Origin of the sequence: Allobosea sp. (assembly GCF_036675845.1) — a bacterium.
Lineage (GTDB): Bacteria > Pseudomonadota > Alphaproteobacteria > Rhizobiales > Beijerinckiaceae > Allobosea.
Window position 1 is genome coordinate 1 of record NZ_JAKFED010000146.1, and the last position, 56,829, is coordinate 56,829.

At 67.8% G+C, this 56,829-nt stretch carries 47 protein-coding genes (1 of these 47 only partly in view); 28 read left to right on the forward strand and 19 right to left on the reverse strand.

Annotation, left to right across the window (positions count from 1 at the left end):
- Positions 1 to 135: 135 nt before the first annotated feature.
- Both V6M56_RS15640 and V6M56_RS15645 read left to right on the forward strand, forming a co-directional pair.
- Entirely contained in the window at positions 136 to 1,020 is an 885-nt protein-coding gene (locus V6M56_RS15640) for a DMT family transporter (RefSeq protein ID WP_332685069.1), read from the forward strand.
- A 169-nt stretch (positions 1,021 to 1,189) separates the two neighbouring features.
- Entirely contained in the window at positions 1,190 to 2,878 is a 1,689-nt protein-coding gene (locus V6M56_RS15645; protein WP_332685070.1) for an acyl-CoA dehydrogenase family protein, read from the forward strand.
- A gap of 7 nt (positions 2,879 to 2,885) precedes the next feature.
- On the opposite strand, the gene V6M56_RS15650 is transcribed toward V6M56_RS15645, so the two are convergent.
- A complete protein-coding gene (locus tag V6M56_RS15650; RefSeq protein ID WP_332685071.1) occupies positions 2,886 to 3,221 on the reverse strand; it encodes a DUF6968 family protein in 336 nt (111 codons plus the stop codon).
- A 109-nt stretch (positions 3,222 to 3,330) separates the two neighbouring features.
- Between V6M56_RS15650 and V6M56_RS15655 the strand changes: the two genes are divergently transcribed.
- On the forward strand, positions 3,331 to 3,759 hold the full coding sequence (locus V6M56_RS15655) for a nuclear transport factor 2 family protein (protein ID WP_332685072.1): 429 nt from the start codon (positions 3,331 to 3,333) through the stop codon (positions 3,757 to 3,759).
- A 142-nt stretch (positions 3,760 to 3,901) separates the two neighbouring features.
- Here V6M56_RS15655 and V6M56_RS15660 read toward each other — a convergent pair whose 3' ends face one another.
- From V6M56_RS15660 to V6M56_RS15680, 5 genes are all read right to left on the reverse strand, one after another.
- Positions 3,902 to 5,626: an ABC transporter ATP-binding protein gene (locus V6M56_RS15660; protein ID WP_332685073.1), complete on the reverse strand. Its 1,725-nt coding sequence runs from the start codon at positions 5,624 to 5,626 to the stop codon at positions 3,902 to 3,904.
- 256 nt (positions 5,627 to 5,882) lie between these two features.
- Positions 5,883 to 7,838: a bifunctional 2',3'-cyclic-nucleotide 2'-phosphodiesterase/3'-nucleotidase gene (locus V6M56_RS15665; RefSeq protein ID WP_332685074.1), complete on the reverse strand. Its 1,956-nt coding sequence runs from the start codon at positions 7,836 to 7,838 to the stop codon at positions 5,883 to 5,885.
- 185 nt (positions 7,839 to 8,023) lie between these two features.
- Positions 8,024 to 8,863 carry an HTD2 family dehydratase gene (locus V6M56_RS15670; protein WP_332685075.1) on the reverse strand — a complete coding sequence of 280 codons (840 nt, stop codon included), beginning with the start codon at positions 8,861 to 8,863 and terminating at the stop codon, positions 8,024 to 8,026.
- Positions 8,864 to 9,064: 201 nt separating this feature from the next.
- Positions 9,065 to 10,222 (reverse strand): acyl-CoA dehydrogenase family protein, encoded by a 1,158-nt coding sequence (locus V6M56_RS15675; protein WP_332685076.1) that lies wholly within the window; start codon positions 10,220 to 10,222, stop codon positions 9,065 to 9,067.
- A gap of 179 nt (positions 10,223 to 10,401) precedes the next feature.
- A complete protein-coding gene (locus V6M56_RS15680) occupies positions 10,402 to 11,544 on the reverse strand; it encodes a CaiB/BaiF CoA transferase family protein (RefSeq protein ID WP_332685077.1) in 1,143 nt (380 codons plus the stop codon).
- A 316-nt stretch (positions 11,545 to 11,860) separates the two neighbouring features.
- Between V6M56_RS15680 and V6M56_RS15685 the strand changes: the two genes are divergently transcribed.
- The 7 genes from V6M56_RS15685 to V6M56_RS15715 all read left to right on the forward strand — a co-directional run bounded on the left by V6M56_RS15685 (position 11,861) and on the right by V6M56_RS15715 (position 19,048).
- Positions 11,861 to 13,162 (forward strand): ABC transporter substrate-binding protein, encoded by a 1,302-nt coding sequence (locus V6M56_RS15685; protein ID WP_332685078.1) that lies wholly within the window; start codon positions 11,861 to 11,863, stop codon positions 13,160 to 13,162.
- 165 nt (positions 13,163 to 13,327) lie between these two features.
- Positions 13,328 to 14,233 carry a branched-chain amino acid ABC transporter permease gene (locus V6M56_RS15690; protein WP_332685079.1) on the forward strand — a complete coding sequence of 302 codons (906 nt, stop codon included), beginning with the start codon at positions 13,328 to 13,330 and terminating at the stop codon, positions 14,231 to 14,233.
- A complete protein-coding gene (locus V6M56_RS15695) occupies positions 14,233 to 15,174 on the forward strand; it encodes a branched-chain amino acid ABC transporter permease (RefSeq protein WP_332685080.1) in 942 nt (313 codons plus the stop codon). The genes V6M56_RS15690 and V6M56_RS15695 overlap by 1 nt, the downstream gene beginning before the upstream one ends.
- Entirely contained in the window at positions 15,171 to 15,920 is a 750-nt protein-coding gene (locus V6M56_RS15700) for an ABC transporter ATP-binding protein (protein ID WP_332685081.1), read from the forward strand. The genes V6M56_RS15695 and V6M56_RS15700 overlap by 4 nt, the downstream gene beginning before the upstream one ends.
- A gap of 2 nt (positions 15,921 to 15,922) precedes the next feature.
- Positions 15,923 to 16,618, forward strand: a complete 696-nt coding sequence (locus V6M56_RS15705) for an ABC transporter ATP-binding protein (RefSeq protein WP_332685083.1) — start codon at positions 15,923 to 15,925, stop codon at positions 16,616 to 16,618.
- A gap of 196 nt (positions 16,619 to 16,814) precedes the next feature.
- On the forward strand, positions 16,815 to 18,248 hold the full coding sequence (locus tag V6M56_RS15710) for an aldehyde dehydrogenase family protein (RefSeq protein WP_332685084.1): 1,434 nt from the start codon (positions 16,815 to 16,817) through the stop codon (positions 18,246 to 18,248).
- Positions 18,249 to 18,319: 71 nt separating this feature from the next.
- A complete protein-coding gene (locus V6M56_RS15715; RefSeq protein WP_332685085.1) occupies positions 18,320 to 19,048 on the forward strand; it encodes a class I SAM-dependent methyltransferase in 729 nt (242 codons plus the stop codon).
- Here V6M56_RS15715 and V6M56_RS15720 read toward each other — a convergent pair.
- A complete protein-coding gene (locus V6M56_RS15720; RefSeq protein ID WP_332685087.1) occupies positions 19,035 to 20,159 on the reverse strand; it encodes a zinc-dependent alcohol dehydrogenase family protein in 1,125 nt (374 codons plus the stop codon). The two genes, V6M56_RS15715 and V6M56_RS15720, sit on opposite strands and share 14 nt — an antisense overlap.
- Before the next feature lie 240 nt (positions 20,160 to 20,399).
- A complete protein-coding gene (locus V6M56_RS15725) occupies positions 20,400 to 21,362 on the reverse strand; it encodes a LysR family transcriptional regulator (protein WP_332685089.1) in 963 nt (320 codons plus the stop codon).
- 208 nt (positions 21,363 to 21,570) lie between these two features.
- Here V6M56_RS15725 and V6M56_RS15730 point away from each other — a divergent pair, with 208 nt between their 5' ends.
- The 5 genes from V6M56_RS15730 to V6M56_RS15750 all read left to right on the forward strand — a co-directional run bounded on the left by V6M56_RS15730 (position 21,571) and on the right by V6M56_RS15750 (position 27,696).
- Complete coding sequence (locus V6M56_RS15730) at positions 21,571 to 22,563, forward strand: MBL fold metallo-hydrolase (RefSeq protein WP_332685090.1); 993 nt, start codon at positions 21,571 to 21,573, stop codon at positions 22,561 to 22,563.
- A gap of 271 nt (positions 22,564 to 22,834) precedes the next feature.
- The gene (locus V6M56_RS15735) at positions 22,835 to 24,130 is read left to right on the forward strand and encodes a TackOD1 domain-containing metal-binding protein (protein ID WP_332685091.1); all 1,296 of its coding nucleotides are present in this window, start codon (positions 22,835 to 22,837) and stop codon (positions 24,128 to 24,130) included.
- Between the two features lie 2 nt (positions 24,131 to 24,132).
- A complete protein-coding gene (locus V6M56_RS15740; protein ID WP_332685092.1) occupies positions 24,133 to 25,425 on the forward strand; it encodes a glycosyltransferase family 2 protein in 1,293 nt (430 codons plus the stop codon).
- Between the two features lie 5 nt (positions 25,426 to 25,430).
- Positions 25,431 to 26,438 carry an HlyD family secretion protein gene (locus V6M56_RS15745; RefSeq protein ID WP_332685093.1) on the forward strand — a complete coding sequence of 336 codons (1,008 nt, stop codon included), beginning with the start codon at positions 25,431 to 25,433 and terminating at the stop codon, positions 26,436 to 26,438.
- Positions 26,439 to 26,607: 169 nt separating this feature from the next.
- Positions 26,608 to 27,696, forward strand: a complete 1,089-nt coding sequence (locus V6M56_RS15750) for a mandelate racemase/muconate lactonizing enzyme family protein (protein ID WP_332685094.1) — start codon at positions 26,608 to 26,610, stop codon at positions 27,694 to 27,696.
- 9 nt (positions 27,697 to 27,705) lie between these two features.
- On the opposite strand, the gene V6M56_RS15755 is transcribed toward V6M56_RS15750, so the two are convergent.
- The 8 genes from V6M56_RS15755 to V6M56_RS15790 form a co-directional block, all read right to left on the reverse strand.
- On the reverse strand, positions 27,706 to 29,604 hold the full coding sequence (locus V6M56_RS15755; RefSeq protein WP_332685095.1) for a bifunctional sugar phosphate isomerase/epimerase/4-hydroxyphenylpyruvate dioxygenase family protein: 1,899 nt from the start codon (positions 29,602 to 29,604) through the stop codon (positions 27,706 to 27,708).
- A gap of 127 nt (positions 29,605 to 29,731) precedes the next feature.
- Positions 29,732 to 30,469: an ABC transporter ATP-binding protein gene (locus tag V6M56_RS15760; RefSeq protein WP_332685096.1), complete on the reverse strand. Its 738-nt coding sequence runs from the start codon at positions 30,467 to 30,469 to the stop codon at positions 29,732 to 29,734.
- Positions 30,470 to 30,566: 97 nt separating this feature from the next.
- Positions 30,567 to 31,328, reverse strand: a complete 762-nt coding sequence (locus V6M56_RS15765; protein ID WP_332685097.1) for an ABC transporter ATP-binding protein — start codon at positions 31,326 to 31,328, stop codon at positions 30,567 to 30,569.
- The gene (locus V6M56_RS15770; protein ID WP_332685098.1) at positions 31,328 to 32,392 is read right to left on the reverse strand and encodes a branched-chain amino acid ABC transporter permease; all 1,065 of its coding nucleotides are present in this window, start codon (positions 32,390 to 32,392) and stop codon (positions 31,328 to 31,330) included. Before V6M56_RS15770 ends, V6M56_RS15765 begins: the two co-directional genes overlap by 1 nt.
- Complete coding sequence (locus V6M56_RS15775; protein ID WP_332685099.1) at positions 32,389 to 33,267, reverse strand: branched-chain amino acid ABC transporter permease; 879 nt, start codon at positions 33,265 to 33,267, stop codon at positions 32,389 to 32,391. Before V6M56_RS15775 ends, V6M56_RS15770 begins: the two co-directional genes overlap by 4 nt.
- A 174-nt stretch (positions 33,268 to 33,441) precedes the next feature.
- Positions 33,442 to 34,578: an ABC transporter substrate-binding protein gene (locus V6M56_RS15780; protein ID WP_332685100.1), complete on the reverse strand. Its 1,137-nt coding sequence runs from the start codon at positions 34,576 to 34,578 to the stop codon at positions 33,442 to 33,444.
- A gap of 61 nt (positions 34,579 to 34,639) precedes the next feature.
- Entirely contained in the window at positions 34,640 to 35,521 is an 882-nt protein-coding gene (locus V6M56_RS15785; protein WP_332685101.1) for a shikimate dehydrogenase, read from the reverse strand.
- Positions 35,522 to 35,631: 110 nt separating this feature from the next.
- Positions 35,632 to 36,564, reverse strand: a complete 933-nt coding sequence (locus tag V6M56_RS15790; RefSeq protein ID WP_332685102.1) for a LysR family transcriptional regulator — start codon at positions 36,562 to 36,564, stop codon at positions 35,632 to 35,634.
- 159 nt (positions 36,565 to 36,723) lie between these two features.
- Between V6M56_RS15790 and V6M56_RS15795 the strand changes: the two genes are divergently transcribed.
- Both V6M56_RS15795 and V6M56_RS15800 read left to right on the forward strand, forming a co-directional pair.
- The gene (locus V6M56_RS15795) at positions 36,724 to 37,170 is read left to right on the forward strand and encodes a hypothetical protein (RefSeq protein WP_332685103.1); all 447 of its coding nucleotides are present in this window, start codon (positions 36,724 to 36,726) and stop codon (positions 37,168 to 37,170) included.
- 11 nt (positions 37,171 to 37,181) lie between these two features.
- Positions 37,182 to 38,414, forward strand: coding sequence for an HlyD family secretion protein (locus tag V6M56_RS15800; protein ID WP_332685104.1), 1,233 nt, complete (start codon positions 37,182 to 37,184; stop codon positions 38,412 to 38,414).
- A 41-nt stretch (positions 38,415 to 38,455) separates the two neighbouring features.
- Here the strand turns inward: V6M56_RS15800 and V6M56_RS15805 are convergent, their stop codons facing one another.
- Together V6M56_RS15805 and V6M56_RS15810 are read right to left on the reverse strand one after the other, a co-directional pair.
- A complete protein-coding gene (locus V6M56_RS15805; protein WP_332685105.1) occupies positions 38,456 to 38,734 on the reverse strand; it encodes a hypothetical protein in 279 nt (92 codons plus the stop codon).
- Positions 38,735 to 39,098: 364 nt separating this feature from the next.
- A complete protein-coding gene (locus V6M56_RS15810; protein ID WP_332685106.1) occupies positions 39,099 to 39,785 on the reverse strand; it encodes a GntR family transcriptional regulator in 687 nt (228 codons plus the stop codon).
- A gap of 268 nt (positions 39,786 to 40,053) precedes the next feature.
- Between V6M56_RS15810 and V6M56_RS15815 the strand changes: the two genes are divergently transcribed.
- The 6 genes from V6M56_RS15815 to V6M56_RS15840 all read left to right on the forward strand — a co-directional run bounded on the left by V6M56_RS15815 (position 40,054) and on the right by V6M56_RS15840 (position 46,049).
- Positions 40,054 to 41,091: a 4-hydroxythreonine-4-phosphate dehydrogenase PdxA gene (locus V6M56_RS15815; RefSeq protein WP_332685107.1), complete on the forward strand. Its 1,038-nt coding sequence runs from the start codon at positions 40,054 to 40,056 to the stop codon at positions 41,089 to 41,091.
- A 62-nt stretch (positions 41,092 to 41,153) separates the two neighbouring features.
- Entirely contained in the window at positions 41,154 to 42,146 is a 993-nt protein-coding gene (locus tag V6M56_RS15820) for a tripartite tricarboxylate transporter substrate binding protein (protein ID WP_332685108.1), read from the forward strand.
- Between the two features lie 301 nt (positions 42,147 to 42,447).
- Entirely contained in the window at positions 42,448 to 42,936 is a 489-nt protein-coding gene (locus V6M56_RS15825; RefSeq protein ID WP_332685109.1) for a tripartite tricarboxylate transporter TctB family protein, read from the forward strand.
- Between the two features lie 27 nt (positions 42,937 to 42,963).
- Positions 42,964 to 44,481 (forward strand): tripartite tricarboxylate transporter permease, encoded by a 1,518-nt coding sequence (locus tag V6M56_RS15830; RefSeq protein WP_332685110.1) that lies wholly within the window; start codon positions 42,964 to 42,966, stop codon positions 44,479 to 44,481.
- 75 nt (positions 44,482 to 44,556) lie between these two features.
- Complete coding sequence (locus V6M56_RS15835) at positions 44,557 to 45,090, forward strand: O-acetyl-ADP-ribose deacetylase (protein WP_332685111.1); 534 nt, start codon at positions 44,557 to 44,559, stop codon at positions 45,088 to 45,090.
- Positions 45,091 to 45,131: 41 nt separating this feature from the next.
- Positions 45,132 to 46,049 carry a dihydrodipicolinate synthase family protein gene (locus V6M56_RS15840; RefSeq protein WP_332685112.1) on the forward strand — a complete coding sequence of 306 codons (918 nt, stop codon included), beginning with the start codon at positions 45,132 to 45,134 and terminating at the stop codon, positions 46,047 to 46,049.
- Positions 46,050 to 46,238: 189 nt separating this feature from the next.
- On the opposite strand, the gene V6M56_RS15845 is transcribed toward V6M56_RS15840, so the two are convergent.
- The gene (locus V6M56_RS15845) at positions 46,239 to 46,592 is read right to left on the reverse strand and encodes a VOC family protein (RefSeq protein ID WP_332685113.1); all 354 of its coding nucleotides are present in this window, start codon (positions 46,590 to 46,592) and stop codon (positions 46,239 to 46,241) included.
- Between the two features lie 153 nt (positions 46,593 to 46,745).
- On the opposite strand from V6M56_RS15845, the gene V6M56_RS15850 reads away from it, so the two are divergent.
- From V6M56_RS15850 to V6M56_RS15870, 5 genes are all read left to right on the forward strand, one after another.
- Positions 46,746 to 47,504: a fumarylacetoacetate hydrolase family protein gene (locus tag V6M56_RS15850; protein ID WP_332685114.1), complete on the forward strand. Its 759-nt coding sequence runs from the start codon at positions 46,746 to 46,748 to the stop codon at positions 47,502 to 47,504.
- Between the two features lie 251 nt (positions 47,505 to 47,755).
- The gene (locus V6M56_RS15855; protein ID WP_332685193.1) at positions 47,756 to 49,708 is read left to right on the forward strand and encodes an autotransporter assembly complex protein TamA; all 1,953 of its coding nucleotides are present in this window, start codon (positions 47,756 to 47,758) and stop codon (positions 49,706 to 49,708) included.
- Entirely contained in the window at positions 49,708 to 54,030 is a 4,323-nt protein-coding gene (locus V6M56_RS15860) for a translocation/assembly module TamB domain-containing protein (protein ID WP_332685115.1), read from the forward strand. Before V6M56_RS15855 ends, V6M56_RS15860 begins: the two co-directional genes overlap by 1 nt.
- 410 nt (positions 54,031 to 54,440) lie before the next feature.
- A complete protein-coding gene (locus tag V6M56_RS15865) occupies positions 54,441 to 55,817 on the forward strand; it encodes a porin (protein WP_332685116.1) in 1,377 nt (458 codons plus the stop codon).
- 264 nt (positions 55,818 to 56,081) lie between these two features.
- Positions 56,082 to 56,829, forward strand: partial view of an OmpA family protein gene (locus V6M56_RS15870; RefSeq protein WP_332685117.1) — the 5' portion only. The gene runs 1,610 nt beyond the window's last position; the window shows 748 of its 2,358 coding nt (coding positions 1–748); it begins with the start codon at positions 56,082 to 56,084; its stop codon lies beyond the right edge, outside the window.

The following is a 56,829-nucleotide window of genomic DNA, read 5'->3' on the forward strand; positions in this document are numbered from 1 at the left end:
CAGGATGCGAAAAAGTGGGAACCGGTTTTTCGCGATCATCCTGCTCTCACTCCTTGATGAGAGACGGATTCAGCTTTCAGACGGAAGCGCTTCGCGATTCCGTCTGAAAGCATCCGGCTCTAGAAAGTCGGTGCCATGTTCGACTCCCCGCTCTTCCTGCGCCTCTCGCCGGTGCTCTTCGTCTTCCTCTGGTCGAGCGGCTGGATCGTCGCCGGCTATTCGGCGCGCTATTCCGACGCGCTGACCTTCCTGTCGCTGCGCTATGCCTGCGCCGGCATCGCCATCGCGGCGATCGCGCTCGCGGTCGGGGCGCCCTGGCCGAAGGGCCGGCGGGCTTTGCTCGACTGCGCCATCGCCGGCATCCTGCTGCACGCGATCTACCTTGGCGGCGTCTGGTGGGCGGTGCGCCACGGCCTTCCTGCCGGCGTCTCCGGCCTGATCGCCGGCCTGCAGCCGGTGCTGACGGCGCTGTTCGCGCCGCTCATCGTCGGCGAGCGGATCTCGGCCGTGCGCTGGGCCGGCATCGTCTGCGGCTTCATCGGTATCGGGCTCGTGCTGGAACCGAAGCTTGTCGGCGTCGCGCCCGAGGCGCTGCGGGCGGTGCTCGTGCCGGTCGTCGTCAACGTTGTCGGCATGTTCGCCGTTACCTTCGGCTCGTTCTGGCAGAAGGCGCGCATCGTCTCGGGCGATCTGCGCACGGTGACGGCGGTGCAGTATGCCGCCGCCTTCCTGGTCACGCTGCCCTTCGCCTTCCTGCTCGAGCCGATGCGGATCGAGTGGAACCTGACCATGGCGCTGGTGCTCGCCTGGTCGGTGCTCGCCCTCTCGCTCGGCGGCATCGGGCTCTATCTTCTGCTGATCCGTCGCGGCCAGGTCTCGCGCACCGCGACCTTCCTCTACCTCGTGCCGCCGGCGGTCGCGATCGAGGCCTGGCTGCTCTTCGGCGAGACATTGTCGCCGGTCCAGCTTCTCGGCATGGCGGTCGCGGTGCTCGGCGTCGTCCTCGCCAGCCGAAAGTAGCCGTCGTCTTTGCGAGCGCAGCGAAGCAATCCAGGAGGGCTCGCTCGACGCCCCCTGGATTGCTTCGTCGGCTGCGCCTCCTCGCAATGACGATTCTCCGCCAAAAAGACGACTTCCGTAACCGCCGGAATCTCCCTTATGCTGCGCCGCAATAAAAGGGAGAGAGACCATGAGCGCCAACGCCGCCCTCGAGACCGCCGCGCAGGCCAGCGCCATCGAGCTGATCGGCGCCGCGCTGCCCGGCTTCGAGACCCTGCTGGAGCAGGCCGTCGCCGCGGTGCGCCGGAAGGTCGTGGTCGAGGGCCGGGTCTCGGCGGCGAAGCTGGAGCAGGAGCAGCACGCCGCCCATGGCCTGTCCTGGCTCGCGACCTATGTCATGGCCCTGCGTGAGCTCAAGGCCTATGGCGAGCGCCTGCAGGCCGAGGATCGCTACGGCGCCATAGAGGACTACGCCATCAGGATCGGCGCCGGCGAATATGCCGCGCAGATCTTCGGCGGCATCCCGATGAGCCAGGGCGAGATCGTGCGTCTCCCGGCGCTCGGCCTTTCGGCCGGGGCCGTCGCCGATGCCTGCTCGGACGCCGCCGACGCGCTGATCGCCGAGGGCAACACGCCGGAGAACCGGGCCCGCTTCGTCGCGCTGTTCAGCCAGAGCCAGGGCCTCGCCAGCGTCGGCGACCCCGGCCTCGATGAGACGCTGGAGGCGATCCGCACCGAGATGCGCCGCTTCTGCGAGGCGCAGGTGACGCCGCACGCCCATGAATGGCATCTCGAGAACCGGTACATCCCGATGCCGGTGGTCGAGCAGATGGCCGAGCTCGGCGTCTTCGGCCTGACCATTCCCGAGGAATTCGGCGGCATGGGGCTCTCGAAAGTCTCGATGTGCGTCGTCTCCGAGGAACTGTCGCGCGGCTATATCGGCGTCGGCTCGCTCGGCACCCGCTCCGAGATCGCCGCCGAGCTGATCCTCTGCGGCGGCACCGACGCGCAGAAGGAATACTGGCTGCCGAAGATCGCTTCCGGCGAGATCCTGCCGACCGCCGTCTTCACCGAGCCGAACACCGGCTCCGACCTCGCCTCGCTCCGGACCAAAGCGGTGAAGGACGGCGAAGGGGATGCGGCTGTCTGGAGGGTCTCCGGCAACAAGACCTGGATCACCCACCCCGTCCGCGCCGACATCATGACGCTGCTGGTCCGCACCGACCCGGACGCGCCGGGCTATCGCGGCCTCTCCATGCTGATCGCCGAGAAGCCGCGCGGCAGCGACGAGGACCCGTTCCCGGTCGCCGGCCTGACCGGCGGCGAGATCGAGGTGCTCGGCTATCGCGGCATGAAGGAATACGAGCTCGCCTTCGACGGTTTCGAGGTGAGGGCTGAGAACCTGCTCGGCGGCGTCGAGGGCCAGGGCTTCAAGCAGCTCATGCAGACCTTCGAGGCGGCCCGCATCCAGACGGCGGCACGCGCCCTCGGCGTCGCCCAATGCGCCTTCGACCTCGGCCTGCGCTACGCCCAGGAGCGCATCCAGTTCGGCAAGCCGCTGATCGCCTTCCCGCGTGTCGCCGACAAGCTCGCCATGATGGCGGCCGAGCTTGTCATCGCCCGCCAGCTCACCTATTTCGCCGCCCGCGAGAAGGACGCCGAGCGCCGCTGCGACCTCGAGGCCGGCATGGCCAAGCTGCTCGGCGCCCGCGTCGCCTGGGCGGCGGCCGACAATGCCCTGCAGATCCATGGCGGCAACGGCTTTGCGCTGGAATACCCGATCAGCCGCGTCCTCTGCGACGCCCGCATCCTCAACATCTTCGAGGGCGCGGCCGAGATCCAGGCGCAGGTGATCGCCCGGCGGCTGGTCGAGGGGTGAGGGGCAACTATCCCTCGTCCGCGGCATCGCCGCCGATCAGAAGGTGGCCGATGACCTTCGGCACTGGATAGCCATCGCCGTCGCCGGGCTCCAGCCATCTGAGCCGGCCCGAGCGGTGGTAATCGCTGGTGTAGAGGTCGGTGCCGATCGCCTTCAGCGCGAGCAGCGTCGCCTGGGTCGCATCGACGCCATGGCCGAAGCCGCGGCGGGGCTCGCCCGGCCAGCCGATCTCGTAGGCGCAGGACCAGTCGCGCTCGCCCCTGCACGGCGCTCCCACGCTCACCGGCACTTCGACATCGCCGGAATCGGCGGCATAGGTCAGTGTCCTCTGCAAGATCGTCATCGCCGGCACCTCGCGTGAGGACAGAATCCGGGTGTCACCATAGGCGTTGAGCAGGCCAGGCTTGAAGCATTGGCGGTCGTTATCGGCCGCGTCAGTCCCGAGGCCCATCATGAACATCAACGCTCCCGCCGACCCGTCCGCCATGGACCTGCTCGAACGCATGTTCGCCGTCGAGATGCGCTTCCTGCAACAGCCGGAGACCGATCTCGATCTGCTCGCCACCGCCTTTCATCCCGATGTCGTGGTGCATGAGCCGGCGTCCTTGCCCTATGCCGGCGACTGGCGCGGGCTGGGCGGCATCGGCCGGCTGTTCAGGGCGATGCGCGAGACCTGGAGCGATCTTGCCGTCGACGGCATGCAGGCCGCCAAGGCAGGCGACACCGTCTTCATGGCCTGCGCCTTGCGCCTGACCGCGCGCCGCAACGGCGTGGTGATCGAGCAGCCCTTCGCCGAGCTGCTGCGTTTCGAGGGTGGGCGCCTGATCGAGGGCACGCCGTTCTATTACGATACGGCGGCGATTGCGGCGGCGCTGGCGTAAGCCGATTCCCAGCCGTCATTCTCGGGCGAAGCCCTCGGGTCCGACCTTCGGTCGGCCCAAGGATAAACTCCGCGGAGACCCGAGAATCTCTTGCAGGAGATGCTCGGGTCAAGCCCGAGCATGACGCGCGGGGCGCAACTCGCTAGCCTCGCCGCCCGCCATATTGCGCCTCGTGCAGGCGGCGGTAGATGCCGGGCTGCGTGACCAGCTCCTGATGGCGGCCCTGCTCGGCGACGCCGCTCTCGTCGATGACGACGATGCGGTCGGCGTCCTGGATCGTCGCCAGCCGATGCGCGATGACGAGCGTCGTGCGGCCCTTCGCGAGCTCGGCGAGCGAGGCCTGGATCGCGCGCTCGGTCTCGGTGTCGAGCGCCGAGGTCGCCTCGTCGAGGATCAGGATCGGCGGGTTCTTCAGGAACATCCGGGCGATGGCGAGGCGCTGCTTCTGCCCGCCCGAGAGCTTGACGCCGCGCTCGCCGATCACCGTGTCGAGCCCGTCCGGCAGCCGCGCGATCATCTCGTCGAGCCTGGCGCGGCGGGCGGCGTCGGCGATCTCGGCCTCGCTCGCGCCGAGCCTTCCATAGGCGATGTTCTCGCGGATCGTGCCGGCGAACAGGAAGACATCCTGCTGGACGATGCCGATCTGGCTGCGCAGCGAGGCAAGTGTCATCGCGCGGATGTCGATGCCGTCGATGCTGATGCCACCGCCCTCGACATCGTAGAAGCGCGGCAAGAGCGAGCAGATCGTGGTCTTGCCGGCGCCGGACGGGCCGACGAAGGCGATGGTTTCGCCGGCGCGGATCGCAAGGTCGATGCCCTTCAGGATCTTGCGGTCCGGCGTGTAGCCGAAGCTCACATTCTCATAGGCGATGTCGCCCTTGAGGCCGCAGACCGCGAGCGCGCCGGGCAGGTCTTCGATATCGGGCCGCGTGTCGAGGAACTCGGTATAGCGGCGGAAGCCGGCAATGCCCTTCGGATAGGTCTCGATCACCGAATTGATCTTCTCGATCGGCCGGAAGAAGACGTTGACCAGCAGGAGGAAGCCGACGAAGCCGCCGGCGCTGAGGCCGCCGGTCAGCACGAAATAGCTGCCGGCGACCATCACCGCCATCTGGGTCAGGCGCATGCCGAAATAGGAAAGCGAGGTCGAGGCCGCCATCAGCCGGTAGGCGTCGAGCTTGGTGCGGCGATAGCGCTGGTTGTCCTCGGCGAACAGGCTGCGCTCATGATCCTCATTGGCAAAGGCCTGGACGACGCGGATGCCGCCGACATTCTCCTCGATGCGGGCATTGAAGGCGCCGACCCGGCCGAACAGGCTCTGCCAGGTCCTGGTCATCCGCCTGCCATAGCGGCTGGTCAGCCAGGCCATCAGCGGCACGATCGTGGCGGTGATCAGCGCCAGCTCGACATGCACCATCAGCATCAGCAGGAAGGCGCCGATGAAGGTCATCACCGCGATGAACAGGTCTTCCGGCCCGTGATGGGCGACCTCGCCGATCTCCTCGAGATCCTTGGTCAGCCGGCCGACGAGATGGCCGGTCTTCTGGTTGTCGAACCAGCCGAAGGAGAGCTTCTGCAGATGGTCGAAGGCCTTGCGGCGCATCTCGGTCTCGATGTTGATGCCGAGCATGTGCCCCCAATAGGTCACCACCACCATCAAGCCGGTATTGACCAGATAGATCGCCAGCAGGCCGAGCGAGGCGAGCACGATCAGGGCCCAGTCGCCGCCGGGCAGCAGCTTGTCGATGAACAGCTTCACCGCGATCGGGAAGCCGAGCTCGAGCAGCCCCGAGATCACCGCACAGGAGAAATCGAGCAGGAAGAGTCCGCGGTGGGGCCGGTAATAGGCGAAGAAGCGCTTGAGCATGGCCGGCGGATTAGCACGGGGCCGGGCGAGGGGCCATGAGCGGGATGCAGGGGAGGGCGCTTCAGATGGCGAAGGGCGCGGGGAACCCTCTCCCGAAGGGAGAGGGCAGGGTGAGGGGTAGGCCGTTCGACCAGTTCCGCGAGCGTTCATCGCGCGGTCAGGTTCAGGCTAGCGAATTCCCTTCCGAACACCTCACCCCTGCCCCTCTCCTTCCGGAGAGGGGTTCCCCGCGCCTGACGCCCGTCCGGCGTAAGCCTCACCCGCCCAGCCGATACTTCACGAAGCCTTCGCCCGCGTCACCAACGGGTTCCGCATTCAACCCCTCCGGCTTCTTGCCCGCCGCCGCCGGCGCGGTCGGGAAGGTGACGTTGAGGTTCGCCGGCAGCGGCTTCAGCGACCAGTTGCCGTCCGCCTCCGGGTTGATCGTCTTCTTCTCCAGGATGTAGCGCACCACAACGTCGCGGTTGAGGTCGGGCGCCTCCAGCACGATCGTCGTCTTCGTGCCGGGGAAATTGCCGCCGCCCGAGGCCCGGTAATTATTGGTGACGACGATGAACTCGGCCGCCTCGTCGACCGGCCGGCCCTGATGGCTGAGCTCGACGATGCGCCGCGCCTCGGGCGCCACCAGCTTGCCGTCGAGGTCGTAGCGCGAGGGTTGCGTCACGTCGATCTGGTAGGTGACGCCGTCGATCACGTCGAAATTGAAGGCCGGGAAGCCCGGATTGATCAGCTTCTGCTCCTCGATCTTGCCGACATCGATGCGGTTGAAGATGCCGGCCGAGCGCTCGAGCCATTCGCGCAGTTGCGCGCCGCTGACTTTCACGACCTGTACCGTGTTCGGGTAGAGATAGATGTCGGCGACGTTCTTGATCGCCAGCGGCCCGGCCGGGATGTCGGTGAAGAAGGCCGGTCCGGCTCGCCCGCCCGATTTGAACGGCGCGGCGGCCGAGAGGATCGGCAGGGCCTTGTGCGGCGTCTGCGCCAGCAGCGGCCTGGCATAGGCGATCTGGGCGTCGGCGACGATCTGTACCGAGGGGTCGTCAGCGACCAGCGCGAAGAAGCTGTTGATCGGCGCCGCGGTCGCGCCGACCGGCTCGCGCATATAGGCCAGCGTCGCTTCATGGTCGACCTTGACCGTGGCGAGGATGGCGGGCTCGGCCTCTGCTTTCGGCACGATCTTCCGCTCGGGCGTGCGCTCGAAGATCGGCCTGGGATCGACCTTGAAGTCGGCGATCTCCCAGCGCCCGTCGCGCTTCTCCAGATCGAGGTCGAGGATGCCGACATGCGAGCCCCAGAAACCGGGCTGGCAGGCCGGCTTGCCATGCAGCGAGCCCTTCTTGTTGTCGACGCCCGCGATGCCGTCGAAGGTTTTGCCGCCGGGGAAGACCAGGTGCTGGTGCCCGGTCAGGATGACGTCGATGCCGTCGAGCTTCGCCAGATGCAGCGCCGCGTTCTCCTCCATCCCCCGGCGCTCGCCGCCTGCGATGCCGGAATGGCAGAGCGCGATGGTAAGGTCTGGATGGGCGAGCGCGATCTCGGGCAGGTATTTCTCCGCTGCGTCGACGATGTCGGTCGCGGTGACCTTGCGGTCGAGATTGGCCTTGTCCCATTGCATGATCTGCGGCGGCACGAAGCCGATCACGGCGATGTTGAGGACGTGCTTGGCCCCGGCATCGTCCTCGAAGCTCTGTTCGAAGATGCGCCAGGGTTCGATCAGCGTGCCGCCGCCGAAGCGCTCGACATTGGCGCAGACGATCGGGAATTCGGCGCCGGCCAAGCCGTGCTCGAGAAACTCCAGCCCGTAGTTGAACTCGTGGTTGCCGAGCGTGCCGCATTGATAGGGCAGGGCGTTCATCGCGGCGATCATCGGATGGATCTCACCGGCCTTCAGCCCCTTCTTGTAGGCGACATAGTCGCCGAGCGAGGAGCCCTGCAGGAAGTCGCCATTGTCGAAGAGCAGGCTGTTCTTCGCCTCGGCCTGCGCCGCCTTGATCAGATGCGCCGTCTTGGCGAGGCCGACCGTGTCGTCGGCCGCGTCGCGGAAATAGTCGTAAGGCACGACATTGACGTGCAGGTCGGTCGTTTCGAGCAGGCGCAGTTTCAGCCGCGCCGGGCCCTGCGCCGCGAGCGGGGCGGGGAGCACGCCAGCCGCGGCGATGGCGGCGCCGGCCTTGAGGGTTTCGCGGCGGTTGAAACGGCGTTCGCGATCCATCGTCGGCTCCTGCGTCTGGCCCGCGCGAAAGACGCTAGCACCGTGGCGGGAGAGTGACACGCGGGAAGATGGAGGGTCGCCGTCATGCTCGGGCTTGACCCGAGCATCTCATGACGCGAGGGCGCCTTATCCCGCACGAGATTCTCGGGTCTCCGCTTCGCTCCGCCCGAGAATGACGAGGGGTGCTACCGGCTCACGCCCTCCATCCGCACGCGGCCATCCGCGCCTTCCGTCCAGGCGGCGATGGCGCCGTCCGGCAGCCGCTTCGCCTTGACCTGGAAGGCCTCGCCGGCGATCAGCGGCGCAAGGCCGCGATAGTCGAGCCGGATCGGTTCGCCGCCGTTGAGCGTCGCGATGAGGTTGAGGATCAGCGTCGCCTGGATCGGCCCGTGCACGACGAGCCCGGCATAGCCCTCGACCCCGGTGGCATAGGGCTGGTCGTAATGGATGCGGTGGCCGTTGAAGGTGATGGCCGAATAGCGGAACAGCAGCACCGGCGAGGCCTCGACGGTCCAGGTCAAATCGGCCGGGCGGGGCTCGGCGGGGACCGGGGCGGGAGCCGGCTCGCCGCCGGAGCTGGCAGCCTCGCGATAGACGATGTTGTGGCGCTCGCGCAGCGCCACGCCGCGCGGCGTGACGATCTCGTGGTCGATGGCGACGAAGCAGAGCGGGCCGCTGCGGCCTTCCTTGTAGGCGATATCGCCGATGGCGGAGCGGCGGGTGACCTCGTCGCCGGTGCGCAAGGGGGCGATGGTCTCGATCCTGCCGCCGGCCCACATCCGCCGCGGCAGTTCGACCGGCGGCAGGAACTCGCCCTTGGCGGCATGCCCGTCTTCGCCGAGCGCCGCCATCGGCGCGATCGGCGGAGCCAGGCACCAGTGCAAAGCGAGCGGCGCCTCGCCTTGCACATAGGGCGCCAGATGCGGCGCGAAGGTCGCTTCATAGCTCGCGACGAGCCGCGGGGTGATCAGGTCGGAGGCTTCTTCGGTCTTGCCGATCCAGGATTTGAGGTGGGCGATGTTCATGGTGCTCCCTGCGAGAAAGGGCGCGGGGAACCCTCTCCTGGAAGGAGAGGGCAGGGTGAGGTGTAGGCCGTTGGACCAGTTCCGCGAGCGCTCACCGCGCGGTCGGGTTCAGGCCAGTATTTCCAGTCTGAACACCTCACCCCTGCCCCTCTCCTTACAGGAGAGGGGTTCCCCGCGCGTTTGCGATTGACGTTGCGGCCTTCAATACGACCTCGGCATGCCGAGTACATGCTCGGCGAGATAGGACAGGATCAGGTTGGTCGAGATCGGCGCGACCTGGTAGAGCCGCGTCTCGCGGAACTTGCGCTCGATGTCGTATTCCTCGGCGAAGCCGAAGCCGCCATGCGTCTGGATGCAGGCATTGGCCGCCTCGAAGGAAGCGTCCGCCGCCAGCATCTTGGCCATGTTCGCCTCCGCCCCGCAATTCTCGCCGGCCTCGTAGAGCCTGACCGCCTCGCGCACCATCAGCTCGGCGGCGCGCATATTGGCGTAGGCGCGGGCGATCGGGAACTGGATGCCCTGATTCTGGCCGATCGGCCGGCCGAAGACCTGGCGCTCCTTCGCATAGCCCGACGCCTTCTCGATGAACCATTTCGCATCGCCGACGCATTCGGCCGCGATCAGGATGCGCTCGGCGTTCATGCCCGAGAGAATGTAGCGAAAGCCCTTGCCCTCCTCGCCGACGAGGTTCTCCGCCGGCACCTTGACGTTGTCGAAGAAGACCTCGGTGGTGGCGTGGTTCATCATCGTGCGGATCGGCCGGATGGTCAGGCCGGCCCCCAGCGCCTCGCGCATGTCGAGGATGAAGACCGAGAGCCCCTCGGTGCGCTTGGCGACCTCGTCGCGCGGCGTGGTGCGGGCGAGCAGCAGCATCAGGTCGGACTGGGCAGCGCGGCTGGTCCAGATCTTCTGGCCGTTGACGATGTAGTGGTCGCCGTCGCGCTTCGCGGTGGTGCGCAGCGAGGTGGTGTCCGTGCCGCTGGTCGGCTCGGTGACGCCGAAGGCCTGCAGGCGCAGTTCGCCCGAGGCGATCTTCGGCAGATAGGCGCGCTTCTGGGCATCCGAGCCATGGCGCAGCAGCGTGCCCATCACATACATCTGGGCATGGCAGGCGGCGCCGTTGCAGCCCTGGCGCTGGATTTCCTCCATGATGACGGCGGCGGCCGAGAGCGGCAGGCCGGCGCCGCCATGATCCTCCGGGATCAGCGCCGAAAGGAAGCCGCTCTGCGTCAGCGCCGCGACGAACGCGGTCGGATAGGCCATCTCGCGATCGAGCTTGCGCCAGTACTCGCCGGGGAAATCGGCGCAGAGTCTTGCGACGGCGTCGCGGATGTCGGTGTGGTCAGGATTGTTGCTCATCGTTCGCCTTGACGGCCAGTCCCGTTTCCTCTGCCGTCATTCCGGCCGTAGCGAAGCGGAGCGCCGGAATCCATCGCAAGGCTGCGGCGCTCTACGATGGATTCCGGAGCTGCGCGGCTTCGCCGCTTGTCCGGAATGACGGCTGTGGTTTGCCATTCGACGTGTGAATCCAGAAGGCATCAGGCTGAACGCGCCGCCTTCGGCGCGAACTCGCTCCGCAGCGCCGCCTCGTGCTCGCCCAGCGCCGGCACGCGTCGCATCCTCGCGCGCTTGCCGTCGACGATCGCCGGCGGCGCCAGCACCTCGACCGTCCCGTTCGCCGTCTCGACCGGCAGGGCGGTTGCGGCCGGGTGACTGATCAGGTCGCCGACGCTGGAGACGGTGCCATAGGCGATGCGGGCCTTGTCGAGCGCCGCCGTCGTCTCTGCGAAGCTGCGCGGCGCGAGGATGGCCTGGATCGCCTGGTCGAGCGCGGCGCGGTTGCGCACGCGCAGGACATTGGTCGCGAAGCGCGGATCCTCGGCGAGGCCGTCGTCGAGCAGGACCTCGCGGGCGAGGATGCGCCATTCCGGCTCGCTCTGCACGGCGAGCAGGACTTCGGCATCGGCCAGCCGGAAGACGCCATAGGGGGCGATGGAAGGGTGGGCGAGGCCGAGCCGTGGCGGCTCGATGCCGCCATAGCGCCGCGTCAGATAGGGCACATTCATCAGGTCGGCGATGGTGTCGAACAGCGAGAGCTGGATCTGCGAGCCTTCGCCGGTGCGCGCGCGCCGCAGCAGCGCCTCGAGGATCGCGGCATAGGCGGCATTGCCGGTGGCGATGTCGGCGATCGAGACGCCGATGCGCATCGGCCCCGAACTCTCGCTGCCGGTGACGGCCGAGAGGCCGGCCTCGGCCTGGATCAGCAGGTCATAGGCCTTGCGGCTGTAGTGCGGCGTGCCGGGCGCATAGCCGGAGATGTCGCAGGTGATCAGCTTGCGATGGCGCTGGCGCAGCTCGGCGCTGCCGATGCCGAGCCGGCCGGTGGCGCCGGGCGCGAGGTTCTGGATGAAGACATCGGCCTCCGCCAGCATCGCCTCGACCATGGCGAGGTCCTGCGGGTTCTTGAGATCGACCCGGCAGGATTCCTTGCCGCGGTTGATCCAGACGAAATAGGAGGACAGCCCCTCGGCATAATCGTCATAGCCGCGCGAGAAATCGCCTTCGGCCCGCTCGAGCTTGATGATGCGCGCCCCGGCATCGGCGAGCCGGCAGCTCGCGATCGGTGCCGCCACCGCCTGCTCCAGCGCCACCACCAGGATTCCTTCGAGAGCGTCCGTCATTTCAATCCGCTTGCCTGAATTCGTCGCATGTCCCGCGCGAGCCCGCATCCTGAGACGCCGTGTAGCGGCGTCTCAGGATGCGGGCTGGTGGCCTCGCGAGAAACGGGCCCTTCGTCGCGCTCAAGTCAAATAACCTTTTGCGATGGCGGCCATAGCGCCGCCGGCTCGCAGGCCGCGCGAGCGACTATAGAAAAACCCTATGGGGTTCATCGCTTTATCCTACTTGTCGCCCGGCAGCGCCTATGCGCCCCTTTCCGGCCTTGGCGAAGCGCCGAAAAAGAGCGCCGTGCCTGTCCGCGTCTCAGGGAGAAGCACCATGGTGAGGATGAAACTGGCGGCTGCCGCCCTGGCCGGCACGCTGCTGTCGCTGCCGGCGATGGCGCAGGACAAGCCGAAGGAGCTCGTGGTCGGCATCACGACCTTCCTCTCCGGCCCGGCCTCGGTCTTCGGCGTGCCGGGCAAGCACGCCGCCGACCTGTTGATCGAGGAGATCAACGCCAGGGGCGGCATCCTCGGCGTGCCGGTGAAGCCGGTCTATGTCGACGAGGGCGCCGGCACCAACCAGCTGCTCTCCGAATATCGCCGCGTCGTGCAGGAGCAGGGCGCGCCGGTCATGCTCGGCGCGATCTCGTCCGGCTCCTGCAACGCGCTCGCCCCCGTCGCCGAGGACCTCAAGGTCGTCAACGTGATGTGGGACTGCGGCACGCAGACCATCTTCGAGGACGGCAAGTGGAAATATTCCGTCCGCACGCAAGGGCATGCCGGCGCCGAGATGATGGCGACGCTGCTCTACCTGATGAAGGTGAAGCCCGACTTCAAGTCGATCGCGGTGGTCAACCAGGACTACGCCTGGGGCCGCGAATCCTGGGCGTTGTTCGAGGCCGGGCTGAAGGCGCTGAAGCCGGATGTGAAGGTCGTCGCCGAGCTCTTCCCGAAGTTCGGCGCGCCCGATTTCTCGACCGAGATCACCAGGCTCTCGGCGCTGCGGCCCGATGTCGTGCTCTCGACCTCCTGGGGCGGCGACCTCGACACCTTCGTCCAGCAGGCGGCGGCGCGCGGCCTGCTGAAGCAGTCGACCTTCGTGCTGCCGCTGGCGGAAAGCTCGGTCGAGCGGCTCGGCAACGTGCTGCCGGAAGGCGTCATCATCGGCGGGCGCGGCGACCATTACTGGCTGCACCCGAAGACCAAGAATACGCCGGAGATGCAGGCTTTCGTCAAGAAGTACAAGGAGAAGACCGGGGTGTACCCGATCTACCCGACCTTCCACATGCAGCAGGCCCTGACCGGGCTGACCAAGGCTTATGAGAAGGCCGGCGCCGCCGCCGGCGGCAAATGGCCGAGCAAGGAGCAGGTCATCGCCGCCTTCGAGGGGCTGGAGTTCAAGACCCTGACCGGGACGATCTCGATCCGCTCCGACCATCAGGGGCTGGAGGACCAGATGCTCGGCACGACCAAGCGCGTGCCGGAATATCCCTTCGCCGTCTACGACAAGATGGCGCTCTATCCCGGCAAGCTGGTGACGACGCCGGTCGGCGAGAAGTCGCTCGACTGGTTCGCCAAGGCGACGCCGGCGCTGGTCAACGACAAGTCGATCGAGACCTTCGACTACGCGAAGTGAGATTGGCTTCGGGCGCTGGTCGTCCCGGACAAGCCGCGAAGCGGCGCCGATCCGGGACCCATGCCTGAACCGTTCCGGCATGGGTCCCGGGTCTCGCTGCGCTCGCCCGGGACGACCGTCGATGGATCGCGCGCATCTTGAATCAGTTTCTGAAGAACGGAACGCATGCCTCCTGAAATGCTTCTTCTCGCCGCGCTCGACGGCCTGGCCTATGGCTCGCTGATCTTCCTGGTCGCGGTGGGCTTGTCGCTGATCTTCGGCGTGCTCGGCATCATCAACGTCGCCCATGGCTCGTTCTATGCGATCGGCGCCTATGTCGCGGCCGCCGGCGTCATCGCCATGGGCGCGATGGGGCTGCCGGCCTGGCTCGCCTTCCCCTTCCTGCTGGTCGCCGCGGCGCTGGTCGGCACGGTCGTCGGCGGGCTGGTCGAGATCGCGCTGCTGCGCCATATCTACGGCAAGGAGGAGGTGCTGCAGCTCATCGTCACCTTCGCCGTCTTCATGATCCTGGAGGACGCGCAGAAGGTGGTGTTCGGGGTGCAGCCCTATTTCGCCAACGCCCCGATGAACTGGCTCGGCACGGTCGAGGTCTTCGGCATCTTCTATACGAAGTACCAGCTCATCCTGATGCCGCTGGTCGCGCTCGCCGTGCTTGTCGGCCTGCGCGCCTTCCTGCGCCGCACCAGCTTCGGCCGCGCCATCGTCGCGGTGACGCAGGACCGCGAGGCCGCGACCGCGATGGGCATCGACGCTGCCCGCGTCTACCTGATCACCTTCATCATCGGCGCCTCGCTGGCGGCGCTCGGCGGCGCGCTTGCCTCTGCCACCACCTCGCTGACGCCGGGAATCGGCGCCGGCACGCTGGTGCTCTCCTTCGCGGTCGCCGCCACTGCCGGTCTCGGCCGGATCGAGGGCGCGGCGGTCGCGGCGCTGCTGATCGGGCTCGGCCGCTCGGCCGCGGTCTATTTCGCACCCGAGTTCGACGTGCTGATCCCGTATCTCATCATGATGCTGGTGCTGCTGGTCAGGCCGCAGGGCCTGTTCTCGACCGTGCAGACGAGGAAGGTCTGATGGCGCGCCAACTCGTCCTCGGCGCGGCGCTCATCATCGCACTCGCCATCTTCCCGCTGTTCTCGCCCTGGTCGACGGTGATCCTCACCGTGGCGCTCTGCGAAGGACTGGCGGCGCTCGGCATCATGGTGCTGCTGCGGGCCGGCCAGGTCTCCTTCGGCCACGGCCTGTTCTTCTCGTTCAGCGCCTATGTCGTCGCCTTCATGGCGGCGGCGAAGCTCGGCCACGAGGCGCTGATCCTGATCCCGGTCGCCACCGCGGCCTCGGGCCTGCTCGCGGCTGTCGTCGGCCTGTTCATCGTGCGCTACCGGGCGATCTTCTTCGGCATGCTCAACCTCGCCATCTCGATGGTGTTCTTCTCCTTGCTGGAGAAGCTGTTCTCGATCACCGGCGGCGCCGACGGCAAGCGCGTGCCGCGCCCGACGCTGGCCGGCATGGAGTTCGGCCGCGAGCAGTTCGAGCTCTGGACCTTCTACATCACGCTCGCGCTCTGCCTCGTCGCGGCGCTGTTCGTCGCCCGCTATCTCGTCTCGCCCGGCGGCAAGGCGCTGGAGGCGATCAAGTCGAACGAGACCCGGCTCGAATATCTCGGCGTCTCGCCGCGCAAGGTGCTTTTCGGCGCCTATCTGCTTTCCGGCCTGCTGGCGGGGCTGGGCGGCGCGATCATCGCGCTGGTCTCTGGCCATGTCACCCCGGAGCTGGCCTATTGGGTGCGCTCGGGCGAGTTTGTCTTCATCGCCATCCTCGGCGGCATCGGCGGCGTCGCCGGCCCCTTCCTCGGCGCGCTGATGTTCCAGATCATCCGTGGCTATGCGGCGGTCTACGCGCCCGAGACCTGGCATGCCGTGCTCGGCATCATGCTGCTCGCCATCATCTTCCTGGCGCCGGCGGGGCTCTACGGCATCCTGACCGGCTCGCGGCGCAAGGAGGGCAGGCGATGAGCGGCTTCATCCTCGAGGCTGACGACCTGCATCTGCGCTTCGGCGGGGTGCAGGCGGCGAACGGCGCCTCGCTCAAGGTCGCCGCCAACGAGCGCATCGCCATCATCGGGCCCAACGGCGCCGGCAAGACCACCTTCATCAACCTCTGCACCGGCTATCTCAAGCCGCAATCCGGCCGCGTCGTCTTCGCTGGGCAGGACGTCACCGCGCTGTCGCCGCGCGCCATCACCCGCCTCGGCATCGGCCGCTCCTTCCAGATCCCGCAGCTCTTCCTCGAGAACACGGTGATGGAGAACCTTCTGCTGGCGCTCAGCGCCCGCGAGGGCTCCTGGTCGCCCTTCCTGGTCATGGAGCGACACCCGAAGGCCGAAGAGATGTGGGCGCTGCTCGACATGGTCGGCCTCAAGGAGATCGGCGGCCGGACCGTGCGCGAACTGCCCGAGGGCATGCGCAAGCTCGTCGACATCGCGGTCGCGCTGGCGCTCGAGCCGAAGCTGATCTTCATGGACGAGCCGACCAGCGGCGTCTCCTCGACCGAGAAGTTCCAGGTCATGGACACGCTGACGCGGGCGCTCGACGCGCGCGCGACCACGGCGATCTTCGTCGAGCACGATATGGACGTGGTCGCCCGCTATGCCAGCCGCGTCGCGGTCTGGTCGGGCGGCCGGATCGCCCTCGAAGGCACGCCGGAGGAGATCCTGAATCATCCCGAGGTGCGCGAGACGGTGATCGGAGTGGGAGTCTGATCATGCTGGAGATCAGGGGATTGTCGGCCGAGATCGAGGGCGTGCAGGTGCTGCGCCGGGCGAACCTGTCGCTGGCCGAGGGCGCGACCGTCGCGCTGATCGGCCGCAACGGCGCCGGCAAGACCAGCCTGCTGCGCGCCATCATGGGCTTCGTGAAGGTGACCGAGGGCGAGATCGGCTTCGACGGCCGCTCGCTGCTCGCCGTCAAGCCGCATCGGCGCCCGCGCCTCGGCATCGGCTATGCGCCCGAGGACCGGCGCCTGTTTCCGGCCTTCACCATCGAGGAGAACATCCGCCTGCCGGCCGAGGTCATGAAGCTGCCTGCGGCCGAGATCGCGCGCCGGCTGGAAGCCATCTATCCGGTGCTGCCCGAGCTCGCCGAACTGCGCCACCGGCCGGCGGCGGGGCTTTCCGGCGGGCAGGGCAAGATGGCCGCGCTCGCCCGCGCCCTGATGGTCGGCAGCCGGGTGATCCTGCTCGACGAGCCCTTCCAGGGCCTCGCCCCGGTCCTGGCCAACCGCTATGCCGCCGCCCTGCGCGCCTTGCGCGACAGCCATCCCGACATCGCCTTGCTGATCACCGAATCCAACCCCAGTCTGCTGCGCAGCTTCGCCGAGAAGACCTATGCGATCGAGCGCGGCGAAGTCAGCGAGGCGGCCCTGGCCGAGAGTTCGCTCGCCGCGGCCGGGCTGCATTGAAAGCCAAGGATAAGCCCTCCCCCTTGTGGGGGAGGGTTGGGAGGGGGGGTATGCAACCCGCCGCCTCAGATGATTTGACGTGCGACGAATGCAAGGCGTCCGACCGTACAGCTGACTACCCCCTCTCTAACTCTCCCCCACAAGGGGGGAGAGGACAGGTCGAGGCTCGCCTCGAAGGACTTGGAAGGACGATCACATGACTCAGCACTTCATCAACGGCCGCCATGTCGCTGGCCGCACTGGCGAAACCATGGCCGTGCTCGCGCCGGCGACCGGCGAGGAATTCACCCGCATCGCCTGCGGCAATGCCGACGATGTCGACGATGCGGTCAAGGCGGCGCGCGCCGCCTATGAGGGCGCCTGGGGCAGGCTGACGGCGGCCGAGCGCGGCCGGCTGATCGCGAAGCTCGGCCTCAAGGTCCAGGACCATTTCGACGAGTTGGCGCAGATCGAGGCGCAGGACACCGGCAAGCCAATGGCGCAGGCCAGGGCCGATATCGAGGCGACGGCCCGCTATTTCGAGTTCTATGGTGGCGCCGCCGACAAGGTCCACGGCCATGTCATCCCGTTCCTCAACGGCTACAGCGTCAACGTCGTGCACGAGCCTTTTGGCGTCACCGGCCATATCCTGCCCTGGAATTATCCGGCGCAGATGTTCGGCCGCTCGCTCACCGCCTCGCTCGCCATGGGCAATGCGGTCGTGCTCAAGCCGGCCGAGGATGCCTGCCAGACCGCGCTGCGCCTCGCCGTGCTCGCCTCGGAGGTCGGCTTCCCCGACGGGGCGATCAACATCGTCACCGGCCGCGGCCATGAGGCGGGCGAGGCGCTCTGCCGCAATCCCGGCGTCGGCTTCATCTCCTTCACCGGCTCGCCGCAGGTCGGCCAGATCATCCAGAAGGCCTGCGCCGACAACTTCATCACCTGCACGCTGGAACTCGGCGGCAAGTCGCCCCAGATCGTCTTCGACGACGCCGATTTCGATGCCGCCGTGCCGATCGTCTGCAAGGCCATCGTCCAGAACACCGGGCAGACCTGTTCGGCCGGCAGCCGCGTGCTGGTCCAGAAGAACGTCTATGACGATTTCGTCGGCGCCGTCGCCAAGCAGTTCGCCAAGCTGCGCGCCGGCACGCCGGAAATGGATCTCGACTGCGGGCCGGTGATCAACGCCAAGCAGCGCGGCCGGGTCCAGAGCTTCGTCGACCAGGCCCGCGAACAGGGGATTCCGGTTCTCGCCGAAGGGCAGATCGCCCAGGGCGTCCCGAATGGCGGCTTTTACGTCACGCCGACCCTGTTCGGCCAGGTGCCGCGCGGCAACCGGCTCGAGCAGGAAGAGGTCTTCGGCCCGGTGCTCGCCGCCTTTTCCTTCGAGGACGAGGAGGACGCGATCAAGCTCGCCAATGCGACGCCCTACGGCCTCGTCGCCGGCGTCTGGACCGGCAATGGCGGGCGCCAGCAGCGCGTGGCGAAGAAGGTCCGCGCCGGCCAGGTCTTCATCAACGGCTATGGTGCCGGCGGCGGCATCGAATTGCCCTTCGGCGGCACCGGCAAGAGCGGCCATGGCCGCGAGAAGGGCTTCATCGCGCTGGAGGAGTTCGCCGTCACCAAGACCATCGTGCACAAGCATGGCTGACGCCGCCGGCGTTGGACCGAGCAAGAACGGCCCTTGCGCCGGCTTGCCGCTAGGGTAACCATTGCTCCACCATGAGCACCCGGGCGGCAGGCGACACCGTCGATATCCTCGCAAAGCTGCTGGCCCCCCTGGAGGGCCGGCGCATCCTCGATGTCGGCTGCGGCAAGGGGCAGCTGCTGCAGGCGCTGGCCGAGCGCGGCGCCCGCGTCGCCGGCGTCGATCCGGACGAGGCGGCGCTGGAAGCCGCGCACGAGCTCGCGCCCAAGGCCTCGCTCCGGCAGGGCGGCGCACAGCTGCTGCCCTGGGGCGACGGCACCATGCATGCCGCGATCTTCCTCAACAGCCTGCACCATATCCCGGTCCCGGACATGCTGCTCGCTCTGGAGGAGGCAGCCCGCGTCGTCGGCAAGGGCGGCAGCGTCATCATCGTCGAACCGCTGTCGGAGGGCTCCTTCTTCGACGCGCTGCGCCTGATCGAGGACGAGACCGTCGTCAGGCAGGAGGCGCAGGGCGCGATCGTCCGCGCGATGCGCCGCGGCATCCTGAGCGAAAGCCGGCGGATCGAGTACGACCGCATCGAGGCATTTCCGGATGCCGGGTCCTTCATCGCGCGCGCCGTCGCCGCCGATCCCGCCCGCAGGGAGCGGGCGCTGGAGGCGCAGGAGAAGCTGCTGGCGCGCTTCGAGACCTTGTCGGAGCACGCCGCCGGCGGCTATCTGCTGCACCAGCCGCTCCGGCTGCACCATCTCAAGGTGCCGGTCGGGCCGCACCCGGTCGTCAATCCCGCTACATTTGGATGACGTGCCGGATGGTGCGGCCCTCGTGCAGCGCGTCGAAGCCCTCGTTGATGCCTTCGAGCGGGCTCGAGCTGGTCCAGAGCTTGTCGACCGGCAGCTTGCCGCGCTGATAAAGGTCGATGAAGCGGGGAATGTCGCGCACCGGGATGCAGGAGCCGACATAGGAGCCCTTCAGCGTGCGCTCCTCGCCGACCAGCCTGACCGGCGCCAGCGCCATGGTATGGGCCGGGTGGGCGAGGCCGGCGGTGGTGGTCGTGCCGCCGCGGCGCGTGATCTGGTAGGCGAGTTCGAGCGCCTTGACGGAGCCCGCCATCTCCAGCCCGTGATCGACGCCGCCCCTAGTCGCGGCCCGGATCGCCTCGACCACATCGGGCGCGCCGGCATTGAAGGTGTCGGTCGCGCCGAGCTCGCGGGCGATCCTCAGCTTCTCGTCGGAGAGATCGACGGCGATGACGCGGGCCGCGCCGCAGGCCGCGGCCCCGAGCAGCGCCGAGAGCCCGACGCCGCCGAGGCCGACCACGGCGACGCTCTCGCCGGCGCGGACCTTGGCGGTGTTCACCGCCGCGCCGACGCCGGTCAGCACGGCGCAGCCGAACAGGGCCGCGATCTCGTGCGGGATCTCGGCCTCGATCTTCACCAGCGAATGGCGCGACATCACCGCGTGCTCGGCGAAGGCCGAGACGCCGACATGGTGGTGCACCGGCTTGCCCCCCTGCGACAGCCGGCGCACGCCGCCCATCAGCTCGCCGACGCCGTTCGCGGCATTGCCCGGTTCGCACAGGGCAGGGCGGCCCTCGCTGCACGGCGCGCAATGGCCGCAGGAGGGCACGAAGACCATGACGACGCGGTCGCCCTTCTTCAGGTCGGTGACGCCGGGGCCGACCTCCTCGACCTCGCCGGCGGCCTCGTGGCCGAGCACCATCGGCACCGGGCGCGGCCGGTTGCCGTCGATCACCGAGAGGTCGGAATGGCACAGGCCCGCGGCCCGGACCCGAACCAGCACCTCGCCCATGCCGGGCGGCGCGAGCTCGACCTCCTCGATGCGGAGCGGCTTCGATTGCGCATAGGGCGCGGCGACGGGGCTGGCATGGAGGACGGCGGCGCGGGTCTTCAAGGCGTTTCCTCGTTTCGTTCGTGGTTCGGCGATCAGTGGTCGCCGGCAGCTGGCGTTCACTGCGCCGTTATTCCGGCCGCAGCGAAGCGGAGCGCCGGAATCCATCGTAGAGTGCGACGCCCTTCGATGGATTCCGGAGCTGCGCGGCTTCGCCGCTTGTCCGGAATGACGGAGCTTCTTTGCTCGCGAGCAGGGGATGTTCGGCCTGCACCCGTCCACCTGTCAAAGACGAAATCCCGATCAGCCATATAAGGTCGGCTGATCGCCGTCTTCGCCCAGCGTCGCCGTCCAGCTCTCATCGGCGACGAGGCCGCGCAGGATCTCCCAGGAGAGCTGTCCGATGGCGCGCGCCGCCGCCGGCATCGGCCGCTCGGTCGAATAGGCGAGGTAGACCTTGCGGTAGAGCGAGGGCTGCTCGATGGCCCAGGTCCGGAAGATGCCGGCCTTCTCCTGCGCCCGGACCGCCATGCGCGGCAGGATGCCGTAGCCGAGGCCGCGCTCGGCCAGGCGCTTGATCTGCGCATAGGATTCGATCTCGATCGCGGCATGGACCGTGGCGCCGACGCCGGCCGCGGCCTCGTCGATCTGGTCGCGCAGGCCATGGCCGGGGCCGGGCAGGATCAGGTCGAGCCCCGCCGCCTCGGCCAGCCGCACGGCGCTGCCCGGCGCGGCGGCGACGGCGCTCAGCGACGGGGCGCCGAACAGGCAGAGCTCCTCGGTCAGGACATGGTGGATGCCGAGGCCCTTCGGGTCCGAGGTCGAGTAGATCACCGCGAGGTCGACCTCGCCGCGGCGCAGCCAGTCGAGCACGAAGCCGCTCATCGCCTCGGCGATGCGGATGCGCACCGCCGGATAGCGCTCCTTCGCCGCCTCGATCAGCGGCACGCTGAATTGCTCGCTGACCGTGCCCGGCAGCCCGATGCGGACCTCGCCGGCCGGGGCCACCGTCTCGCCGCGCACGCAGTCGGGCAACTCGGCGAATTCGGCCAGGATGGTGCGGGCCCGTCCCAGCAGGCGCTCGCCGGCTTCCGTCGCCACGACGCCGCGCGTGCCGCGATGCAGCAGGGCGACGCCGAGCTCGTCCTCCATATGGCGCAGATGCTGGCTCAGCGCCGGCTGCGCCACGCGCAGCTTGGTCGCCGCCTTCGAGAAAGAGCCCTGTTCGACGATGGCCGTGAAATAGCGCAACTGGCGCAAATCCATCGCCGCTCCAGCCTCCCTGTCCGGTGTTCGTGCCGGCGTCCGGCCCGGCGGGCGGCCGCAGCTTTCGCTTATGCAGACTAGAGCGAACGCTTATTGGCCGTCCACTGCGCCGGCGTGCATCCTTCCGTTCCGGCAGGGCTAAGGTGCGTCGCCCGGCCTTGCATGAAGCAGACGATCTCCCACGCCGCCCTCGCATCAGGAGGTAGACATGTCGAACCTGCTCCTTCCCCCGACCAGCCGCCGCGGTTTTCTCTCCGGCGCGGCCGCCCTGGCCGCTGGCGCCGCGTTGCCGTCCGCCGGACCGGCACTGGCGAAGGCGCCGCTGGCCAACAGCCAGGTGCCGTATTTCTACCGCTTCATGCTCGGCCAGGCCGAGGTCACGGTGGTCTCCGACGGGCCGCTGCCGCTCGGCGATCCGGGTGCCAGTTTCGCCGGCGTCTCCAAGGACGAGGTCTACAGGATGCTGGAGACGAATTTCCTGCCCAAGGACAATGTCGTCCTCGAGCAGAACATTCCGATCGTGAACTTCGGTGATCGGCTGGTGATGTTCGATACCGGCATGGGCTTCTCCAAGGCGTTCGGGCCGACGACGGGGCGTCTGCAGAAGAGCCTGCAGGAGGCGGGCATCAGCCCGGGCGACATCGACGCCATCGTCTGCAGCCATGCCCATATCGACCATATCGGCGGCATCTGCTCGGCCGAGGGCAAGGCCCTGTTCCCCAACGCCCAGATTCATCTCAGCCAGGCCGACTTCGATTTCTGGACCGATGAGAGCAAGCTCGGCTCGCCGCTCAAGGTCTTCATCGAGCATGCCCGCGCCAATCTTCTCCCGGTGCGCGACCGTATCGTCTTCTTCAAGGACGGGCAGGAGCTCCTTCCGGGCGTGCAGGCCATCGCAGCGCCGGGCCATACCGTCGGCCACCACATCTTCATGGTCTCGTCGGGCGGAAAGTCCTTCGCCTTCCTCGGCGACCTGACCCATCATGCGGTTCTGCTGCTGGAAAAGCCGCTGATGGAGTTCGCCTATGACAGCGACCCCAAGCAGGCGGCGCAGTCGCGGGTGCGGCTGCTCGGCACGCTGGCCGAGAACAAGACGCCGGTGATGTCCTATCACTTCGCCTGGCCGGGCTTCGGCAATCTCGCCAGGGCGGGCGAAGGCTTCCGCTACTACCCGGCGCCGATGCAGATGCTGCGCGGCTGAGCTGCGCCCGATCGCGCAGGAACCGTGCGCCGGGGCGCCTTCCGGCGGCGTCCCGGCCCCTGGGCTCCTGGCGCTGGGGAGGCCCGGCCCGACGCCGCATCGCCTGCCGACGGGGCCCTGGAACGCTTCTCATCGGGGTAGCCCGAATGCTCCTGCCCGGCGCGGGCCGATTACGGTTCTCCAATGGTTAAGATGTGTTACCAAAATTCCAGATCGACCCGAAGCCGTCGGGGGTGAGGCAAGTCATGTCTCTGCCGCATGGAGTATTGTCATGCTCATGGGAGTTGACGGCTTTGCCCTGACGCCGACGGCGAACTTCGTTGCATATCCAAGGTTTCATGAGGAATACCGCCTCCCTCAAGGCTGGCTTCCGGCAGGGCGGGGCGATCCGGTCGATGCGGTGGTGCTGACGACCTCGGTTCCGGACCACGCCTTCAAGACCATCCTGAGCAATATCGGCGATCCGCTGGTCCCGATCGTCAGCCTGGTGGCCGATGACCGGCAGGGTATCGATGCCGCCGGGCAAGGCGAGCAGCTCGCCTGGGCGCGGGCCTACGCGATCCAGGCGCGCCTTCGCGAGATGCCGCCTTCCATCCGCCACAGCACGCAGCCCGAAGACATCTTGCTGGCCAGAATCTACTCGCGGGGCGAGGGGCTGAACGCGATCTACGATCCGTCCTCGCGCGATCTGGTTCGGTATCCGGTTGCCGGAACGCTGGACAACGTGGCCGAGCTGGCGACGGGCCTCTACAGCAAGGGATATCTGGCGCGCGGCTTCTTCGATCGCATCTTCTGCTGCCCCCAATGCCGCTCGGGGCATTTGTCGGTTCGCGAAGAGTGCCATTCCTGCAGATCGGCCAATATCAGCGAAGAAGTCGTCGTTCATCACTTCCAATGCGCCCATGAGGCGCCGGAATCGCAATTTCGCAGCCATTCCGGCTTCGAATGCCCAAAATGCGCGCGGCCCTTGCGGCATATCGGCCTCGACTACGACAAGCCCGGATCGGTCACCCGATGCGATGATTGCGGCGCGATCAACGACAAGCCCTCGGTCGGGTTCAAATGTGTCGATTGCGGCGCCCACCACGCGCCCGATCAGGTCGCGGTCCGGACGTGGTATTCCTACAGCCTGACCGCCGCCGGCCCACGCCGGATCCTGCAGGGGAATGACGGGGCGAGCGCATTGGTGAGCGCCGGCCCCGACAGGTTCCGGATCCTTCTCGAGCATACCCGAAAGGAACAGCGGGAGTTCGGCTCTCCCTATCAGGTCGCCAGGATCAGCTTCGCGCATCGGGACCTGATCGAAGCGGAGAATGTCCGGCTCTGGGAGCAGAGCCTGCTTCTGGTCGGCGATGCGCTGCACAGCGCGCTGCGCGAGGTCGATGCCGTGCGGGCCCAGGCCGATGGCTTTCTGGTGCTGATGCCGCGAACCGGTCCGGAAGATGCGGCGCGCGCCATGGAGCTGGTCGCCGCCAGGATCAAGGCAGTGCTGAAGGTAGACCCGGGGTTTCAGTATGTCTTGATTGCGGACATGGCTGCCAGGAGTGTCGTTAGTCAGCAGGTTTGATCATGATCGATCTGGACACCCCCCTGTTGATGCTTGTGCAGCTCGACTGGGCCGCGTGGCTCACCATGTTCTGGTTCATGATCGTCCTGGAGGTTCCGCGCTACACGCTCTCGGCGGTCGCGATCTTCATTTCGAGCTTCACCAGGAAGCACGCGCCAACGGCGAGCGAGACCCGTTACCTCGACAGCCTGAAGATCAGCGTCGTCATCGCGGGCCATAACGAGGCGGACGCGATCGAACGCTGTCTGAGGTCCCTCGGCGAGCAGACCCGCAGAATTGATGAGATCATCTTCATCGATGACGGTTCGACCGACGGGATGCGCGAGATCATCAACAAATACCGGCAATTGGGCCAGATCGACATTGCATTGTCCAATCAGGTTCGATGCGGCAAGCCGGCCTCGTGCAACCTGGGGTTTTCCCTCGCAAAGGGGGATATCATCGTCAACCTGGACGCGGACTGCTCCTACGACTGCGACGCCATCGCAAAGCTCATCGAGCCTTTCACGGATCCCCGGGTCGGAGCCACGACGGGTGCGCTCGGCGTGCGCAATTATGATTACTCGGCCGTCACGGGCTACCAGGCGATCGAATACATCGTCTCGATCGGCATGGGCAAACGTGCTCTCGACATGCTCGACATGGTGGTCTGTGCATCCGGAGCCTTTGGCGCGTTCCGCCGCGAGGCCCTCCATCAGGTCGGGCACCTTGCTGCCGGCCCGGGCGAGGACTTCGACCTGACCCTTCGCCTGCGGCGCAGCGGCTGGAAGATCCGGTTTGCCGCGGATTCCTGGTGCTTCACCGATACCCCCGCGACATTCGCGGCGATCATCCGGCAGCGGCGGCGCTGGGATCGCGATACATTGCGCATCCGCATGCGCAAGTTTCGCGACACGTTCAGCCCGGGTCGGCGGAAATTCATCCTGCTTGAAACGTTCGAGCAGTGCGAATGGATGGTCATGAACGTGCTCGTGACCGTGGTGTTTCCTGCCTATGTCTTGTGGGTATTCTGGTACTTTGGAGAGGGGGCGCTGAATATATTGATCGCGGTTGCGATCGTTTATCTTGTCCTGGATGCTATCGGCTTCCTGATGGCTCTGTGCATTTGCCGGCGTTATAATTCAGGAATGGTTTGGACGATCGCGCCCTATATTCTTACATTCGGAATATACAATGGCATCTTCATGAGGTGCGTGCGGTTGTACGCTTATTGCGAAGAGTGGATTTACCGGGCGTCCGCTCGCGATTCCTACTCACCATCGCGGGTCTCGCGCCAAGCGTATTATAGGCGGTGAATGGCATGATCACCCAATTGCGAGATCATACACGCGCAGACCGGTTCCTGAACGATGTTCGGGCCAATCAGAAGGCTCGGCGAAATTACGGCCGGTATTTTTACATCGCAGCCGTGATCGCCACCTTCGTTTATCTGGCGAACATCTTCTTTGGCAACCTTCTATGGCTGAAGGCTGAAGGCCTGATCCTGTCGGATCATGTCATCGTCGCCTCGCCCTATGCCGTTCAGGTCACCAGGATGGCGGTGCAGCCGGGGCAGCTGGTGAAACAGGGCGATCTCCTGGCCAAGGTCAGCTCTCCGCAGATCATGGAAGCCATGGCGACGCTCACCTCCAAGGCGGCCGAGACGACAGCGCGGCAAGCCGAGCTCGCGATCAAGCTGGAGGTCGCCAACGCGGTCATGAAGACGGCCGAGGAGCGGCTCAAGGAGACGGAGTTGCAGCTTCGGAAGGTCAACACCTCCCGCGCCGGGCTGGGCTTCGTCTCGGACGCCTTTGCCGCGAATGTCCAGAAGGACCGCTATGCCGCCATGCAGGAGAAGGTATCGCGCGAGGCCGAGCGGCGCGGCACGATCCAGCAGCTCGCGCAGCTGGACCTGTCGCTCGGCGAAGCCAGGGCGGCCTTGGAGCAGCTGCGTCTCAGCTACAATGACGGCGTCATCACGGCGCCAGCCGACGGGACGGTCGGGCCCAAGACGGCGGTGCAGGGCGATGTCCTCAGGCCGGGCGACAATCTGATGCAGCTCTATGTCGGTACCAAATACGCGCTGGTCTATCTGGAAACCGGGACCCTGTACGAGGTCAAGGTCGGCGATCCGGTGGCGATCGCGGACGGATTCAAGCATACGGAGGGGACGATCTCCGAAATCCAGCCGATCACGGTGCCGCTCCCGGCGGAGTTCCAGCGTGCCTTTCGTCCCCCGTCGCGCGGGCAGGTGGCAAAGATCCGGCTCGAAACCGAAGAAACCTTCCCGATGGCGTCGAAGGTTTCGGTCGTCGGCCGGTCCTGGTGACGCCGCCAGGATTTCGGCAGCCCGTCGCGGCATCGCGGCCCGGTTCGACAGCCCCGCGTCCTGGCGCGAGCCTGCATGCACCGGGGCGCCTTCCGGCGGCGCCCCGGCCTCCTTAGGCTTCCCTCCCAACGATGCCCGGCCGTGTCCGGGCGTGCCCAAGGGAGGTTCCATGGCTGTCATCACCAAGGTCGAGGCCGGTTTCTATCGCATTCCGCTCGAGGTCGCCGTCAGCGACAGCACCCATGGCGAGATGAGCGCCTTCGAGCTCAACACGGTCCGCATCACCGATGCCGACGGCGCGACCGGGGTCGGCTACACCTATACCTGCGGCCGCAACGGCGCTGCCGTCGACGCGATCCTGCGCCGCGAGCTGCCGGAGCTGCTGGTCGGCGAGGATGCCGACCGCATCGAGCATCTCTGGAACAAGGTCTGGTGGGCGCAGCACTATGGCGGCCGCGGCGGGCCGACCGTGCTCGCGCTTTCGGCGGCCGATATCGCGCTCTGGGATCTGAAGGGCGTGCGCCTCGCCCAGCCGCTCTGGAAGCTGCTCGGCGGCAATGCCGACCGCGTCTCCTGCTATGCCGGCGGCATCGATCTCGACTACCCGCTGGAGAAGCTGCTGGCGCAGACCGACGGCAACCTGAAGAAGGGCTTCCGCGCCATCAAGATGAAGGTCGGCCGCAAGCGGCTCTCGGAGGATGTCGAGCGGGTCGCGGCGATGCGCAAGCATCTCGGCGACGGCTTCCCGCTGATGGTCGACGCCAATATGAAATGGAGCGTCGACGAGGCGATCCGCGCCGCGCGCGCCTTCCAGCCCTATGAGCTCACCTGGCTGGAGGAGCCGATCATCCCCGACGATGTCGCCGGCCATGCCCGCATCGTCCGCGAGGGCGGCCTGCCGGTCGCGGCCGGGGAGAACCTGCGCACGCTCTGGGAATTCAAGCAGCTCGTCGCCACCGGCGGCGTCACCTTCCCCGAGCCCGACGTCACCAATTGCGGCGGCGTCACCGCCTTCCAGAAGATCGTCCACCTCGCCGAGGCCTTCAACCTGCCGGTCACCTCGCACGGCGCCCATGACGTGACGGTGCACCTGCTCGCGGCGGCCCCGAACGGCGCCTTCCTGGAGGCGCATGGTTTTGGGCTGGACCGCTACATCGCCGAGCCGCTGCGCATCGAAGAAGGATTCGCGCTGGCGCCCGCGCGGCCGGGCCATGGCATCGCCTTCGACTGGCAGGGGCTGGAGACGCTGAGGGCTTAGGGCGCGGCGTCAATCCTCGCGCAGGGGGCGCGGCACCGTCACCGGTCGCGCCTCCCGCGCCTGGGCCGCCAGCCTGACCGGGGCGTTGACCGCGCCGAAGCCGGAATAGCCGCCGCGGCGCTCGGTGATCTCGAAGAAGAAGCGCTGCGCGAAGACATGGGTGTAGACCTGCAGGAACTCGGCCTCGCCGTCGCGGTCGTAGAGGATGTGGTGCTCGCGCAGGCGCTCGATGAAGTCCGGCTCCAGGTCGTAGCGGGCCTCGACGTCGTCATAGTAGTTCTCGGGGATGTCGAGGAAGGAGAGGCCGGCCTCGCGCATCGCCGTCACCGCCGCGAAGATATCGGGCGCCGAGAAGGCGATGTGCTGTACGCCGGAGCCGAAATGCTCGGAGACGAAGCGCGACGACAGGGTGCGCGTCGCCTGCGAGCCGTTGAGCACGAAGCGCAGGCTGCCCTCGGCATTGACCAGCGGCCGGCTCTCGACGAGGCCCGCCGGATCGGCGATGGCGAGCTGCGGGATGCGCTCGAGCGCAAACAGCGAGGTGTAGAACAGGAGCCAGGACAGCATCTCGTCATAGTCCATCGACTGCGAGATGTGGTCGACGCCGGCGAGCAGGGCAGGGGTGCTGCCCGTATCGCCACTGGGGGCGACGAAGTCGTTCTCCCAGCTATGGGCCCGGTCTCCGGTGGGCTCGGTGAAATAGATCAGGCTGCCGCCGACGCCGCGGATGGCCGGGATCTCCATCTCGCCACGCCCGACGCGCTGCTCGAAGGTCTGCACCTTCAGCGCCCGCGCCCGCGCCATCGTCGCCTCGACATCGGCGACCCGCAGCGCCAGCGCGCAGACGCCGGGCCCGTGCATGATCGCATGCGACTGGGCAAAACCGTCCTTCTCGGTGTTGATGATCAGGTTGATGCCGCCCTGGCTCCAGCGCGTCACCGCCTTGCTGCGATGCGTCCCGGTCTGGCGGAAGCCGAGCGCGGCGAACAGCGCGGCGAGCTCATGGGCCGGCTCCTCGTCGAGCGCGAACTCGATGAACTCGACGCCGATGCAGGGTGAGCGGTCGGGCATCTGCACCCGGGCCGGCGTATCCTGCCGCGCCACCCTGTCGGCGAGCTGGATCAGCGAGCGCAGGCCGTCGGTGGCGAGCCGCCGGGTCGAGCCGGCGCGGAACTGGTCGTTGAAGATCTCAAGCGAGAGCGGGCCGGCATAGCCGGTCGCCTCGACCGCCTTGACGAAGTCGGCGACGGGCAGGTCGCCCTGGCCGGGGAAGTTGCGGAAGTGCCGGCTCCAGCTCAGCACGTCCATGTCGAGCTTCGGCGCATCGGCGAGCTGGACCAGGAAGATGCGGTCGCCCGGTATCGCGGCGATCGGCTCCAGCGGCGAGCGCCGCGCCAGCGTGTGGAAGGAATCGAGGATCAGCCCGATGCGCCCGTGATTGGCCCGGCGCACGATCTCCCAGGCATCGCGATAATCGTTGACGTGCCTTCCCCAGGCCAGCGCCTCATAGCCGACCCTGACGCCATGCTTCCCGGCCAGCTCGCCGAGTTCGGCGAGGTCGGCTGCCGCCCGGTCGATCCCGCCCAGCGCCTGCGGCGAGACATTGGAGCAGATCAGCATCAGCTCGGCGCCGAGCTCGTTCATCACCTCGAACTTGCGCCCCGCCCTGGCGAAGGTGCGGGCGCGCAGCGGCTCCGGCATGCCCTCGAAGTCGCGGAACGGCTGGAAAGCGTAGATCTTCAGGCCGAGATCGGCGACCATCTGTCCGACCTCGCGCGGGCCGCCGTCGAAGGTCAGGAAGTCGTTCTCGAAGACCTCGATGCCCTCGAAGCCGGCGGCGGCGATGGCGGCGAGCTTTTCGGCGAGGTCGCCGCTGATCGAGACGGTGGCGATCGAGGTCGGGTTCATGGGGTTCCTCGTTGCTGCCTGCCGCCGTCATTGCGAGCGCAGCGAAGCAATCCAGGGGCCGTCGAGCGAGCCTCTCTGGATTGCTTCGTCGGCTTCGCCTCCTCGCCATGACGGATGAGCGCAGCCATCAGGCCGCTTCCGTCATGGCGCCGCCGAGGAAGAGCTGGCCGACGCGCGGATCGGCGAGGATCTCGGCGGCAGGGCCCTGCATCCGGGTCTGGCCGAGTTCGAGCACGAGGCCTTCATCCGAGATCTCCAGCGCCGAGCGGGCGTTCTGCTCGACCATCAGGATGGTGACGCCTTTCGACCGAAGCTCCATCAGAATCGAGAACGTCTCCTGCACCAGCATCGGCGAGAGCCCGATCGAGGGCTCGTCGATCAGGACCAGCCGAGGATCGAGCAGCAGTCCGCGGACGATCTCGAGCTGCTTTTGCTCGCCGCCGGACAGCGTCGAAGCCTGCTGGTCGGCCTTGCGCCTGAGTGCCGGGAAGCGGTCGAGCGCCGCCTCCAGCCGCTTCGGCATGTCGGTGATGCCGGCGCCGGCGGCGACGCTGCCGAGCTCGATATTGTGGCGTACCGAGAGCTCGGGGAAGATGTTGCGCCCCTGCGGCACATAGCAGATGCCGGCTTCCAGCAGCTTGCGCTGGTTCCAGTTGGTGATGTCCTTGCCTTCGAGCCGGATCTGGCCCTCGCGCACTTTGAGCAGGCCGAAGATCGCCTTGAACACCGTCGACTTGCCGGCCCCGTTCGGGCCGATCACGGTGGTGATCGCGGCGCGCCTGACCTTGAAGCTCGTGCCGTTGAGGATGGTCATGGCGCCATAGCCGCCGACCACGCCGTCGAGTTCGAGGATGGGTGTGGTCATCAATGCCTCCGTTCCCGTTCGCGTCATTCTCGGGCGGAGCGAAGCGCAGGCCCGAGAATCTCTGTGAGATGCCCGGGTCAAGCCCGGGCATGACGAGCTAGTGCCCCAGATAGGCTTCGATGACTTGGCGGTTGGCCCTGACTTCCGCCGGCGTGCCCTCGGCCAGGACCTTGCCCTCGGCCAGCACGATGACCCGCGAGCACAGCGACATGACGAAATCCATGTTGTGCTCGATGACCACGAAGGTCGAGCCCTGCTCGGCATTGATGGCGCGCAGGCGCTCCTTCAGGTCGCCGAGCATGGTCAGGTTGACGCCGCCGGCCGGCTCGTCGAGCAGGACGAGGCGCGGCCCGGCCATGAAGGCCATGGCGGCGTCGAGCAGCTTCTGCTGGCCGTAGCTCAGCCCGCCGGCCTTGGCGTCGATCAGATGGCCGAGCTTGAAGAAGCTGATCATCCGGTCGGCGGCTGGGCCGAGCCCGGCATCGCGCGCCCCGAAGAAGCGCGACAGCATCGAGCCCTGGTGCTCCTGGCCCGCGAGGATCAGGTTCTCGCGCACCGAGAGCTCGGGGAAGACTTGCAGGAGCTGGAAGGTGCGGCTGACGCCGAGCCGGTTGAGCTCCGAGGGGCGCAGGTTGGTGACGTCGCGCCCGTCGAGCTTCACCGAGCCTTCCGTCGGCTCGAGCTGGCCGAGGATGCAGTTGAACAGGGTCGACTTGCCGCAGCCATTGGGGCCGATGATGCCGAGGATCTCGCCCTCGTTGACCGAGAACGAGACGCCGTTCACCGCCTTGATGCCGCCGAAGGCCTTGTGCAGGTTGCTGACTTCCAGAACCTTGTTTGCTTCGAGGACCTGGCCCATCAGCGGCCTCCCGCCCGGAACTTGCCGGTGATCCAGGCCCAGCCGCGCTCGAGCAAGCCGCTCATGCCCTGCGGGCAGGCGATCAGCAGCAGCATCACGATGCCGGCGAAGATGATCAGGTAGAGCGAGCCGGCAAAGCGCAGCCATTCCGGCAGCACGACGCCGAGCAGCGCGCCGATGAACGGCCCGAGCAGATAGCCGGCCCCGCCGGCCACCACCATCAGCAGCAGGAAGAAGCTCTGCGACAGCGAGAACGGCGAGGGGTCGATGAACTCGACCAGCGGCGCGTAGAGCGCACCGGCAAAGCCCGCATAGGCCGAGCCGATGGCGAAGGCGAGCAGCGTATACATGCGGGTGTCGATGCCGAGGCTTGCGGCCCGGATCGGATTCTCGCGCAGCGCCGTGAAGGCCCGGCCCCAGGGCGAGCGGATCATCCACCAGAGCGCGACCGCGAGCAGGAAGGTCACCACCACGACGAAGCGGTGGAAGGCCAGCGCCCCGTCGAGCTTGAAGCCCAGCAGGGAAGGGCGCGGGATGTTGGAGAGGCCGAAGACGCCGCCGGTGAGCCATTGCTCGTTTCGCATCACCAGCCAGACCAGCGTCGAGAAGGCGAGCGTCACGAAGGCGAGATAATGCGCCTTGACCCGCAGCGCCGGGAAGCCGAGCAGCAGCCCGACCGCGAAGGTGAGGAGGCCGGAGATCGCGAAGGCGGCGTACCAGTTCAGCCCGGCCTTGGTGGTCAGCAGCGCCGTGGCATAGGCGCCGATGCCCATGAAGGCGGCCTGCGCCAGCGACTTCAGGCCGGCATAGCCGAGCGTCAGGTTCAGGCCCATCACGGCGATGGCCATCACCAGCCAGAGCGAGAGCACATAGGTGCCGTAGCGGCCCATGCCGGAGGGCGCGAACCAGAGGATGACGGCGCCGATGGCGAGGGTGATCAGCGTGCCGTCGGCGAAGCCGCCGAGGGCCGGCGACCGGGCGGGGCCGGCCTGCACGCCGGCGGCGCCTTGCATGCTGGCGGCGCCTTGGACGCTGGCGGCGCCTTGGGTTGCGGGCGCGGTCATACGCGGCGCTCCTCTCTGCGGCCCATCAGGCCTTCCGGCTTGAGCAGGATGATGACGATGAGCAGGACCAGCGGCACGGCGAGCTTGTACTGGCTCGAGAAATAGCCGGCCGCGAGGCTGTCGACGATGCCGACGATCAGCCCGCCGACGAGGGCGCCGCGCACCTGGTTGAAGCCGCCGACGATGGCGGCGATGAAGGCGAACAGGCCGATGACCTCGCCATTCGAGAACTTGGCGAGGTAGATCGGCGAGATCAGCACCGAGGCGACGACGGCGAGCGCGGCGTTGATGACGAAAGTCAGCAGCACCATGCGCTCGACCGGGATGCCGAGGATGCGCGCCACCGTCGGGTTCTGCGCCGTCGCCTGCATCTGGCGGCCGAGCCTGGTGCCGCCGACGAACCATTGCAGCGCGCCGATGACGGCGAAGGCGACCGCGATGATGGCGAGATGCTGCAGCGAGATCGCGGCGCCGAACACCGAGAGCGTGTCGGTCGGCACGAAGGAGGGGAAGTTCTGCGCCTCGGCCGAGAAGCCGTCCTTGGCGCCTTCCTTCATGATGATCGACAGCGCCATGGTGGCGATGGCCAGCGGCAGCACGCCATGGCGGATCATCGGGTCGACCACGGCGAGCTTGAAGCCGACGCCGAAGATCAGGATGAAGGCGGCGATGCCGATCAACGCGCCCAGCCAGATCGGCGCGCCGAACAGCTTGATCGCCAGCAGGACCAGCACCGCCGGCAGCATCACGAACTCGCCCTGGGCGAAGTTGATGGTCTGCGAGGTCTGCCAGACCAGGGTAAAGCCGATGGCGGCGAGCGCGTAGATCGCGCCCGTGGCGATGCCGGCGATGAGATAGGCGACGAATTCGGCCATGGCTGCGTGCCTCGCGATGGGGCGTCATGGTCGGGCCTGACCCGACCATCTCTGGAATGAGCCGTTTCCGTCATTGCGAGGAGCGCAGCGACGAAGCAATCCAGTAGGACGTGGAGCGCTGCCGCCCCTGGATTGCTTCGCTGCGCTCGCAATGACGAAGTGGCGTACTCCGGCTTACGGCTTGATCTTCGGCAGCGTCGCGTTGATCACCTGCTTGCCGTCGATGACCTCGGCGATGAAGCTGACGCGGTCGAGGTCGCCATTGCTCTCGATCGTGGTCTCCATCAGGATTCCAGGCTCCTCGGAGGGCTTGATCGTGGCGCCGCGCAGGGTGTCGGCAAGGCCCTTCTTGTCGAACTTCTTCTGCTTCTCGGTCGCCCACTTGATCATGTAGACGCCCATATAGCCCTTCATGCCGTTATGGTCGGAGGCGTAGCCGTACTTGGCCTGGAAGTTCTTGCCGAAGGTCTGGAAGGCCGGGATCGGCGCGTCGATCGAGAGGCCGACATGGCCCTTGACGCCGTTGGCGGCCTCGCCGGCGAGCTCGATCACCTTGGCGCCGAGCAGCGTCGTCTCGCCGACCATCGGCTTGTTGACGCCCTGCTGCTTGGCGGCGCGCAGGAAGCGGGCGCTCTCCTCCTCGTTCAGGTAGACGAAGACGGCGTCGGCGTTGGCGTTCTTGATCTTGATCGCATCGGCCGAGAAATCGGCCTGGCCCTGCTCGGTCGAGACGTCGGCCACGACCTTGATGCCGGCCTTCTCGAGTTCGGGCAGGATCGCGTCGCGGCCGCCCTTGCCGAAGTCGTTGTTGACCCAGACCACGGCGACCGAGCCGGCCTTGACCGTGTTCTTGAGATAGTTGGCGATCTTCGGCATCGCCGCCGCCTGGCTGAGCGAAGTCCGGAAGAGGTACTGGTTGCCCTGCTTGGTCAGGCCGGCAGCTTCGCCGCCGACAATCTGGGCGATCTCGGCGCGTTGGGCGATCTGCATCGAGGCGCCGATCGGGCCGGAGAAGACCGGGCCGAGCACGGCATAGGTGCCTTCGTCGATGGCGCGCTGCACGGCGGCGCGGGTGTTGCCCGGATTGGTCTGCGTATCGTAGTGGACGATCTCGATCTGCTTGCCGAGCAGGCCGCCCTTGGCGTTGATCTCGGCGACGGCGAGGTCGATGCCGTTCTTCCAGTTGGTGCCTGCGGTGGCGCCGGCGCCGGAAAGCTCGACGACGTCGACGAGCTTGACCTTGTCCTGGGCCGAGGCGGGCAGGCTGAGCCCGGCGCTGAGCGCCGCGGCGATGATCCAATGCGACTTCATGGTCTTCGTTCTCCTCCGATAGGTCCGTTTCTTGCCGACCCGTTCGTGCCGGATCGTCTCTCTATGCCGCACGTTCGCCGGCGCGCTCCGCCATCACGGCGTCGAACGCTTCGCTCATCGCGCTTTCCGACGCTTCCGCGCCGGTGAACAGCGTGAAGGCGTCGAGTGCCTGGTGGATGGCGAGCTCGCGCCCGGTCATCACTGTCGCGCCGATGCTTTGCGCAGCCTTCAGCAACGGTGTCCAGAGCGGATGGTAGACCGAATCCGCGACCCAGTGCGATGGCTGCAATGCGGCCGCCGGCAGCGGCATCTCGCGATTGGGCGCCATGCCGAGCGGCGTGCCGTTGACGATGCCGGCGACCCCCTCGGCCGCCATGGTCGCGCTCGCCGTGATCTCGATTCGGGTGCGCGTGCCCAGCGCCTGCGCCAGCGCCTCGCATTGGCCGCGCTCGATATCGTAGAGCCGCAGGCTCTCGACGCCGCAGCCGGCAAGCGCGAAGGCGATCGCCTTGCCGACGCCGCCGGTGCCGATGATCGCGACCGGGCGGCCTTCGTTGCGGCGGCCGAGCTTGCGATAGGCGGCGGCAAAGCCGCTGGCATCGGTGTTATGGCCGGTGAGCCGGCCGTCGGCGACGGTGATGGTGTTGACCGCGCCCATCGCCGCCGCTTCCGGTGAAAGCGCGTCGAGCAACGGCACCACCGCCTCCTTGTAGGGATAGGTGACATTGATGCCGGAGAAGCCGAGCCGGCGCACGCCTTCCAGCATGGCGGCAAGATCATCGCGGCCGGCGCCCTCGACCTCGATCAGGTGGTAGTGCGCCTCGAAGCCGGCGGCGCGGGCCGCGGCCTCCTGCATCGCCGGCGTCGCCGAATGGGCGATCGGGAAGCCGATCAGCCCGAGCAGGACCCGCTTCGCTTTCCTGGCGCTGACGCTGGCCGACATGTTCGTCCCTTCCCCGGCGCGCCCGTCTCGGCGGGCTGCGCGATGGGTCACATAAACCCATCCCGGGCGCTAACGCGATAACCAAATCATCGCTTCTACCTAACTTGAAGTTATGTTTTCTCCGGCGTTGCCGGCTGGTTTCCGGGGCGCGGAACCACCACGGCATTCATCTCCTCGCGCAGCAGCCGGACGAAGCTCTCGGCGTAGAGCGAGGGCGCCTTGTCGTTCTTGATCGCGACATAGGTCTGGAACTGCGTCGGCTCCTCGATTGGGATCGCGACGATGCCCGGCATCGCGCCATGCGCCACGGTGAACTGGTCGATGATGGCGATGCCGAGCCCGGCCTTGACCAGCGCGCAGACCGTGCTGCCGAAGCGCGCCTTGATCGCCATGTCGTAGCCGAGGTCCTGCCGGGTGAAGATCTCGCTCATGATCCGGCCATAGGGGTCGTTCGGATCGATGCCGATCAGCGGATGGGCGGCGATCTCGCGGGCCGAGATCCGGGTGCGGCCGGCAAGTTCATGGCCCTGCGGCACGATGCAGAGCAACTCGCCCATCGCCAGCGGCATGAAGTCGAGGCCGGGATGGTCGAGCCGGTAGCTCATCGCCGCGATCTCGCCCTTGCCGAGCAGGAGGTAGTCGAGCGCCTCCTCAATCTTCAGGATGTTGATCTCGATGCGCAGGTCGGGATGCTTGCGCTTCAGCCGCTCGATCGCGCGCGGCACCATGACATGGCAGATGCTCGGCACCGAGCCGAGCCTGAGCTCGACCCCGCCGCCGCGCTCGATCCGCGCCAGCGTATAGTGCAGGTCGTCGACCTTGCGGTAGACGCCGTTGATCTGCTCGAAGATGTCGTTGGCCTCGGGCGTCGGCACATAGCGGCCGTGCCTGCGCTCGAACAGCTTGAGGCGTAGCGTCCGCTCGGTGTGCTTCATCAGCCGGCTGATGCCCGGCGCCGAGACGTTGAGGAGCTTCGCGGCGCCGGCGATGGTGCCGGTGATCATGATCGCGCGGATCACCTCGATCTGGCGCAGCGTCAGCATAGATGGACGTCTCCTCGCGCCGGTTTCGTTACGCCAGCGGAGGCGAGGGCGGAGACGCTGTCAAGCGGACACGGCCGGCCACCTGAATGGTGCGCGGCGAATTGACATCGATGGGGTTTGCCATGATGAAATGCCCCTGCGTTACAGGGGGAAGTCGGTATGGCTGAAGCACTTCATCCCGCGGCGCCGCATCACCTGCCGGCGTTCATCACCAGCCCCGGCGATACGGACTATCTGATGGTCGCCGCGGGGGCGATCCTCGTCGCGGCGGTCCTGGGCGTCGGCCTGCTCTTCCTGCGCCTGCACACCCTGCCGGAGCGCATGGCGCACCGGGCGCACAAGCTGCAATTCGAGATCGTCGCCGTGCTCGGGCTGCTCGCCCTGTTCACGCATATGCATATCTTCTGGGTCCTCGGCCTGCTGCTCGCTCTGATCGACATCCCCGACATTTCCGGGATGTTCGGCCGGATGGCGGGGGCGCTGGAGAAGATCGCGGGCATCGCGCCGGGGCGCGGCGGCCAGGCTGCGGCGGAAGCGGATGCCGCGCCGGTCGAGGAGCCGCCGATCGTGCCGGAAGCCACCGCCGTCCAGTCCGGCCAGCACTGAGGAGATCAGCGATGCTCGAGCTTCTCGTCTGCGCGCTCTTCACCATCGTCCCGGACTACCTCTACCGCCGCTACGGCCAGGGCAAGCGGCTCGGCAAGGAGATCACGCTCTACTCGGTCTGGTTCGAGCTGCGCTGGGGCATCGTCACCTGCTTCATGCTGACGGTCGGCCTGATCACGGTGATCTTCTACAATCACCCGTCGACGACCAGCGCCACGATCTTCTTCCGGAGCGTGCCGATCGTGCCGGAGATCAACGGCCGCGTTGCGGAGGTCCATGTCGGCTATAGCCAGGCCGTCGAGAAAGGCACGCCGCTCTTCACGCTCGACAGCAGTACACAACGGGCCGCCGCCGAGTCCGCTCGCCGCAAGATCGTCGAAGCCGATGCGGCGCTGGTCGTCGCCAAGGCCGACATTCTCGCCGATGAAGGCAAGATCCAGGAGGCGAAGAGCGCCTTGCAGCAGGCGCTGGACGAGTTGGAGACGAAGCGCGAGCTGCGGCAACGCAACTCGGGTACCGTTGCAGAACGCGAGATCGAACGGCTCGAAAATCTCGTGACCGGTCGCGAGGCAGCGGTCTTTTCTGCGACCGCTTCCAAGGACGCAGCCCAGGCCAAGATCGTGACGCTTCTTCCGGCCGAACGTGCCAGTGCCGAAGCCGCTCTGGCCCAGGCCGAGGCCGAACTGCAGAAGACGGTCATCCGGGCAGGTTTCGCCGGGCGCGTCGAGCAGTTCGCGCTGCGGGCCGGCGATGTCGTCAACCCGTTCATGCGTCCGGCCGGGACCATCATTCCGGCAGAGGCCGGCCGGGTCGGGCTGCAGGCCGGTTTCGGCCAGATCGAGGCGCAGGTGATCAAGGTCGGCATGGTTGCCGAGGCCACCTGCGTCTCGAAGCCGTGGACGGTGATCCCGTTGGTGGTGACGGGCGTGCAGGACTTCATCGCCGCCGGCCAGATCCGCAGCGGCGAGCAACTGATCGACGCCCAGCAGGTGGCGCGGCCAGGAACGATCCTCACCTATCTCGAGCCGCTCCATCCGGGCGGGCTCGACGGGGTGATGCCGGGCTCGAGCTGCATCGCCAACGCCTATACCAGCAACCATGACGTGATCGCCGCGAAGGATACCGGCACCTTACGACGCATCGTCCTGCATGCGGTGGACGCGGTCGGGCTGGTGCATGCCCTGCTGCTGCGCATCCAGGCGCAGGTGCTGCCGATCAAGACGCTCGTCCTCAGCGGGCACTGATCCCGCCGGGTGGGCCGGCGGAATGCCGCTTCAGGCGGGTTTCAGGGGCGTCGGCGGGGTCGCCCTAGGGCGGGTCGCGGGGCGCTCTCCTGTGGTCGTGCCGCGGCGCCGGGCAACCGGAACGCCTCGATATTGGCCGCGCCGCTGTGCATCATGCCGTCCATGCGGCCGTCATGCATCATGTCGTAGTTCTCGTTCTGGAAGTCGTGCACGCAGCCGTCCATCCTGTTGCAGGCGGCGGCCGGGCTTATCCCGACGCTGCCGCCGAAGGCGGCGATGAAAAGCGCGCCGAGCGCGCCGGCAACGACCCGTTGGATCAACGGCGTTCTCCCCTGCTCACTGTCGATCCCGGAACTCGCCAGCGACGGGAGCAACGCGACCCGGGCGACTGGTCCGACACGGCATGGAGCCGGGACATGGTCGCTTCCCCCGACATCGAAACGCCTTCGGCAGCCGGTCGTGTTGTTCTGTCTGTTCGCCGGGATCTCTACTGTCCAGATGCTCGCGCGACCAATTAGTTGAAAATTTTGATAGATATCGAGCGATCTAAAATAGCATTCGCCCGCGGGTTTGTTAAATGGAAACTTGCTGCGCGGCCTGCGATGCCGGAAGGGCAGGCATGCAGCGTCCGCGACCGCACCCGCGACGGATCGGTTTTCCGGATATGGCTGCCGTCGGGCAGGGTCAGAGCACGCCGCGCACCCGGACCAGCGTCGAATCCATGTGCTTGCCGATGGCCGCGGCGAGCGCCTCGCCGTCGCGTTTCGTCAGCGCCTCGATCATCTCCTCGTGCTCGGCGACGGCGCCGGCCCATTTCTCCGGGCCCTCATTGCCGATGAAGCGCAGGCGCTTGATCCTGGCCTGCAGCGTCGCATGCATCTCGACCAGCACGTCGTTGCCGGAGGCGGCGACGACGGCGCTGTGGATCGCCTGGTTGAGCTTGAAATATTCGAGGCGGTTGCGCGTCCGGTAGAGCTCCATCATCGCGTCGTGCAGGGCCTTGATGGCGGCGATGGCGGCGTCGCTGGCCTGGGCGCAGGCCGTGCGGCCGCCGAGCTGCTCCAGCGCCTTCAGCACTTCGAGGATCTGGAGCAGGTCCTGCGCCGTGAACTTCCGGACGATCGCGCCCTTGGCCGGCTGGATCTCGACCAGGCCTTCGCTGGCGAGCGTCTTGATCGCCTCGCGCAGGGGCGTCCGCGAGACGCCGAGCTGGGCGCCGACGAGGCCTTCGTTGATGCGCTGGCCCGGCGCGAACCGGCCTTCTATGATCATGTCGCGCAGGCGCTCGAGCACCTCGTCGTGCAGCGTCCGGCGCTGGATGCGCGGATAGGCCTCTGCCGCTTCGCCCGACGTTCCGGCTTCGCTCGTCATCGCCGCTCCCTCTTCGTCATCCTGTACGGCATGGTGCTTCTCCGCTGTCAACGCGACTGCCCGCGGCAGGGCCGGCGAGGCTGGCGCGCCGCCACCGAAGCTGTGGAAAGGCCGGTCTCCTGCCGTGGCGCCGCTTGCGGCGCGCCGCGCTCGGTGGGCATCTTATGCGAGTCAAATTATGCTGCATACAGAATACTTGCTCGCCTATCTGCCGCATGTTAGGCCAAGGGCAAGTGGCCGGCTCATGGCCGGATCGAGGGAGGACAGGATGGAAACGCAGGCGCAGGCCTCCTTGCCGGTGATCGCGGTCGCGATGGGCGACCCTTCAGGCATCAGCCCCGAGCTGACCGCGCGCATTCTCGCCGAATCCGATCTGCGTTCGGCGGCGCGCTATGTCGTCTTCGGCGATCTTCGCCTCTTCCAGCTTGGCGCGGCCGATGCCGGCCTGACGCCGGACCTGCACGTGGTCGGGGAGGGCGATGCCCTGCCTGCCGATGCCGGCAAGCCGGTCTTCGTCGACCTCGCCAACCACGATCCCGCCGATCTTCAGCGCGGCAAGGCGACGCTCGCCGGCGGCAAGGCGGCGACGGACAATTTCCGCCGGGCGTTGCAGCATGCCGCCGCCGGCAAGGCCGATGCGGTGTTCTTCACGCCCTTCAACAAGGCGGCGATGCGCTTCGCCTATCCGGGCTATGACGACGAGATCCGCTTCGTGCGCGACGCGATCGCCTTCGACGGGCCGGCGAGCGAGTTCAACGTGCTGGAGAAGCTCTGGAATGCGCGGGTGACCTCGCATATCCCGCTCTCCGAGGTCGCCGCCAATATCAGCCAGGAGCGCATCCTGCGGGCGCTCGACCTCGCCGACAGGAACCTGCGCGCCGCCGGTTTCAACCCGCCGCGCATCGCGGTCGCGGGCATCAATCCTCATGCCGGCGACGGCGGCAATTTCGGCCGCGACGAGATCGACACGATCGAGCCGGCGGTGAAGGCCGCGAAGGCCAAGGGCTATACCGTCGAGGGGCCGTTCCCGTCGGACACCGTCTTCCTGCGGGCGAAGAATGGCGATTTCGACGCCGTTCTGACGATGTATCACGACCAGGGCCAGATCGCGATGAAGCTGATGGGCTTCGACCGCGGCGTCACCCTGATCGGCGGCTTCCCGTTCCCGATCTGCACGCCGGCCCATGGCACGGCCTATGAGATCGCCGGCAAGGGGATCGCCAATCTCGGCGCGACCCGCGCGGCGCTGTCGCTCGCCATCAAGATGGCGAGTGAAGGAAAGGCGGCGCGCAAGGCCGCGGCCTGAGCGTTCCGGCAGGGCGGCCGCAAAAGAGCCGTCCGATCAATCGAAGCAAGGGAGAGAGAAGAATGAGGAAGTTCAGCATCGCGGCGACGTTCGTCGCGGCATCCTTCGCGATGGCGGCACCGGCCAATGCCTGGGAGCCGACCAAGCCGATCGAGTTCGTCGTCACCTCCGGTGCCGGCGGCGGCACCGACAATTTCGCCCGCATGGTCCAGTCGATCATCACCAAGCACAAGCTGATCGAGCAGCCGATCGTGGTGCTCAACAAGGGCGGCGGCAGCGGCGCCGAGGGCTATATCTACGGCAAGGGCGGCAAGGGCGACGCCCACCGCGTCGTCTTCGGCACCAACAACGCCTATCTGCTGCCCTATGTCGCCAAGCTCGGCTTCAAGACTTCCGACCTGACGCCGGTCGCGGCGCTGGCGCTCGACGAGTTCCTGATCTGGGTCAACGGCAATTCGCCCTATAACGACGCCAAGTCCTATATCGACGCGGTCAAGGCCAAGCCGGGCAGCTTCAAGATGGCGGGCAGCCAGTCGAAGGACACCGACCAGACCCTGACCTCGCTGATCCAGGATTCGGTCGGCGCGAAGTGGATCTACATTCCCTTCCAGGGTGGCGGCCAGGCGGCGGTGCAGCTCGCCGGCGGCCATGTCGACTCCAACACCAACAATCCGAACGAGAACATCGGCCAGTGGAAGGCCGGGCAGGTCAAGCCGCTCTGCGTCTTCTCGCCGGCGCGCCTGGCCAAGAGCGACCCGGTCTTCGGCGGCAAGGGCTGGGGCGACATCCCGACCTGCAAGGAGGCCGGCCTGCCGATCGATTCCTTCCAGATGCCGCGTACCGTCTGGCTGCCGGCCGATATGCCGGCCGGTGCGGCCGCCTTCTATGAGGGCGTGCTCGAGAAGGTCAGCAAGACGCCGGAATGGGCCGAGTTCATCGCCCGCACGGCCCAGACCGGCCGCTTCATGAAGGGCAAGGAGTTCACCGATTTCATCGCCAAGGACGAGGCCGCCAACGCCAAGGTCTTCAAGGCCGAAGGCTGGGTGGTGAACTGACGACCGCAAGCGCGCCGTCATTCCGGCGGTAGCCGGAAGCCCGTTCCGATCAGCTTGCACCGCAAGCTGATCGGTAAAACGGTCTCTCATCTCAAGTTTAGAGCCGGATCCGATCAGATCGGTTCAATCTGATCGGATCCGGCTCTAGGGTCCGGCCTCTTGGCCGGGCCAAGGACAGGCTCCGCGGAGCGCCGGAATCCATCGTAGGCTTCGACGTTCTACGATGGATTTCGGGATGCCCCGCGGGCGTCCGGAATGACGTGCCGTGGGTAGGCCGGCTGCCGAAGACAGGAGCGTCCCGATGATCACCCGCTTTCAAGCCGAGGTCGCGACCGCGCTGGCGACGCTCGCCTTCGGGCTCGTCATCGTCCAGGGCGCACGCGAATTCGGCATCGGCTGGGATTCCTCGGGCCCGCAGCCGGGCGCCTTTCCGTTCTATGTCGGAATGCTGATCGCGCTCGCCAGCGCCGGCACGATCCTGGGCGCCGTCGGCCGCCGGATCGCCGGCAGCGCCGCCCTCGCCGAAAGCTTCCTCGACGGCGCCCGGGCGAAGCGCATCGCCGCCTTCTTCGTCCCGCTGATCGGCTTCGTCGCGCTCAGCGCCGGGCTCGGCATGTATGTGGCGATGGTGCTCTATCTCGTCTTCACCATGCGCTTCCAGGGCCGCTATGGCTGGCTGCCGACGCTGGCGGTCTCCCTCGGCACCGCCGTCTTCTTCTATGTCGCGCTGGAGAAGTTCTTCCAGTTGGGCCTGCTGAAAGGGCCCGTCGAGGCCTTTTTCGGGCTCTGAACCTTTACGAGCGGAGCGGTCTCGCCCATGGAAAACGTCGCCTCGCTGATGCATGGCTTCTCGGTCGCGCTCACCGCGCACCATATCGCGCTGATGATGGCGGGCGTCCTGCTCGGCATCCTGGTCGGCGTGCTGCCCGGCCTCGGCGCGCCCAACGGCGTCTCGCTGCTGCTGCCGCTGACCTTCTCGATGGATCCGGTCTCCGCGATCATCCTGCTGACCTCGCTCTACTGGGGCGCGCTGTTCGGCGGCTCGACCACCTCGATCCTGTTCAACATTCCCGGCGAACCCTCATCGGTAGCGACGACATTCGACGGCCATCCGATGGCCAAGCAGGGCAGGGCGGCCGAGGCGCTGTCCTTCGCCTTCCTCTCCGCCGGCTTCGGCGCCATGGCCGGCGTCATCCTGATCACCCTGCTCTCGGGCTGGGTCGCGCGCTTTGCGCTGAAGTTCTCATCGCCCGAGTATTTCGCCGTCTATTTCATGACCTTCGCCAGCTTCGTCGGGCTCAGCGGCTCCTCGCCGCTGAAGGCGATCGTCTCGATGGGCATCGGCTTCACGCTCGCCTCGATCGGCATGGATTCGGTCTCCGGCAACATCCGTCTGACCTATGATTTCGACGTGCTGCTGGCCGGCATCAGCTTCCTGATCGCGGTCATCGGCCTGTTCGGCATCGGCGAATTGCTGCTGACCATGGAGGAAGGGCTGCGCTTCGACGGCGTCGCCGCCAAGGTCCGCGTCGGCGACGTGCTCAAGACGGCGAGGCAGATGCCGCGCTACTGGCTGGCGCTGCTGCGCTCGAGCGCCATCGGCATCTGGATGGGCATCACCCCGGGCGGGCCGACCGCGGCCTCCTTCATGAGCTACGCCATGGCCAAGCGTTCATCGCGCGATCCGGACAAGTTCGGCAAGGGCGAGCCGGAGGGCGTCATCGCGCCGGAAACCGCCGATCATGCCGCCGGCTCGGCCGCCATGCTGCCGATGCTCGCGCTCGGCATCCCGGGCTCGGCGACCGCCGCGGTGATGATGGGCGGGCTGATGATCTGGGGCCTGAACCCCGGCCCGACCCTGTTCACCGAGCGGCCGGATTTCGTCTGGGGCCTGATCGCCTCGATGTATCTCGGCAATGTCGTCGCGGTCGTCGTCGTGCTGGCCACCGTGCCGCTCTTCGCCTCGATCCTGCGCATCCCGTTCTCGATCGTCGGGCCGGTGATCGTGGTCATCTGCTTCATCGGCGCCTACACGGTCGGCAGCAAGGAGTTCGACATCTGGCTGGCGCTCGCCTTCGGCATCGTCGGCTACGTCTTCAAGAAGCTCGACTACCCGATCGCGCCGCTGGTGCTCGCCATGGTCATCGGCGACAAGGCGGAGGACGCCTTCCGCCAGTCGATGATCTTCAGCCAAGGCTCGCTCTCGATCTTCTGGTCGAACCCGCTGGTCTCGACGCTGATGGCGATCGGCCTTGCGCTCCTGCTCTTCCCGCTGTTGGGTTCGGCCAGGCGCGGCGTCCGCAAGCTGACGACCGCCCGGGCGGCGAAGGCTTGATCCAGGCGCACTGCCGGATAGCTGCCTGCGAAGTTATGGTGCGCCCGTCCGAAACCGAGCCGAGGTGATCCGCCGATGACAGGCGCGAGGTTGCACGCGATCCGGGCCGACATCACGACGTTCGCCGTCGACGCTATCGTCAATGCGGCGAACAACGCGCTGGTGGGGGGAGGCGGCGTCGATGGCGCGATCCACCGTGCCGCAGGGCCCGAGCTCCTGCAGGAATGCCGCCAGCTCGGCGGCTGCCAGACCGGCTACGCCAAGCTGACCAGGGCCTACCGCCTGCCGGCTCGCTTCGTGATCCACACGGTCGGACCGATCTGGCAAGGCGGCGGGCAGAGGGAAGCGGAATTGCTGGCCTCCTGCTATCGCCGCTCGCTGGCGGTTGCCGCAGGGGCGGGGGTGGAGACGATCGCCTTTCCGAGCATCAGCACCGGTATCTACGGCTATCCGATCGCGGCCGCGGCGAAGATCGCGGTGGCGACGGTCGACAGCGCATCGCGCACCGGGGCCGGACCGCAGGAGATCATCTTCTGCTGCTTCTCGCCCGAGGATCTCGCCGTCTATCATGGCGAGCTCGCCGAACTGGGCCATCATCGGCCGCAGTGATTCCCGATATCTTCCAGCCCCGAACCGCTGAGAGCCTGGCCATGACCGAACCGTACAAGGGCATCCTGCCGATCGCGCCGACGATCTTCCGCGACAATGGCGACCTCGACATCGAGGGCAACAAGCGCGTCATGGACCTGATGGTCGACCAGGGCGTCGACGGCATCTGCATCCTGGCGAACTTCTCCGAGCAGTTCCTGCTCACCGACGAGGAGCGCCATCACCTGATGCGGCTGTCGATCGAGCAGGTGGCGGGGCGCGTTCCGGTGATCGTCACCACTTCGCATTTCTCGACCCGGATCGCGGCGCAGCGTGCCCGGGCCGCGGCCGATGCCGGCGCCAGGATGCTGATGATGATGCCGCCCTATCACGGTGCGCTGCTCAAGGCCGACGAGCAGGGCATGATCGAGCACTTCAAGATCGTCGCCGAAGCCTGCGGCATTCCGATCATCCTGCAGGACGCGCCGCTCTCGGGCGTGACGATGACCGTGCCCTTCATGGTCAGGCTGGCCAGGGAGGTCCCCCTCGTCAGCTATTTCAAGATCGAGGTACCGGGGGCGGCAGGCAAGCTGCGCGCTCTGATCGAGGCCGGCGGCGACGCCATCGCCGGCCCCTTCGACGGCGAGGAGGCGATCACGTTGATGGCCGATCTCGACGCCGGCGCCACCGGCACGATGACCAGCGCGATGATCCCCGATCTGATCAAGCCGATCCTGGCGGCGCACGCCGCCGGCGACCGCAAGCAGGCGGCGGCGATCTATCGCGAGCTTCTGCCGATCATCAACTACGAGAACCGGCAATGCGGCCTGCGCTCGGCCAAGGCGGTGATGAAGGAGGGAGGCGTCATCAGGTCGGAGGCGGTTCGCCACCCGCTGGCGCCGCTGCATCCGAAGACCCGCGAGGGCCTGATCGAGCTGGCGCGCGAGCTCGATCCGCTGGCGCTGCGCTGGGGCAAGTGAGCGGGGCCGCTGCCGTCATGCCCGGGCTTGACCCGGGCATCTCTTGGGCTTGGCTGCGGTCGCAAAAGCGCGCCGTTTCCTGCAAGAGCTTCCCGGGTCGGCCAAGAGCTTCCCGGGTCGGCACGGAGTTCGTCCTTGGGCCGACCGAAGGTCGGACCCGAGGGCTCCGCCCGGGAATGACGGCGCGCCTTACCCCTTCGTCCAGACCGCGAGCTCGTAGCCGTCCGGGTCGGTGAAGTGGAAACGCCGGCCGCCGGGGAAATCGAAGGCCGGCCGAACGATCCTGCCGCCGGCCGCCTCGATCGTCTTCTGCGTGGCGGCAAGGTCGTCGGCATAGAGCACGATGAGCGGCCCGCCCGGCTTCGGCGTGCCCTGCGTGGTGAAGCCGCCTTCGAGCCGGCCATCGGCGAAGGCGCAATATTCCGGGCCGTAATCGGTCATCTTCCAGCCGAAGGCGCTTTCGTAGAAGGCGCGTGCCTTGCCGATATCGGCGACGACGAATTCGACATAGTCGATGCGGCAGTCGTTTTCGGAACTGGCCATCGATGTTCTCCTCTTTGCCCCCGGCCGCACTCCTTACCGCAACGCCGGCCTGCGCATGGCGGCAGTGGTACCCGCTCCTGACGAATTCCCATTCGCCGACCGATGCTGTAGCCAAGGAAACTGACGAGGCCGCTGCGACAGGAATCCAGGACCATGGCGACGATGATGACTGAGAATCTTGCCGAGGCGCTGATCGGCGCCCGCCGCGGCCATGGCCTGCTCGACATCGAAACCCTGCCGGTACCGGCCGATGTCGATGCCGCGCTGGCGGTCCAGGCGCAGGTCAACCGGGCCATGGGCTATGCCGATGCCGGCTGGAAGGTCTCGATCGCCGAGGGCGGCCAGCCGATCGCCGGCCTGATGCCGGGGCCCTATCTCAGATCGGGCGACACGCATCGCTCCGCCCATGGTGCCGAGTTGCGCGTCGAGATCGAGCTCGCGGTGCGCCTCGGCCGCGACATGCCGCGCCGGCCCGGCCAGCCCTATACGCGCGCCGAGCTGATCGACCATTGCGATGCGGCCCTGGTCGGCATCGAGATCGTCGAGAGCCGCATCGCCGACTGGACCCATGTCGCCTTTCCGCTCTGGCTCGCCGATGCGCTGGGCCATGGCGCCTATCTGCTCGGGCCGGAGGTGCCGTTCAGCATCTTCGACGACATCCCGGCGCTGACCTGCACCGTCGAGCTCGATGGCGACCTGCTCTATGAGCGCCCGGCCGAGCACGCCAATGGCGACCCGCTGGTGACGGCGCTCGCCTGGGCCAACCGCCCGGCCGAGACGCCGCTCGGCGGGCTCAAGGCCGGCCAGATCATCACCACCGGCAGCCTCTGCGGCGGCGTGCTGGCGCCGTCGCTCGGGCCGGTGATCGCCAGGCTCGATCCCATTACCGCGATCTCTTTCGCGCTGGCCTGAGGGCGGTGCGCCGTCCGCCGGCGCCTCGGCCTTTCCGCGAGGGGTTGCGTCGCGGCGTAACGGCACGTTTACTTCCGGCGCGCGACGATTACGTCGCCGCCCCGCAGCGTTGAATTGTGGTCAACTGAGGGCGGGATCACAAAAAGAACTCATTTTTTGCATTTTAGTTGGGTTGCGTTGGAGGTTTGATGCGGTCATGGCGAAGGCGGGGGCTCGGTATTGCGGGCGGGAGCGCATGCGCTGTCGTGGCGATGCTTGCGGCCGAAACCACGCCGGCACGCGCCTTTGACCTGTCCTCGCTCGATGTCTTCGGTCTGTTCGGTTCCAAGGAGAAGCCGCCGCCCGTCGGGGCCGCGACGCTGCCTTACGAACTGCGTTTCGAACTGGGCGATGCTCCCGACGCCAGCGCCCTGACCCGCACCCTGCAGGACGCCTCGCTGCTCTATCGCCTGCGCCAGGATGCGCCGCCCGACGGCGAGACCCTGGCGCGCCGCGCCACCGCCGATATCGACCCGCTGCTCGACGCGCTCTGGGCGCGCGGCTATTTCAACGCCGATGTCACGATCGCGGTCGACGGCGTCGCCGTCCGCCGGGCCGGCGAGCCGCCTCCTGGTCTCGCCGCCGCCGCCGAACGCCATCGCAACCGCAGCCCGGCCCCGGTCGTGGTCACGGTCAACCCGGGGCCGGTCTTCGCCCTGCGCAAGGTCGACATCGTCCCCGGCGGCCGGCGCGATCCCACCGCGGTGATCGCCGACCCCGCCAAGGTCTCGGGGTTGAAGCCCGGCGATCCCGCGACCTCGGCCTCGCTGCGCGCGGCGCAGGCCGCACTGGTCGACTATTGGCGCGCCCGCTCGCGCCCGCTCGCCAAAGTCGTCGAGATCCGCCCGGTGGTCGACCATGCCGCCAAGATCATGGATGTCGCGCTGGTCGTCGATCCCGGTCCGGTCGCCGGGTTCGGCGAGTTCGGCATCGGCGAGACCGGCGACATCCCGGAGCCGGTGATCCGCTCCTTCATCTATCTCGAGCCGGGCGATCCCTATTCGCCCAAGGCGCTGGCCGATACGCGCAAGTCGATCGCGACGATCCCCGCGGTCGGCGCGGTGCGGATGCGCGAAGGCACCGCGCTCGACGCCCGCGGCAACCTGCCGGTCTTCGTCGAGGTCGCCGAGCGGCCGAAGCGGCTGATCGGCTTCTCCGCCCGCTATTCGACCATCGACGGGCCGGCGGTGAAGACCTATTGGGAGCACCGCAACCTGTTCGGCGGGGCCGAACGCCTGCGGCTCGAAGGAAGTATCTTCCTCGCGCCGCGCATCGACGGCACCAAGATCCAGCGCTTCGGCGACTTCCTGCCGTCGGATATCGGCGCGCGCTTCTCGGTCGGCTTCCTCAAGCCGGCGCTGGGCGGCAGCCGCAACGACCTTCTGATCGATCTCACGGGCACGCGCGAGCGAGTCGGCACCAACCGCTTCGGCGGCTACACCGCCCGCTACATCAACCTGACCGCGGGCCTGCGTCATCGCTTCAGCGACGTCTTCTCGATCCAGGCCGGGCTGGAGGCCGAGCGCGGCCAGACCAGCGACGTGCTCGGCCCGGTCGACTACACGCTGGTCGGCGTGCCGCTCTCGCTGCGCTACGATTCGACCGACAACCTGCTCGACCCGACGCGCGGCATCCGCCTGACCGCCTCGGTCGCGCCCTATGCCGCCTTTGGCGGTTCGGATGCACCCTTCGTCCAGGGCAAGGCCTCGCTTTCCGGCTATTATTCGCTCGACGAGGACGGGCGCTATGTCCTTGCCGGCCGCATCGGGCTCGGCTCGGTCTCCGGCGCCGATCTCGACGAGATCCCGGCGACTCGGCGCTTCTATGCCGGCGGCGGCGGCTCGGTGCGTGGCTATGCCTACCGCACGCTCTCGCCGCTCGGGCCGCTCAACCACCTCACCGGCGGGCGCAGCCTGTTCGAGGCCTCGGCCGAGGCGCGCATCAAGATCACCAACACCATCGGCATCGTGCCCTTCTTCGATGCCGGCATGGCTTTCGAATCGCAGATCCCGAACTTCAAGGAGCGGCTCCAGCTCGCCGCCGGCCTAGGCCTGCGCTATTATACGCCGATCGGGCCGATCCGCGTCGATGTCGCGGCTCCGCTCAACCCGCGCAAGGGCGACAAGCCGGTCGCGCTCTATATCAGCATCGGGCAGGCATTCTGATGGGCGCGCTCCGCTTCCCTCGGCTGCTGGCCGGCTTCGCCGCTCTCGCCATCGCAGCTGCCGTGCTTTTCACCGGCCTCGGCGGCCTCGCCCAGAACGCCGGCGAGCGCGGCGTGCTCGCCGATCTGATCTCGAAGGCGCTCTCGACCGATGGCAGCCAGGTCTCGATCGGCGCGGTCGACGGCGCGCTCTCCTCCGACGCGACGATCCGCGACATCGTCATCTCCGATCGCGACGGCCCCTGGCTCCGGCTCGACCGGGCGCGGCTGATCTGGACGCGCAGCGCGTTGCTGCTGCGCCGGCTCGAGGTCAACCGGCTCGAGATCGGCAAGCTCGAGATCCTGCGCAGGCCGTTGCCGAACCCGGCCGCCGCGGCGGCGCAGGCAAACGACGCACCGCTCCTGCCCGAACTGCCGCTCAAGGTGATCATCGAGGCCTTCCAACTCGGCGAGCTCGTGCTCGGCCCGACCGTCATCGGCGCACCGGCGCGGCTTTCGGCCACGGGCGCGGCCCGGCTCGGCCCGCCCAATGAGGGGCTCGACCTGCGCCTTGCCGGCCGCCGCCTCGACATGGCCGGCAGCCTCGACGTCAATGCCCGTTTCGTGCCGCAGACGACGCAGCTCCAGCTCGCGCTGAAGCTGGACGAGCCGCAGGGCGGCCTGCTCGCGACCATCGCCGATCTGCCGGATCGCCCGCCGGTCAAGCTCGACCTGACCGGCGACGGCCCGCTCGACCGCTTCAAGGCGAAGCTCGCCTTCAGCGCCGGCCCGACCATCGGTGCCGACGGCACCGCCGACCTCTCGCGCCGCGGCGCCGGGCGCCGGCTGCTGCTCGCCCTCGACTCGCGTGTCGCCGGCCTGATGCCGCCGCCGATCGCCCCGGTCTTCGCGGGCTCGACCCGGCTCGACGGCGCGGTCGGCTTCGCCGATGACGGCGCGATCGCGGTCGAGGAGCTGGCGCTGGTCTCGGCCCTGGCGCGGCTCGACGTGAAGGGGCTCTACGGCGCCGACAAGAACCTCGATTTCACGGTGACGGCGGCGGCGCGGCCCAATGCCAACGGGCGCACCGTCGCCTCCGGCGCCGAGATCGGCAAGCTCGCCTTCGATGCGAGGATCCAGGGTCCGGCCGCCGGCCCGCGCGTCGATGCGAAGCTGGAGGCCGAAAACGCCTCGGTCCCCGCCGGCCGGTTCGGCAAGCTTGGCCTGACCTTCACCGCGACGCCGAACGGCCCGCTCGGCAATCCGGCGACCCGCACCGTGCTGGTCTCCGACGGCGAGGCTTCGGGGATCGCGCTCGCCGATGAGGGGCTGGCGCGCTTCATCGGCGAGCGTGTGCGCTTCACTTTGCGCGGCGCGGCCAGCGAGGGCGGCGGCGGCGAGTTCGAGACGCTGAAGCTCGCCTTCGGCGGGGCGGAGCTCGACTATGTCGGCCAGCTCGGCCCGAAGCGCATCCTCGGCAAGGCCGAGGCGCGGCTGCCCGATCTTTCCCGCCTGAGCCGGCTCGCCGGCCGCGAGCTCAAGGGCGCGGCGACGCTCGCCGCCGCCATCGACGCCGAGCCGCACCGCAAGAGCTATGCAGTCAAGCTCGACGGCTCGGCCGAGGCGCTCGGCCTCGACCAGGAGGCGCTCGACCGGCTCCTCGCCGGCAAGCTGACGCTCGGCGGCGAGATCCGGGTACCCGGCAGCGGCGGGCTCGTCGTCAACGGCCTGCGCATCGCCGGCACGCATGTCACCGCCACCGCCGATGGCGCGCTCGGGGCGCAGGGCTCGGATCTGCGCGCCAACATCGCCATTCCCGACCTGCGCCGCGCCGATCCCAGGCTGTCGGGGCAGGGCGCTTTCGACGCCACCCTGTCCGGCCCGCTCGACAAGCTCGACGCGACGCTTCGCGCCGGGATCAGCAATGCGACGGCGCTCGGCCGGCCGGTGCCGCGCCTCGCCATCGACGCGACGCTGCGCGACCTGCAGGGCGCGCTGACCGGCGAGGCCAGGCTCTCGGGCGAGGTCGAAGGCAAGCCGGCCAATGGCACGCTGCGCTTCGCCAGGCGCGAGCCCGGCGGCTGGAGCCTGCCGCAGCTCGATATCGGCATCGGCTCGGTCGCGCTCAATGGCGCGCTCGACCTCGACGCCGCCAACCTCGCGGAGGGCAATCTCAAGCTCGTCGCCCGCAATCTCGACGATCTCTCGGCCCTGGCGCTGGCGAAGCTCGGAGGCCGCCTCGATGCCGATCTGCGCCTGGCGCGGCCGAATGGCGGCCAGAACATCGACCTGACGGCCAATGCCCAGCGGCTCTCCGCGCCGAACCTGACGATCGACAAGCTCGACGCGACGCTCGCCATCGTCGACGCCCTGCGCAAGCCGCTGATCGACGGCAACGTCCAGATCGACCGCGCGGTGATCGCCGGCGAACCGATCAGCGCGATCCGCCTGGTCTCGAAGGGCGCCGCGCAAGCCAGCGACATCAGCCTCGATGCGACCGCGCGGGGCTTTGCGCTCGCGGCGAAGGGCAGGCTCTCGGTCAGCGAGCCGCTGCGCTTCGATCTCGCCAGCTTCGAGGCGACGCGGAACGGGCGCAAGATCGCGCTGTCGCGGCCGGCGAGCTTCACGGCGATCGAGGGCGGCGTCGCCATCCGCGATCTCGCCATCGCCGTCGACGGCGGCCGAATCGCGCTCGACGGCGAGGCTGGGAGCCGGCTCGACCTGCGCTTCCAGGCGCAGAACGTGCCGCTCTCGGCGGCGAAGCTCGCGGTGCCCTCGCTCGACATCGCCGGCACGCTCGACGCCGAGGCGACCATCAAGGGAACCCCGGAAGCCCCGACCGGCCCCTGGCGGCTGAAGATCGCGCGGCTCGTCGCGCCGCAGACCCGCCAGGCCGGCCTGCCGCCGATCGAGATCGCCGGGCAGGGCGTCCTGAACGGCCGCCAGACCAGCGTCGATGCCAGCCTCAATGCCGGGCGCTTCGTCGCGCTGACGGTGAAGGGCACGGCGCCGCTCGGCGGCGCCGGCGCGCTCGACCTCGCCGTGCAGGGCCGTGTCGACGCGGCGCTCGCCAACACCCAGCTCGCCGCCGACGGCCGGCGCCTGACCGGGCAGGTCGCGATCGACATGCGGGCCGGCGGCACGTTGGCGGCGCCGCGGCTCTCGGGTGGCGCGACGCTCTCCGGCGGCAACTTCAGCGACGCACTCCAGGGCGTGAGGTTGACCGGGCTCGAGGCGCGCCTCGTCGCCAACGGCCCCGAGCTTTCGATCGAGCGCTTCTCTGCCCAGACGCCGGGCGGCGGCACGCTCTCGGCGCGCGGCAATGTCCGGCTCGATCCGGCGGCCGGGTTCCCGGGGACGATCCGCATCGAGGGCCAGCGCGCGCAGCTCGTCGCCAACGGCCTGGTCACGGCGGTGGCCGATCTCGCGCTCGACCTGTCCGGGCCGCTGACGCAGCGGCCGCGCGTCGCCGGGCGAATCGGCGTGGTCCGGATCGAGGTGACGGTACCGGACCGACTGCCCTCGAGCCTGCGGCCGGTGGACGGCATCCGCCACGTCAACGCCAAGGGCCAGGCGGCGGCGCGCCTCGAAGCCCAGCGCAAGGCGCGCGCCGCCGCCAGCCGCAAGGGCGCCCGTGCCCCGGCCTTCGATGTCGCGCTCGACATCACCGTCTCGGCACCGGGACGCGTCTTCATCCGCGGCCGCGGCATCGACGCCGAGCTCGGCGGCGAGCTGCGCGTCGGCGGCACTTCGGCGAATCCCGTGCTGAACGGCGGCTTCGATCTGCGTCGCGGCCGCCTGAGCGTGCTGAGCCAGCGCCTCGACTTCAGCCGCGGCCGCCTGACCTTCGCAGGGGGCATCGTGCCGGAGCTCGATTTCGTCGCCGAGACGCGCGCCGCCGAGGTCACCGCTCGCATCATCGTCAGCGGCCCGGCCTCGGCGCCGGAATTCGCCTTCACCTCCTCGCCCGAGCTGCCGCCCGACGAGGTGCTCTCGCGCCTGCTCTTCGCCCGCGCCTCGGGCTCGCTCTCGCCCTTCCAGGCGCTGCAGCTCGCCCAGACGGCGGCGCAGTTCTCCGGCGCCGGCGGCGATGACGTGTTCGAGAGGCTGCGGCGCCAGCTCGGCGTCGACAATCTCGACGTCCAGGTCGGCCCCGACGGACCGACGGTCGGCGTTTCGCGCGCGCTCTCCGACAATGTCACGCTCGGCGTGAAGGCCGGGACCAAGCCCGAGGACAGCGGCGTCTCGATCGGCATCGACGTGACGCGGCGGCTGAAGCTGCAGGCCGAAACCAATGCCGACGGCAGCGCCGCCGTCGGTGTCGGGGCCGAGTGGGAATACTGAGTCGGCGCCGCGGCGGGGAATCAGCGGACGGCCGACGCCGGAGATTCGCCCCGTCAGGCGGCTGGAGGCGGCGGCCGCGGAGGCTGTTGCGGGGGCGATCCGGGCCGCGCTGGTTAACAGCTCGCTAAGTTCCGCGCTCAAAGCGTGGCCGGCATGCAACACCGGGGGGCAAAGCGCCCGCCCCGCACCGGCCCGGCCGTGATGACGGTTGATCGCGAGGCGGGCATTCGTAATGGTGAGTTTGCGGCGGGACGTTCCCGGTCGCTGTTTTTCACCTTCACCTCTGAGTGGTTCAGGGATGCGGGTGAAAGACCGGGATAGGCGGGTTCGCCGGTTTGGTCTCCTGGGGCCGTCCGGATCGCGAATGCGCCGAAGCCCGAGGGTCTCGAAACTCTTTTGGAGGTTATCAAATGAAGCTCGTTAAGAGCCTCCTCCTCGGTTCTGCCGCCGGTATCGCCGCGGTTGCCGGGGCTCAGGCCGCCGACCTTCCCTCGCGGAAGGCCGCTCCGGTCGAATACGTCCGCGTCTGCTCCGCCTATGGCGCAGGCTTCTTCTACATCCCCGGCACCGACACCTGCCTCCGCGTTGGTGGCCGTGTCCGCGCTGAGTACGCCATCGGTTCGCGCTATGGCGATATCAACGATGCCTACGGCAGCCGCGCTCGTGGCCGTTTGAACGTCGACGCCCGCACCGCGACCGCTTTCGGCACGCTGCGCGCCTTCTTCCGCTACGAGCTGACCAACAGCACGGGCCTCTACAACGGCACGCTCGGCGGCAACCAGGGCATCGTCGTCCCCGGCAACGCTCGCACGACCGCTCCGTCGGTCTCGTCGTCGGCCAACGTCGACCTGGCCTTCATCCAGTTCGGCCCGATCACCGCTGGTCGCGCGCAGTCGTTCTTCGACTTCTATGCGAACGACTTCGGCTTCTCGACGCTGCGTACGGCTGATAGCCGTCTGAACCTGTTGGCCTACACCGCCACCTTCGGTTCGGGCTTCTCGGCCACCCTCTCGCTCGAAGATCGTGTCTCCGGCACGGGTTCGCGCGAAGCGGCTCTCATCAGCCCCGGTGCTCTCTCCAGCTATCTCGGCCAGGACTATCCGGACGTCGTCGCTTCGCTGCGCGTCGACCAGGGCTGGGGCTCGGCTCAGTTGTCGGGCGCTCTTACCCAGCGCGGCATCAACAACGCTGCTCTCGGCGTTGCCAATCGTGACGAGAACGGCTGGGCGATTCAGGGTGGCGTGAAGATCAACCTGCCGATGCTTGCGGCTGGTGACGTCCTGTTCCTGCAGGCTGCCTACGCCGACGGCGCTCTCGGCTATCTCGGCTGGAGCGGCAACTTCGGTTCGGGCCGCATCGCCTCCGCGACCACTCCGCTGGCGGTTGGTGACTTCGGCGTGAACGGCATCGGCGGCACGGACTCCTCGACCGGTTGGTCGATCGTTGCCGGTCTGCGTCACTTCTGGACCCCGACCCTGCGTTCGGAGCTCTATGGTTCGTACTCCGAGCTGAAGCTCGGCTACGTGCTCGCCAACCAGGCTAACGGTCTCGGCTTCGTCGCCGCGCCGCTGGATCCGAAGGAGCTCATCGTTGCTGGTAACCTGATCTGGTCGCCGGTTTCGGGTCTCGATATCGGTGTCGAAGTGCTCTACACCCGCACCGATCTGCGTCAGCCGGTTCTGGCCGCGAACAACGGCGGCACGCGCCTCGCGGTTGGCGCTGGCGGCTCGCTCGTCTCCGCCGACGACGCCTGGGCTGGTCGCTTCCGCATCCAGCGCGACTTCTGATCGATCTTCCGATCGTGACGATGGAAGCCCCGGGGAAACCCGGGGCTTCTTTTCGTTTTGGCCGGACGCGGCCGGATCCCGCGTTCCGTCGTCCGCTGCCGGTGGCCGGCAGGCGGCCGGATTTTTGCGCCCCGGCGGGTATTGGGCGATTTCAGTCGATCGAGGGGCGTGCTTGCTTGACTTGGCCAGGGGATAGGGCCTGATTCCGCAGGTGCCGGGAAACCAGAATCGGTTCGAATCGGTGGCAGGGGCGGAGATCGGGGCATGGCGCAGCAGGCCGGTTGGCTTTGGGGGCTCGTTCCGCTGGCGGTGCTGTGGGCTTCCGCCAATCTGATCCAGAGCGAGGCGGTCCGCCGCGATGTCGAGGGGCGGGCGCTTGCCGCCGGCGCCCTGGCCGAGACGGCCCCGGGCACGCGCGCCATCTCGGTCAAGGTCGACGGGCGCGACGTCTATCTCGACGGCGAGGCGACGAGCGCCGACGGTGCGGCCAAGGCGCTGGCGCAGCTGCGTTCCGAATTCGGTATCCGGCGCGTGCTCGGCGGCCTGACCCAGGTCGTCGCGCAGAAGCCGTATAGCTGGTCGGCCAGCCGCGACGCCGGCCGGGTGACGCTTGCCGGCCATGTGCCCGACGAGGCGACCGCGAAAGCCAATCTCGCCGCGGCCCGCGCCCTTGCGCCCGGGCTGCGGGTCGAGGATCAGCAGAAGATCGCCTTCGGCGCCCCCGCCGGCTTCGCGGCCTTGACCGGCGCGATGATGGGCGATCTCGGCCGGCTCTCGGCCGGCAAGGTCGCGCTCGACGACACGCGCTTCTGCGTCGAGGGCACGGCGGCCTCGCCGGAAGCCTATCTGGCGCTGCGCGCCGGAGCGGCCGCCGCAGCCCCGGCCGGCTTCGCGCGTGTCGACTGCACGCTCAATCCACCGACCGTCACGCCCTATGCCTGGAGCGCCGAGAAGAATGCGGCCGGCGCCGTGACGGTCTCCGGCTTCTATCCGTCGGAGGCGGCAAGGCAGG

Bases quoted from the DNA above. Each gene is read 5' to 3' on its own strand.
- V6M56_RS15795 (WP_332685103.1), top strand. From the start codon at position 36,724: ATGGCTGAAGCACTTCATCCCGCGGCGCCGCATCACCTGCCGGCGTTC.
- V6M56_RS15765 (WP_332685097.1), bottom strand. From the start codon at position 31,328: ATGGGCCAGGTCCTCGAAGCAAACAAGGTTCTGGAAGTCAGCAACCTG.
- V6M56_RS15840 (WP_332685112.1), top strand. From the start codon at position 45,132: ATGACCGAACCGTACAAGGGCATCCTGCCGATCGCGCCGACGATCTTC.
- V6M56_RS15810 (WP_332685106.1), bottom strand. From the start codon at position 39,785: ATGACGAGCGAAGCCGGAACGTCGGGCGAAGCGGCAGAGGCCTATCCG.
- V6M56_RS15815 (WP_332685107.1), top strand. From the start codon at position 40,054: ATGGAAACGCAGGCGCAGGCCTCCTTGCCGGTGATCGCGGTCGCGATG.
- V6M56_RS15680 (WP_332685077.1), bottom strand. From the start codon at position 11,544: ATGACGGACGCTCTCGAAGGAATCCTGGTGGTGGCGCTGGAGCAGGCG.
- V6M56_RS15645 (WP_332685070.1), top strand. From the start codon at position 1,190: ATGAGCGCCAACGCCGCCCTCGAGACCGCCGCGCAGGCCAGCGCCATC.
- V6M56_RS15760 (WP_332685096.1), bottom strand. From the start codon at position 30,469: ATGACCACACCCATCCTCGAACTCGACGGCGTGGTCGGCGGCTATGGC.
- V6M56_RS15700 (WP_332685081.1), top strand. From the start codon at position 15,171: ATGAGCGGCTTCATCCTCGAGGCTGACGACCTGCATCTGCGCTTCGGC.
- V6M56_RS15650 (WP_332685071.1), bottom strand. From the start codon at position 3,221: ATGACGATCTTGCAGAGGACACTGACCTATGCCGCCGATTCCGGCGAT.
- V6M56_RS15670 (WP_332685075.1), bottom strand. From the start codon at position 8,863: ATGAACATCGCCCACCTCAAATCCTGGATCGGCAAGACCGAAGAAGCC.
- V6M56_RS15725 (WP_332685089.1), bottom strand. From the start codon at position 21,362: ATGGATTTGCGCCAGTTGCGCTATTTCACGGCCATCGTCGAACAGGGC.
- V6M56_RS15785 (WP_332685101.1), bottom strand. From the start codon at position 35,521: ATGTCGGCCAGCGTCAGCGCCAGGAAAGCGAAGCGGGTCCTGCTCGGG.
- V6M56_RS15685 (WP_332685078.1), top strand. From the start codon at position 11,861: ATGGTGAGGATGAAACTGGCGGCTGCCGCCCTGGCCGGCACGCTGCTG.
- V6M56_RS15790 (WP_332685102.1), bottom strand. From the start codon at position 36,564: ATGCTGACGCTGCGCCAGATCGAGGTGATCCGCGCGATCATGATCACC.
- V6M56_RS15845 (WP_332685113.1), bottom strand. From the start codon at position 46,592: ATGGCCAGTTCCGAAAACGACTGCCGCATCGACTATGTCGAATTCGTC.
- V6M56_RS15665 (WP_332685074.1), bottom strand. From the start codon at position 7,838: ATGGATCGCGAACGCCGTTTCAACCGCCGCGAAACCCTCAAGGCCGGC.
- V6M56_RS15745 (WP_332685093.1), top strand. From the start codon at position 25,431: ATGATCACCCAATTGCGAGATCATACACGCGCAGACCGGTTCCTGAAC.
- V6M56_RS15850 (WP_332685114.1), top strand. From the start codon at position 46,746: ATGGCGACGATGATGACTGAGAATCTTGCCGAGGCGCTGATCGGCGCC.
- V6M56_RS15755 (WP_332685095.1), bottom strand. From the start codon at position 29,604: ATGAACCCGACCTCGATCGCCACCGTCTCGATCAGCGGCGACCTCGCC.
- V6M56_RS15695 (WP_332685080.1), top strand. From the start codon at position 14,233: ATGGCGCGCCAACTCGTCCTCGGCGCGGCGCTCATCATCGCACTCGCC.
- V6M56_RS15855 (WP_332685193.1), top strand. From the start codon at position 47,756: ATGCTTGCGGCCGAAACCACGCCGGCACGCGCCTTTGACCTGTCCTCG.
- V6M56_RS15690 (WP_332685079.1), top strand. From the start codon at position 13,328: ATGCCTCCTGAAATGCTTCTTCTCGCCGCGCTCGACGGCCTGGCCTAT.
- V6M56_RS15710 (WP_332685084.1), top strand. From the start codon at position 16,815: ATGACTCAGCACTTCATCAACGGCCGCCATGTCGCTGGCCGCACTGGC.
- V6M56_RS15770 (WP_332685098.1), bottom strand. From the start codon at position 32,392: ATGACCGCGCCCGCAACCCAAGGCGCCGCCAGCGTCCAAGGCGCCGCC.
- V6M56_RS15655 (WP_332685072.1), top strand. From the start codon at position 3,331: ATGAACATCAACGCTCCCGCCGACCCGTCCGCCATGGACCTGCTCGAA.
- V6M56_RS15800 (WP_332685104.1), top strand. From the start codon at position 37,182: ATGCTCGAGCTTCTCGTCTGCGCGCTCTTCACCATCGTCCCGGACTAC.
- V6M56_RS15640 (WP_332685069.1), top strand. From the start codon at position 136: ATGTTCGACTCCCCGCTCTTCCTGCGCCTCTCGCCGGTGCTCTTCGTC.
- V6M56_RS15820 (WP_332685108.1), top strand. From the start codon at position 41,154: ATGAGGAAGTTCAGCATCGCGGCGACGTTCGTCGCGGCATCCTTCGCG.
- V6M56_RS15860 (WP_332685115.1), top strand. From the start codon at position 49,708: ATGGGCGCGCTCCGCTTCCCTCGGCTGCTGGCCGGCTTCGCCGCTCTC.
- V6M56_RS15780 (WP_332685100.1), bottom strand. From the start codon at position 34,578: ATGAAGTCGCATTGGATCATCGCCGCGGCGCTCAGCGCCGGGCTCAGC.
- V6M56_RS15675 (WP_332685076.1), bottom strand. From the start codon at position 10,222: ATGAGCAACAATCCTGACCACACCGACATCCGCGACGCCGTCGCAAGA.
- V6M56_RS15660 (WP_332685073.1), bottom strand. From the start codon at position 5,626: ATGCTCAAGCGCTTCTTCGCCTATTACCGGCCCCACCGCGGACTCTTC.
- V6M56_RS15825 (WP_332685109.1), top strand. From the start codon at position 42,448: ATGATCACCCGCTTTCAAGCCGAGGTCGCGACCGCGCTGGCGACGCTC.
- V6M56_RS15715 (WP_332685085.1), top strand. From the start codon at position 18,320: ATGAGCACCCGGGCGGCAGGCGACACCGTCGATATCCTCGCAAAGCTG.
- V6M56_RS15735 (WP_332685091.1), top strand. From the start codon at position 22,835: ATGCTCATGGGAGTTGACGGCTTTGCCCTGACGCCGACGGCGAACTTC.
- V6M56_RS15775 (WP_332685099.1), bottom strand. From the start codon at position 33,267: ATGGCCGAATTCGTCGCCTATCTCATCGCCGGCATCGCCACGGGCGCG.
- V6M56_RS15740 (WP_332685092.1), top strand. From the start codon at position 24,133: ATGATCGATCTGGACACCCCCCTGTTGATGCTTGTGCAGCTCGACTGG.
- V6M56_RS15705 (WP_332685083.1), top strand. From the start codon at position 15,923: ATGCTGGAGATCAGGGGATTGTCGGCCGAGATCGAGGGCGTGCAGGTG.
- V6M56_RS15830 (WP_332685110.1), top strand. From the start codon at position 42,964: ATGGAAAACGTCGCCTCGCTGATGCATGGCTTCTCGGTCGCGCTCACC.
- V6M56_RS15865 (WP_332685116.1), top strand. From the start codon at position 54,441: ATGAAGCTCGTTAAGAGCCTCCTCCTCGGTTCTGCCGCCGGTATCGCC.
- V6M56_RS15835 (WP_332685111.1), top strand. From the start codon at position 44,557: ATGACAGGCGCGAGGTTGCACGCGATCCGGGCCGACATCACGACGTTC.
- V6M56_RS15750 (WP_332685094.1), top strand. From the start codon at position 26,608: ATGGCTGTCATCACCAAGGTCGAGGCCGGTTTCTATCGCATTCCGCTC.
- V6M56_RS15730 (WP_332685090.1), top strand. From the start codon at position 21,571: ATGTCGAACCTGCTCCTTCCCCCGACCAGCCGCCGCGGTTTTCTCTCC.